The organism is Proteiniclasticum aestuarii (assembly GCF_017368455.1).
Classification (GTDB): domain Bacteria; phylum Bacillota; class Clostridia; order Clostridiales; family Clostridiaceae; genus Proteiniclasticum; species Proteiniclasticum aestuarii.
This window is the reverse complement of record NZ_JAFNJU010000008.1, coordinates 56,585-114,255: the sequence shown is the minus strand read 5'-3', so window position 1 is coordinate 114,255 and position 57,671 is coordinate 56,585. Positions and strand designations below refer to the sequence as shown.

Below are 57,671 nucleotides of genomic sequence, written 5' to 3'. Positions count from 1 at the left end.
GAGACGGTGACTTATAAGGGCATCAGTTTTCAGGCTTTCGAGCCAAGACTTTACACGGTGCTTCAGGTGGTGAAGGACCCTGGTGCAATCTTCGCAGGTATTGGCGGCGCTATGATGCTTCTGGGACTGCTTCTTACTTTCTATTATGTGCCTCAGCAGATCCTTCTGGAGGAGCAGGAGAAGGAATGGGTGCTTTACGGAGACACACCGAAGAGCAGGGAGGCATTCAGACTGCATCTGGAGGAAAAACTGGAAGAGCATAAGACAGAGGGAGGGAAATCGTAATGGGACTGGAGAACATCTTTTTTTATATCGCCATCGGCATCTATGCCGTAGCCATGATTCTTTATCTTGTTTTTTTCATAGGCAGAAAAGAAAAACCGGGCACCATTGCCACCTATATTCTGTACGGTGGATTCCTCGCTCATACGGCGGCCCTTGTCATTCGAGGTATTGAATCCGGCAGAGTGCCCCTGACCAATCAGTATGAGTTTGCCACGAGCTTCGCCTGGGGCATAGTGCTTCTTTTCATCATTTTTGAATGGAAGTTCAGCTTCAAAGCCATGGGCACCTTCGTGATGCCGATCATTCTGCTTGTCATCGGGTATGCGGCTATGCAGAGCAGAGACATCAGGCCACTGATGCCGGCCCTTCAGAGCAACTGGCTGGTTTTTCATGTGGCTACCGCAGTCATCAGCTATGGGGCATTCGGTGTAGCCTGCGGTGTCTCGGTCATGTATCTCGTAAGAAAGAGGATGGGTGAGGACAGCTTCATTTCCAAGCATGTACCCGAGCTCAAGAAGCTAGATTTCATCAGCTACCGCGCAGTGGCTGCGGGATATTTCTTTCTGACCCTGGTCATGATCACAGGAGCCATCTGGGCAGAGCAGGCTTGGTCCAGATACTGGGCCTGGGACCCCAAGGAAACCTGGTCCTTCATCACCTGGATCATCTACTCCATCTATCTCCACCTTAGAATCACAAGAGGATGGAGAGGGAAAAAGGCGGCGCTTTTCGCCGTCATCGGATTCATCTGTGTACTGTTCACCTATATCGGAGTCAATACACTGCTTCCAAGCATACACAGTTATGCCTAGAAAGGAAAAGCGGAGTATATCTGGTCATAAGCTGTTATACTGAAAATGATATAAGAAGCATAAAAAAAGGGAGATTATTATGAGAGTTATTCTAGAACTACTGCGAATCCTATTGATCTTTTTCCTGTCCGGGGCTTTCTATTCTACAATGCTGAGCATTCTATATAAGTCCATGGGTGTTTCAGAATATATGTGGCTTGGTGCAGTGGCTGTACTCATCCTTTTATTTCTGATCTACAGAAACAGATGGCAGTTCAGCGGATGGTATAAAGGGGAGGGGAGAACGAAGTTGTCCCAGAAAACAACGAAACTGTTGATTGCAATATCTGTATTGCTACTGATCCTGCCACCACTCATCCACTTTACCAGCTTATGATGAGGATATATTTTCTGAAAGGTTATTCCTTTCAAAGGAAAGTCGACGAAAGTTCTGGTGCTATTGCATTCTGAAAAACCAGGATCAAAGGAGTACATATCTGTAATAAAGGACTGACTTGAATATCAAGCCAGTCCTTTACACTGCATCGAATTATTTCTGAAGTCTCTTGTGCACAAATTCGTGAAGACGATGCACTTTGAATCCGAGGTGCTCATAAAGCACCTGCGCGGGGTTTCCTTTCACCACCCAAAGAGTGACTTCGTCAAAACCTCTATCAAGGAGTGCTTTTACGGTATGACTGAGAAGCAGTTTTCCATAACCTTTCCCCTGCTTGTCCACAGTCACGGCAATCTTGTCGATTTCGCTCCCTTCTACCATGGCCACAGCAAGGATTTCATCTTCAGAGCGGAGCACAAAGATATCTTCCGCTTTCTTTAAGAAGGAAAGGCGTTCCTCTTCGGAGGGTGCACTTAAGCTGGACCGAAGGCCAACATGAAGCCTCATTCTGTGGAAGGATTCACTGAGTATTTTCTGAACATAAGGGTAATCACTGTCCACATAAGCCGAAATGGAGGGACTGCTGGGCATCTCCAGCGTGCCACTGAAAATCATATGGGTGGAGCGAAACCATGTTTCATAGCCTCTTCTGCCGAGAAACGCGCTTATGGAATCATCCACCATGTAGTCACAGACGACTTCCTGAATCCCTTTTTCGGCCATTTCCTTCTCCAGTGTACGAAGAAGAAGAGATCCGATGCCCTGGCGTCTATAAGCGGGATGCACGTAGAAGGTGAAACTGGTCTTTTCGGAAACACCGGTGTAGACACCTACCGCTGCGATGCTTTCGTCTGACCTTGCTACTATGGCGCATTCAGGAAACGCCGAAAGACATTCTTCCATGTCTCTTCGGACAAAATCATCCTTGATCATCAGCTTTTTTATGGCAGAGCCATGGTTCTGGTGGTATTTTTCCAGTTTTACAGTCATTTAAACTACCCTCCAAGGTCATGTTTGTTTACGGAATATGGAGCCTATTACAAAAACTGAAGAGAGCTTCTTTATATGGATAGAATCTCTCTCAGCACTTTCTTTGAATGAATGAGATCCAGCAGTTCATCCTCTGTGTGGATGGTATCACTTCTTCTTTTGAAGTACTTGTTGATCTTTATGGCATATCGCTTCATGTCCGGATCAATGGAAGACATGAAATCCATGATGCTTCTCTTGTAATAGACCACGGACAGATAGGAGAGGACCATGTACTGGATGTCTGCAAGGATGGAATCTTCAATCCAGTAGTCGATATGGGGAAGATCAATCTTCTTTTCCATGAGATTCGTGTAGCAGGCAAGTCCATCTTCTGTATTTTCCCAGAAATCCGCATAGACATAATCGAATTCCTTGAGAAATGTTTCATTCCATTTGTCATAGGCACTGGCGTGGATGATGGTCACTTTCTTGCCGGTATTAAACTGAGGCAGAATCTGCTTCTCGAAAAGATCGATGACATCCTTGTTGACTTCCACAACAGTGACACTCTCCACCTCTTCCTTCAGAAGCCACATATAGAGGATAAGGCCGATGCCAAGGCCGAAGGTCAGGCATTTCCCATGACCTTTGTCGATGCCTTCTCGCATACTCTCGATTTCGCTGACGGCAGGAGACATCCATACGCCGCTTCCTTCCATGAGCACCGGCAGTTCCAGATCCTCACTAAAGTATCCGATGGGATGATAGTGAAAGAGATAGCGGCCCAGGGGCTTATGAAAATCCATATTCATGAGGGTTCTTCTCCGAATGACGGATCTCTGGTACCGCACGGTATCCGTATCCACTTTCTCCAGTCGAATGTTTCTGAAGTAAGGATTCTCCTTCAGCGTACGGATATCTTTCTGAAGATTTTCTTCAGGAATGTCGTATTTTCTGAGAATGGAAAGCAGCTTCTTCTCATCGGAAGGTGTCAGCACAGTTTCCATATAGGGCAGCACATCAGAAAGATAGGCGCGCATGCTGTGCATGGAGTCAACCAGAGCTTTCATGGCTTTGTTCATTTCAGGCGTTCTTTCAAACTGAATCATGGGATCCCTCTTTCCGCATTGTATTCTTAAGAGTAATCATATCATATCAGCACAAAAGGACGTAAGAGAACACGATCATTTAGGGAAAAAAGGGCAGAAGAAAACACGGAGCCAGGATGGCTTCCGTGTTTAGAAGTTAGTATAGTCAGGATGAAATTCTGTTTTGAGAACCGGGTTCTTCCATCAGGAATTGGCTTCCAGGGATTTCATCATGAGTTTCTTTTCTCTTTCTCTTCTTACGCGTACCTTCTGCACTTCTTCCTTGTCCATCCGTGTCATGGTCAGACCTGTGATTCCGTAGAAAAGGGAAACCATGGGTGTGATGAATGCCAGGAATGTATAGGGAAGATAAGCAATCACTGGAACGCCAAGGGTCGCTGCTGTATAGATTCCGGCACCTGTCCAGGGAATCAGAGCACCGGCCTGAGTGGCGGTATCTTCCAGAATTCTGGAGAGGTTCTCCGGTTTCAGCTTCATGCGCTCAAAGATCGGTTTCATCAGTGTACCGGTCATGACAGTGGAGAAATAGATGGCTCCGCCGATGGCCAGCGTCACATAACTTACGATAACCGTTACGATGACAAGGGTGCCTGTATGGTTGATCTTATGGGCAAAGGAACCGATGAGGGTTTCCAGTACACCGGAGTCTGCCAGCATTCCGCCCAGGCCTAAAGCGAAGAGGAACAGTGCGATGAGGGGCAGCATGCTTGTGAGCCCGCCTCGCTGAAGCAGACTGTCAACGGTCTCGATACCCGCTTCCACGCTGTATCCGCTGTACATGGTGTTGAGGACTTCACTGAAGCCGAAGCCCTGATAGGCTACGGCGATGATTCCTCCGACTACCGCAGCAATGAAGATTGCTGGAAGCGCGGGTTTTTTCATCATCATCAGTCCGATGAGCACAGCAATGGGAATCATTGGAATGATTCCGATGCTGAAGCTCGAAGACAGATACGTCAGTAGCTGATTCACACTTTCCGCATTGACGGTTTCCGCAGTGTATTTCAGACCCATGAAGGTGAAGATCACCGCAGTGATGGTATAGGCAGGAACCGTAGTCCAGAGCATATGCTTGATGTGTCCGAATAAAGTACCACCTGCAACCGTGGGTGCCAGGTTTGTGGTATCAGATAGCGGAGACATCTTGTCTCCGAAGTAGGCACCACTGATGACGGCACCTGCGGTGATTCCAGCTGGAACACCTAAGGTTGCCCCTACACCCATCATGGCGATACCGGCAGTACCGATGGCTCCCCATGAAGTTCCGGTGGTCAGGGATACGACGGAGGTGAAAAGCAGTGCCGACACCAGGAAGAATCTAGGTGAAATCAGATTGATTCCGTAATAGATCAGGGTAGGCACCGTACCTGATGCCATCCATGTTCCGATGAGCATGCCCACGGCCAGGAGGATCAGTCCGGACTGGAGTGCCTTACTCATGGATTTGAACATGGAGGTCTCGATCTGTTTGTAATTGTACCCGAGACCCATCATAAAGGGTATCAGGGTGAACATACTGATGAACATAAGCATCTGGATTTCCACATCAAATGCCAGAATCCCTACAGATATAATAGCGACTACGCTAAGTAGCATCATGAGGGCATAAGTGAAACTGGGTTTTTTCATACTTGAAATTGGCAACGAACCACTCCTTTTCTTTTGTGCTGATTGTATTCCTGTTGATGGAATGAATGCGATGAGAATAAGCTACTTTCTGAATGAAATCCATACTGAAAATCATGCCAAAAAAATAAGCTTACAAAAATATGATGGTGATCACTCGTTAGATAGGTGACACCATTATGAATCTCACATATTTATAAACATAATAGTATTATAATATATTGTAAATACAAAGTAAAACACCATATGATGGAGTATATAGGAGTAATGCAAAAGAATGCCATCTGAGAAGATGTGAAAAGTCTCATTCTTAGAATTACGGGCAGATGGTCCGAAATGGTTCCACATGCTCCTGTCTCATGGAAAAAAGATCAGGGAAGTCATTGCAAGATTTTCAAACGCAATAAATGATAACGTTTTTAGGATATTCGGCACATTGTTTGTGAAAATATGATAATATAACAGGTAACAATCGGGAAAAGAAATCATCGGGGAAGTCTTTGAGGCTTTCCTTCTTTTTATATATGAACAAAATGTAAATTAACGAAAGAATGCAATAAAATGAGATGCTGGACAGTTATCCAGATAGGAGGACAAAGAGATGATGCTGTTTACATTCGTTCTCAGTGTGAACGAACTACCGAAAACCGAATATAAGCCCATAGCCATTGATGAGAGACTTTTTGTCCGAATCGGAAAAGGAGACAATACTGCACTGGATGAACTGTATCATCTTACGGAAAGAACCCTGTATGCATTCACCGTATCTTTGACCCGGGACCATGACATGGCCCTTGAAATCATGCAGGAGACCTATCTCAAAATCCTTTCTGCAGCGCATCTCTATAAACCCATGGGGAAACCCCTGGCGTGGATGTTCACCATCACGAAGAATCTGTACTACTCCGAGGTGAAGAAAAGAGGGCGATATGATGTGCAGGATCCCATGGAGATCAGCAATGAAAGAAGGTTCTCCTATGTCACCGATGCGGAGGACCGCATGGTGCTGGAAGGGGTTCTTAAGAAGCTCACAGAAGAGGAGAGGGAGATCATCATGCTCTACGCCGTATCGGGCATGAAGCACCGTGAAATCGCGGAGAACCTTGATATGAAGCTCTCCACACTGCTGTCGAAATACCATAGAGGCCTGAAGAAACTGAAAGACTATCTGGAAGAAAAGGAGGGAAGGTCATGAACGAAAAGAATATCAACGAAAGAATAAAAAGTATCGTGGATGATGCACCCATTGACCTTCTGGATCAGATCAAGGAAAAACCTGTTGCCAGAATGATGAGATATGACGAGATCACCAGTCAGAAGAAGCCGAAGACCCTTGTGGAGAAACTGATTCCACTGGCAGCAGCGGCAATTCTTCTGGTGATGTTTGGCACCTGGCAGCATCAGTATCTGGCGGCAGATACTGAAATCTATATGGATATCAATCCGAGTATCGAGATTGTCACCAATAGGAAGAGTCAGGTCATTGACATCAAAGCCGGCAACATGGAAGGGGAGGATCTCATTGAGAATCTCTCTTATAAAGGAAAGGATTATCTGGAAGTGACAGGAGAACTTCTGGATGAGCTGATTCTGAGCGGTTACCTGGGAGAGGCCAGAGAACTTCTGCTTCTTTCTGTCTACAATAAAGATATGGAGAAGGAAACCAGTCAGCTGAGTGAACTGGATACCTATATCCACAACTACCTGAGAGAAAGAGGAATCGACCCCGTGGTGCTGGGACAGAAGATCGAAAAGACCAATTCCATTGAAGACTACGCGAGAGAATACGGCGTTTCCCTAAGCAAGATGACCTTCATCAGAAATCTCATGATTCTCCATTCGGACCTTCAGGTGGAAGAGCTTGTAAAGATGTCCATCAGAGACCTGCTTAAGCTCAGCAGAAACCTGGGCATTGACCTGGAAGGCATCATTGAAAGTCAGGACTGGGAGAAGATCGACGAAGAAGTCAATCCGGAAATGGATGATGATCTAGACGATCAGGATGATGACGATGAAGAGGATGAGATGGAACCTGCAAGGACCAGACTGACTCTGGAAGAGGCGAGAAGGATTGCCCTAGGCAGAGTGAACGGAACAATTATGGAAGAAGATACTGATGATGACAGCTATGACTTTGAAATCAGGTTAAACGGAAGGAAGTACGAGATTGAAGTTCATGCCTATAGTGGTGTCATCGAGGACTTTGATGTGGAAGATCTGGAAGAAAATAATGATGACGAAGATGAAGATGACAGCGCTAGCGATGACGAAGAAGATGATGACGAAGAAGAGGATGATGATGATGAAGAGGATGATGACTAAAATAATTTTCGAAGGATGCAATAAAATCATCATCCCGGAAGTTAACAGTATATAGAATAAAGGAGGAATTTTCGATGACGATGAAACTATTAAGAAGAATCTGGTTTATCCCCGTAGTACTTCTGCTGGGTGTGGTAGTGCTCTACATGTATATGACACAGCCCTCTTTCCGCATGACCATGGATGTGAACCCCAGTATTGAAGTGGTGACCAACAGACTGGAAAGAGTAATCGAAGTGAATGCGAAAAATGAGGATGCGGCGAAGATGCTGGACGGTTATGCGATCAAGGATGATTCTCTGGAAGGCACGGTAGGGGATCTGGTGGACCGTATGATCTTTGAAGGATTCATAGACGGTGGACAGGATAATATGGTCATGATCAGTGTGAGTGATGAGGATGCGGATGCTGAAATCGTCGGAAAGATCAATCGTGCCATCCAGGCCTATCTGGAAAACAGAAAGATTGAAGCGACCATCCTCAGTACCAGCCTGGATATAGTGGATGAGGATCTGACAGGAAAGGAAAAAGCAGCAAGAAAACTCAGTGAACTGGGTGTTTCACTCAGCGAGGAAGAGCTTTCCAGGATGACCCTTAAGGAGCTGTTTGAGTACAGCAGAGTACAGAATATTTCACAGGAGGAGCTTTTCCATATTGTGAGCGGATACCAATATGAGGATGATCTTCCTGAAATGGGCATGCTGACACCAGAAGAGGTACGCAGTATCGCTCTGAATGAAGTACCTGGAGAAATCATCAAGCTTGAACTGGATGATGACGAATATGAAGTGAAAATACTCAATGGTGGCATCAAATTTGAACTGGAAATCCATGCCTTCACAGGAACCGTTACAGAAATAGACCGTGATGATGACACAGAGGATGATAAGAAGGAACAGAGAGGAACAAGGCTCACTCTGGAAGAAGCCAGAAAGATTGCCCTTGGCAGAGTCAATGGAACTGTAGTGGAAGAAGACTCTGATGATGACAGCTACGATTTTGAGATCAGACTGGATAACAGAAAGCATGAGATTGAAGTGAATGCCTACACAGGGGCCATCGAAGAATACGAAGTGGAAGACCTGGATGACGATGATGATGACGATCGTGATGACCCGGATGATGATGACGACAAGGTAGAATCACCGGTCAGAACCAGGCTTACAATGGAAGAAGCAAGAAAGATCGCCCTTGGCAGAGTCAATGGAACTGTAGTGGAAGAAGACGCTGATGATGATAGCTATGAATTTGAAATCACAAAGGACAACATGAAATATGAGATTGAAGTCCATGCCTATACAGGTGTCATCGTGGACTTTGATGTGGAAGATCTTGATGACGATAACGATGACGACAACGATGACGAAGATGAAGATGACGACGAAGATGAAGACTAAAAACATAGCCTGATTCAATCAGAAAAAGACAGATGGCATCTGTCTTTTTCTATGCACTAATATTGGAGATGACGATGGAGCAATCGCATATCGGAAGAGACTCAGTCAGTTCATATACTGATTCAGGAGTGCCTCAAGCAGCTCATTCAGCCTTTCAGTCTGAATTTCTTCTACGGGAGCATCGGTGATTTCGTATTTGTCTTTCAGAAGAAGAATCCGCCTGACACTCTGATTGATCCGTTCTTCTGGAATTTCACCGCTGACGGCTGCATCTAAAAGTGCAGTGAGCACATCTCGTACTTTTTCATAACCACCGGCAATCATGACGATATCACTGCCGGCCTTTAGAGAAAGAACAGCCGCTTCATCCAGGCCGTAATTGGCATCGATGGCTTTCATCATCAGATCATCTGTGATGACGACTCCCTTATACTGAAGTTCAGCTCTCAGCATGTCATGGATCACTGTTTCGGAAAGTGAGGAGGGAAATTTATCGTCTATTTCCGGCAGAAGAAGATGAGCAATCATGACCATATCTGCTCCGGCCTCTATGGCGTTTCTGAAGGGAATCAGTTCCAGGGCAGCAAGGTCTTCTCTGGATTTCTCTATGACAGGAAGAGCCAGATGGGAGTCCACATCTGTGTCCCCATGACCCGGAAAGTGCTTTATGGTGGGGATGACATGCGCATCCTGGAGCCCTTTCATCAGGGGAATACCGTGACTGCTTACTCGGAGGGCATTGTCTCCAAAGGAGCGGTCACCGATGACGGGATTTTGAGGGTTGCTGTTGATATCCAGTACAGGTGCGAAGTTGATATTGAAACCATAGGCTTTCACAATCTCCCCCAGCGCCTGGCCAAGTTCATAGGAGAATTCGGGATCATCGACTTCTCCCACCTTCCGGCTGGATGGAATGTCCATAAGGTCTCCGGGGATCTTCGATACGCGTCCACCCTCCTGGTCGATGCCGAAGAACAGGGGAATCTCGTTCATCTCATTTGCTGCCTTCAAGGTATTCACATAGGTTCTTGTCTGCTCCGGATCCTTCAGATTAGGGCTATTGAAGATGATGCCGCCGACCTTTTCTTCCGTGATGAGCGCCAGTGCGCTGTCATCTGCAGTGATGCCACTGATTCCAGCAAAGACCATCTGGCCGATTTTCTCCTTCAGGGACATGGCGTGGATTCTTTTAAGCATTACAGCAGTGGGGTGTTCCTCGCTCATGACGATGGAGATATGATCTGCTGAAGGATTCTTGGGATCGCCGCTGTTCTGATCGAGAATCCATTTCAGGCTGTAAATTTCACTGACAGGATAGGTGAGAATCAGATGGCTGTTTTCATCATCGGTATAAGTCGAGGTTTTTGGCGCTTCACCCAATATCTCCGTGATGTGGGCATAGGTGATCCTGGCAAGATCCGGATCATAGGATCTCAGATCTGTAACCAAAGCATCCTCATATCCGACAGTGATGTGTTCGGACAGATAGACCGCGTATTCTCCCTCTTCAGTATCATCTTGTGAATCGGGAGAGCCGTATTCTCTTTCCACATCGGTTTTCTCCGAATGTCCAACCACAAGAGGAACTTCTGGAAGACCTCCTTCCTCGGCGCGCAGGGAAATCAGCTTCATCATGGCAAGAATCTCCTCATCCATTTCCTCTTCCGCGGGTTCTTCAGTTTCTTCCTCTATTTCTCTTTCCGGAATGGAAGGTTCCAGTTCCTCTTCCGGTGCGCGTCTGCTGATATACATCAGAAATGCTGCGGAAGAGATGATCAGAATGAGTGTGAAGTAAAAAACTTTTCTGGACATGTCGGCCTCCTGACAGGAAAAACGGGTATTCAGATAAAGCGAATTACCTGGCATCAGGAAATATGATCGTGATTGAATTCCTGAAATTTCCTACACTCATTTTACCAATGGGGATTTAAGTCCATGGGACCATTCGGTAACAATTGTAAGAACAAAGGAAATGAAAAAGGTGTCCATCCCATTGATGAACACCTGTGTAAATCTATGAATCAGTCCCATTGATCTGGGAATCTCTGCTTTTTAAGAGGGGGGAAGTTTTCGTTATATTTCTCCACTTCCTCTTTAGGAAGATCTTCAAAGACTTCAGAATAGCTGTATTTTCCCTTGGTTTCACTGAAGCTGTTTTCAGACAGCTCGATGCCCATGAAGGCATCAAAGTTTTTTCCGTCTGCTGTGGTGATGCCGAAATGGTCGCAGGTTTTAAAGCCCAATCGAGGATAGTAATCCGGCTCTCCGAAAATGATGATGCCCTTGTAGCACATTTCTTTCGCAAGTTCCATGGTCTCTTTGAAAAGCAGTTCTCCGATACCGCATCCCTGCCAGGAAGGTTCGACGCATAGCGGACCGAAGGTGAGGACGTCATGGATGGTATCTCCATCTGTCACCTGTGCTCTGGAATAGAAGATGGCGCCTAGAATTTCACCGTCCTTCACCGCGATTCTGCTGAGCTCGGGTAGATAATCCTCATGGGTTCTCAGCTTATGGACCAGATAATGCTCATCACAGCCCGGCTGGTGCTTGTTCCAGAAGGCTCTCTGGGTCAGGGCTTCCACTGCATGATGGTCTTTCATCTGCTCGGCTCTGATTTCGATCTCCTCTAAGGTCACCTTCTCTCTTTTTCTGGGAAACCAGCCCATTTCCAGACGGACTTCCTTCTTCTGCATATCATCATTGCTGTAGGCCCAGGTATCAAGGCCAATGAGGGTGAAGCCCTCCTGATGGTAGAAGTCTAGAGCGTCCACATTGCAGGACTGGGTTTCCAGTATGATGCATCTCCGTCTTTCTTTTCTTGCCTGCTCTTTTGCAATCTCCATCAGCCCATGACCGATGCCTTTTCTTCTGTAGTCTTCGCTAACCCAGATTTCCGTGATGCGGAGTCTGTTGGACCAGAGTTCAGGATCCGTTTCCAGGGCTGCAATAAGTTCATCTTCTACGACGATTCCCCATGCGTAGGCATGTTCACGGTAATCAGCATAGAGTCTGTCAGGGAAGTCGTATTCCTCTGGGGTATGGGTCAGGGGAGCTGAAAGTTTCTTTCTTGAAAGCTGGATGCTGTATCCGCTTGTGCTTTTTTCAAGTGTTACGTCATAATATTCTTCAGTGGTGTAACCTATGGGCAAAGTGGTGTCTTTCCAGATTTCTTTCGGCAGATGAATGATTTCGTAGTCCATGTAACGCTCCTCACAATTTTACTTTCTTTTTTTCAGCATACGCACATTTTCAGGATATTGCAAGAGTAAAGGATATATTTAATATAGTGAAATAAGAACAAGTGCTCAGGGATATTAATGATAGAAAAAGGAACAGGGAGAAGGAGATGGATGGAAGGGTTACAAATACAAAAGGAATCCTGAGGGATTCCTTGAAGCTGTTCCTTAGAAACAACTGAATATAGCATCAATGCTAAAAGTCATTCTGTTTGATTTAGACAAATTGAACCCTTCTCTCAAAACCCTAAAGCATCGGCTATGTCATCAGGGTCCGGACTGCCAGTCGTATCCACATGAAAATCTCCTTGTATCGATTCCCACTGGGCGTACTGTTTTGCCAGCATCTTTTCTACAGGTTCTGGCATTCTACCGTTCATTCTTCGGGAAAATCTTTCCTTGATGACATCAAAGCAAGCGGAGAATCTCACTTTTCGGACATCCTTGATGTTTAGGACTCGATCCAGCTGATCGGGTTCTGTCACCAGGTAGAGTATAGTTTTTTCTGAAGAGTCTTTAGAGGCTGCATGGACAAGTCTGTCATGAAAGAGTCTCCAGGCCTCCTCTTCATTCTTTGCCAGCCTTAAATAATCATTGCCGCTGAACACTTCAGCGCCAATGCGTTCTCTGATTCTGTCAGCTGCTGTGGATTTTCCGCTGCAGCCTGGACCCATGAAGATATAAAGCATGATGTTTGTTCTCCTTTTCGTATACTACTGTCCGTTGATTCTGCTTCTGTTTGCTAAGGAGATGTTTCCAAGAGTCCTGTAAAGAGGAACGATATCCGTCTTTTTGGGAAATTCGAATTTCTGTTCTTTCAGTCTTTCGTTATTGGATTTATGGTAGGCGTTCTCCAGAAAGGTTATGGTGATTTCACTGTCATCCAGTCCGGTTCCTGCAGTTTCCATCTCCACATTGACGATGGTATCCAGAAAAATCGATTTGAAGGAAGTCTTCTTTCCGGTAGCCCCTTGCTTATCAATGAATATGATACGGATATTTGTGAATAGAAGTGCATCTCGGATCATCTGATACCCTGAAGATATTTTTTCTTCATTAAACAGATATGCACCATATTCCCTGGTGAGTTCTTCTGGTGTCTTTTCCGAATAATTTCCAAGTGCGCCTTGTACAAGATTGTTCAGATTGAAACCTGCCATTGATATACCTTCTTTCTTGAATATTTACCTTCATCATATCACATGATATTCATTTAACATAGCCTGTATTATCAGCTGTATAGAATAAACTAAAAAAGAGAAAAAGAACAGCAGGTGCAATGAAAGCTTTGGAAATATAAAGGAACAGAATGGATCTGCTCCTTATGAATGGCTAATGAGTGATTGACATGCTCATCAGAAGTTCAGCTGTAGAGATAAAAGGTCATGAGTATCAGAGTGACAACAGCGCTGCTCAGAGAAAACCACTTTGTGAATTTGATGACTCCTGGTTTTACTGTAAGTTTCTCTTCTTCGTGAAGGAAAGATTTCTTTTTCACCACATCCTCCGGATAGACAAAGCTGTAGAGCAGCATAATGATGAAAGGGATTGTAATCACGGTGAGAATGATCTTTTCAAATATCATCTGTACTCTCCTCCTTCTTCCATGGACTGCCTCTCTACGGTGAATGTCTGTCTGTAGGAGTTGTCCCATTCACCTGAATCATTTGTTTCAGGGCGCATGTAGTCGAAATTATTTTCAAAGCCCTCATACTCCACCTCGTTTATGAGGGTAACCCCCATTTCACTGAACTCGAAGGGTTTGAAAGGTTCCCATCCTACAGGGCCTATGATCTTATGGGCATTCAGTGCCGTGTCGAAAACGGATTCCGGCTGTGTAAGGGCCAGGGCCATGAGGATCATGTAGTTGCTGTAGGAGTCCACATAGAAGTCGGTGTCTCTCACATCCACATTAAAGGATACTGCTGTGACGATACCGCTTCTCAGGCTGTAGGTAAAATTCGGTGCATTTCTCAGATGACTCGGCAGATAATGCTTCCTGAAATCGTAGTCGGAATCCCACGCGGAGGAGCTTTTCAGCGTATACTCACCAAGGTCAATGTCATAGGCTTCCCTGTAGTGGTTGAAGTTCTCCACGAACTCTTCCACGGTGAGATCTCCTCTGTTTGGCGGACTATAGTAGAAAACGGACAGAAGAAAGTTCATGCCGATAACGAGAATCAGAGCCAGAAATGCCAGAAGGTTTCTATGATACCGGTAGTCTTTTATTCGATAGGCGATATCCTCATCCCAAGGCTGAATCTGACCGTTTTCGCATCGGATTCTGCTTATGGACAAGGTGATCAGAGTAATGGGCAGGATACCGAAGGCGAATCCCTTTGAAAGAATGCCCCAGGTTCTCTGGAAGGATTCCTCCAGGGTAAGCCTTTTGTGATCTTCTTTCTCCAAAGTGATGCCGTAGATGAATTTCCCGGGTGTGGTCCGGAAAAGAGCAAGAAAGACCGGTTCCAGTATGAGGGTGAGAAAAAGTGCCATTCCCCATAGAATTAATCGTTCCGTATTGGATGGATCCAGTACATTCTGATGGAGAAGAAAGGTCCGGATAAAGTTCCAGAGGAGGCCATAGAGAAACAGATCAATGATTCTTGCTGCAAAACGGATTCTTGGATCAAACACCATCGGAAGCTCATCCTGTACCTTGAAATAACGTCCGCCCTTTTCTTTGGAAATGGTATCGATCTGTTTCAGATATTTCTCTGCATCCAGGTCACTGTAATGAGGCGTCTCCTTATAGATGGTTCTACATAGTTCTTCCGCATAGGAGATGTCCTCCTCTTCCTTCTTCAGCTGCCCGATCTGTTTAGAAAGGGTATCTCGTAGGCTGCCGTTTCCCTTCATCAGGGAGCGTATCTCATCTAGTGGAAGATGAAGGCTGCGCAGAAGCTTGATTCTCTGTAACGTAATAAGGTCTTCCTCACCGTATTCTCTGTATCCATTTTCAGTCCGGTGCGGAAGCAGAAGTTTTTCCTTTTCATAATAATAAATGGTTGCCCGGTCAATGCCGGACTTCATTTCAATCTCTTTGATCTTCATATATGCATATCCTTTCGCTGCTTTTGACTTCATTTTAGACTATCAAGTTCCTTCATAGTCAACTCTTTATAAGAAAATCAGTGTAATAACCCTGTATTTTCTTGAATCATGCTTTAAACCTGCACTGAATGTATCAGAAATACATATATTCAGGGATCAAGATCTAAAATGGGCATCTCTTCTATTATAATTTATAGTATAGTTATTTACTATTTGAAGCAGCTTTGTCATGTTTAGTCTATGACTTTAACTTATGATGAAATCAGAGAATCAAGGGTTAGAGGAACAAAGAAAAAGTAGAGGAATCTGGAGGGAAAGAGAATGAGAAAATTATCAATAGGTATTCTGATGATCGGACTGTTTCTTTTTACAGGCTGCAGCGCATCATCCGAACCTCTACCAGAAACGCCAAACACCACGCAGCCAGCCATCGTTGTGGAAGGCGAGCTCTATTACACCACAGGAATGGAAATGCCCATTGAACCTGCAGAAGAAGCGATTAAGAAAGTCACAGGTGTTACGGACCATAGAGAACATCCAGCGATGGAAGGGGAAATCAACTTTCCAATAGAGGATACTGTCTATGCAAAGATCAGTGATGGAGAGGAGTATGTGGTGGTACTCATTGAGGGTGAATGGGTGAGATTTGAGAAGAGGGAAGAATAGAAAGACTTCAACCGCTTCATTTTTCGATAATGATAGATGAACCTAAGGTCCACTTATTTAGAGAGTGAATGACCACTAAACATGGGAATAGAAATTAAAGATTACGTATGGAAGAAACATGAGCTCTGGAAATCCGCCAGATGTTCATTTTTTAGTGCTCAGATACAGGACAATTGAGATGCTCAGAGAGAAGACTTGTTCATGGACCAGCTATGAGTGGCTGAAATCAACGTTTTTAAGAATTGTTTAAGTTTGCTGAATTATTACCTCAAATTGGATATTGTTGACAAAATGTTAATAAAGGAATAATATTAGTGTTAATACAATAACTATGAATCAATACTATTAAAGAAGTGGAATTGAAAGGAGGAGCTTGATGTGCTTCGTTATGTAGTAAAGCGTGTAGGGCTTGCAGGGCTGACTGTGCTCATTATTACAGCCATCACATTTTTCACCATGAATGCAATCCCAGGAGGACCCTTTGATGCGGAAAAGGCACCTAGTCCTGCCGTAAAGGCCGTTCTGGAAGCGAGGTTCAATCTGGATAAGCCCATTGCTCAGCAGTATGTGCTCTATCTTGGGAACATTCTGGAGGGAGACTTCGGAGTTTCTCTCAAGACCGGAAGAGACATCATGCTGACCATTACGGAATCCTTCTCCACTTCAGCGAAGCTAGGAGGCATGGCTGTGGTGGTGGCACTGTTTTTCGGGGTGACCCTTGGCAGCATCGCTGCGCTGAACAGGAATAAGCTTCCGGACCGAATCATCATTTTCTTTTCCACACTGGCCACGGCGGTACCAAGCTTTGTGCTGGCAACGATTCTGCTCCTTGTGTTCTCCATCCAGTTAGGATGGATTCAGGTATGGAATGCGGAATCCACGAACTACATTCTTCCGGTGATTTCACTGTCCCTTTATCCCATGGCCTACATCACAAGGCTCACCAAGAGCAGTATGCTGGATGCCCTGGGTCAGGACTATGTGAGAACCGCCAAAGCCAAGGGCGTCGTGGGATGGAAAATCATCTTCAAGCATGCACTCAGAAATGCACTGATACCCATCATCACCTATGTGGGTCCTATGACAGCTTATATTCTCACAGGAAGTCTTGTGGTGGAAACAGTATTCACCATCGGTGGACTGGGCTCCAAGTTCGTGAGTGGAATCACAAACAGAGATTATCCCATGATCATGGCCACAACCATCTTTCTGGCCACGCTCATGGTTATGGCCAATCTGATCAGCGACCTGATCTATAAACTTGTCGATCCAAGAATCAGTTTTGATTAAAGGAGGGAGAAAATGATGCAGAACACAGAGAAACATCCGATGAAAAAACCGTTCAGCATGCAGCTTGATCCCAACATGTTTGAATTGGCTACAGAAGAAGAAAAGAGACAACAGGAGGTCATGGGGGAATCCACGACTTTTCTGAGGGATGGAGTGAAGAAGCTTCTGAAAAATCCACTGGCGGTGTTCAGTCTTGTGGTCATCGCCATCATACTGATCACAATCGTCGTTGCACCCATGGTGGTTCCCTATAAGTATTCTGAAATCATTTCCGTGGACGGGATGAGAGACCGTGGAGCCAAAAACCTCGGACCTTTCGAGTATTCGGAACTGGAACAGGAATTCATCGATAATGGTGGGGAAGTCTTTCCGCATATCTTCGGAACAGATGCCCTTTCCAGAGACTATTTCATCCGTGTGGTGTACGGCACGAGGGTATCCCTTGGGGTAGGTCTTTTTGCCAGTCTCATCGTCCTTGTCATCGGACTTCTTTACGGAAGCATTTCCGGATATGTGGGCGGTCGGGCGGACCTCATCATGATGAGAATTGTGGATATCATCTATTCTCTTCCGGACATGCTGATCATCATCCTGCTGTCCGTGGTTCTTGACCAGGTGCTTTCCGATGTGGGCGGTCCCCTGGTGAATCGGCTCGGCAGCAATATGATCAGTATCTTCCTGGTTTTCGGGCTGCTGTACTGGGTCAGTATGGCAAGACTTGTAAGAGGGCAGATCCTCTCCATCAAGAAGAATGATTATGTTCTCGCAGCCAAAGCTGTGGGAGCAAAGGCGCCAAGAATCATCAGGAAACATATTCTTCCCAACAGCATCAGTGTAATCATCATCTCCACTGCACTGCAGATACCAGCTGCGATCTTCACCGAAAGCTTTCTGAGTTTCGTTGGGTTAGGGGTTCAGGCACCCATGCCGTCCTTAGGCAGTCTTGCCAATGCGGCTAGAGAAGGACTTCAGAGTTATCCCTATAAACTGCTGTTTCCCGCTGCCATCATCAGTCTGATCGTACTCTCCCTGAATCTTCTGGGAGACGGCATGCGAGATGCCTTCGATCCGAAATTAAGGAAGTGATACGATGAGCGAATATCTACTAGAGGTCAAAGATCTGCATACATCCTTTTTTACAGATGCCGGAGAAGTGCAGGCGGTGAACGGCGTATCGTTCAATCTTGAGAAAGGAAAGATTCTGGGCATTGTTGGTGAATCCGGTTCTGGTAAAAGTGTCACAGCCTACTCCATCATGAGTATCCTGGCGGATACTGGACGAGTGACAAAGGGTGAGATTTTCTACAATGGTGAGGATGTGCTGAAATACAGCAAAAAGCAGATCCATAATTTCAGAGGAAAGAATGTCAGCATCATCTTTCAGGACCCCATGACGAGCCTCAATCCGGTGTTTACCATCGGTAACCAGCTGGAGGAAGCCATTCTTCTCCATACGGACCGAAATCAGAAAGAAGCCAGAGAGCATGCTGTTAAAATGCTGGAGCTTGTAGGCGTCAATGAACCTCGAAAGAGAGTGAAGCAGTATCCTTTTGAGCTTTCAGGAGGAATGAGACAGAGAGTCATGATTGCCATGGCACTGGCCTGCGAACCGGATATTCTCATCGCGGATGAACCGACCACGGCACTGGATGTGACCATCCAGGCTCAGATTCTGGAACTGATGCAGGAGCTTCAGGGAAGACTGGGCATGTCGATTATTCTTGTAACCCATGATCTAGGCGTCATTGCCGAGATGTGCGACGAAATCATCGTCATGTACGGCGGACGCGTGTGCGAACGGGGTACGGCAGATGATATCTTCTATAACCCGTGCCATGAATACACCAAAGGACTTCTGAACTCCATACCGAACATCACGAGGATCAAGGAGAGACTGAAGCCTATAGCGGGATCACCGATCAACATCATCAACATGCCGCCCGGATGCGCTTTTGCCAGCCGATGCGACAGTGCCATGAAAGTGTGCCTTACAATTGTGCCGGAAGAGCTGACTTTAAGCGAAACCCATAAGGCGTCCTGCTGGCTCAATGTGAAGAAGATGGCCGAAGAAAGCCGGAAGGAGGATGACCATGGCGGCGGAATATCTGGTTGAAGTACAGAATCTGAAACAGTATTTTCCCATCCGAATGGGCTTGTTCAAGACCGTGCCGCTGAAAGCGGTGGATGATGTATCCTTCAAGATCAAACCGGGTGAAACCCTGGGCCTTGTAGGGGAAAGCGGTTGCGGAAAAACCACCGTGGGACGCTCCATCATCAGGCTTTATGAGCCTACAGACGGAACAGTGCTCTTTGATGGAGAACTGGTCAGTAAAGAGAATATCCAGTCCATGAGAAGGAACATGCAGATGGTCTTTCAGGATCCCTATTCTTCTCTGAATCCTAGAATGACTGTGGAAGACATCATCGGAGAGCCCTTTGATGTGCATAATCTCTGCAGGACAAAAAAGGAAAGAAGAGAAAGAATACTATCTCTCATGGAGCTGGTCGGACTCAATGCGGAGCATGCCGCAAGGTATGCCCATGAGTTTTCAGGTGGACAGAGACAGCGTATCGGCATCGCCAGAGCCCTGGCAGTGGATCCGAAATTCATCGTCTGCGATGAACCGGTATCCGCCCTGGATGTATCCATTCAGGCTCAGGTGCTCAATATGTTTGAAGACCTTCAGAAGAAACTGGGGGTGGCCTATCTCTTCATTGCCCATGATCTCCTGGTTGTGCATCACCTGGCAGACAGAATTGCGGTGATGTATCTTGGAAAGATCGTGGAAATCGCTGATGCGGATGAGCTGAATGATCATCCCATTCATCCCTATACACTCTCCCTGCTTTCGGCTGTTCCGATTCCGGATCCGATAATCAGCAGAGAGAAGAAGAGAATCATTCTCGAAGGAGATGTACCCAGTCCACTGAATATGCCAAGCGGATGTTCCTTCAGAACAAGATGCCGCTATGCCACGGAAGAATGTGCGGAAAAGGTTCCGCCGCTGACGGATCGTGGAGCTGGACATTTTGTAGCCTGCTGGAACAAATAAGATTTCATTTCATACCGATTCTCTCATTTCCCTGCAGAAGGGGACAAATCATTCTGAAGGGAAATGCCTGAATAGAAGATGACAAGAACAAAGTTAAAAGGAGGAAATTACTATGAAAAAGCTCATTGCACTGTTACTTGCCGCTTTCATGTCCATGTCGGTGCTTGCCGCCTGCAGTAACAATGAAGAGACTCCGGAAGAGCCGACAGAAACACCAACAGAAGAACCTGGTGAAGAAGAGCCTGGAGAAGAAGAACCTGGTGAAGCCAATCCGCTGCCTGAATGGGGAGCCTATGATGAACTGATCCGGGAAATCAAATCCAGCACAGACTTTGTCGCTCGTGAAGCCCTGATGCATGAAGCGGAAGATATGCTCATGGAGACCTTTGCGCTTGTTCCACTCTATTACTACAATGATATTTATCTGCAGAAACCGGAAGTGACAGGTCTTTATGCCAATCCATTCGGCACAAAGTTCTTCATGTATGGTTCCGCACCGGACAACGTACTGAAACTTCAGCTGGCAAGTGAGCCAGATAAGCTGGACCCAGCTCTGAACAGTACCGTAGATGGAGCAACCCTTGCAGCCAATACCTTCATCGGTCTCTATACCTATGATGACAAGGGTGCATTGGCTCCAGCTCTGGCAGAAAGCTACACAGAATCCGAAGATGGACTGACTTATGTGTTCACTCTGAAAGACGGACTCAAGTGGAGTGATGGATCTGAACTGAACGCAAAGGATTTCGAATATGCATGGAAACGTGCAGCGAATCCTGACACAGGTGCAGATTACAGCTACATGTTCAATGCCATTGCCGGATATGACGACAATGATCTTCAGGTCACAGCATCGGAAGATGGAAAGACCCTTACAGTTGTTCTTGCAGCACCTACCGCATACTTCCTGGACCTTGTTGCATTCCCAACCTATCTGCCTCTGAAGCAGAGCGAAGTGGAAGCTCCAGCAGACTATGCCACCAATCCTGGCGCATGGGCACTGGAAGCAGGATTTGTATCCAATGGTGCATACACACTTGAAACATGGAACCATAATGAAAGTATGGTCTATGTGAAGAATCCGAACTTCTACAGAGCGGATGAAGTCACCATCGAAAGACTGGAACTCATGCTCAGTGACGATGATGCAGCCATTTACGCCGCATACAACTCCGGAGACCTTCAGTTCATCGATACAGTTCCTACAGATGAAATCGCATCCTTACTGGATGATCCTGAATTCAATATTGTGGAACAGCTTGGAACCTACTATGTGACATTCAACGTCAAGAGCCCGCTGTTTGAAGGAAAGACTGTAGAACAGGCCAATGCCATGAGAAAAGCCATTGCGCTGCTCATCGACAGAGGGTACATCGCTGAAAACATCGGACAGACAGGACAGGTTCCAGCCAATGCATTCATTCCAGCAGGAATGATGGATGGGCATGGTGGCGTTTTCAAGGAAAACGATGCGGATTACACCTATCCTGATGAAGAAAGCGTAGGATATTTCGATCCAGTCTACTCCAACGCTAGTGTGGAAGAAGCCATTATGCTGCTTGAAGAAGCAGGATTCACCATGACAGCGGATGGAATGCTGGATGCATCCAATCCGATCAGCTTTGAATATGTGACCAATGAATCATCAGGACATATCGCCGTGGCAGAAGCCATTCAGCAGGACCTTGCTGTGGTGGGAATCGACATGACCATCAAGACGATGGAATGGAGTGTATTCCTGAATGAAAGAAAAGCAGGAAACTTCGACGTAGCCAGAAACGGATGGATCGCTGACTTTAATGACCCAATCAACATGCTTGAGATGTGGACATCAGATTCAGGTAACAACGACGCACAGTTCGGTAAATAACGCTGTAAACAACACTTCTTGAATAAATGGAAAAGGAAAGGCCGGCTGATTGCAGCTGGCCTTTTCTATATGGAGAAGTCCCATCCCCAGGTTCAGTTCCAGCTGAGAATTATGTTTGAAGTGTATGAAGATTTACGCTATGCTCATTTTAAGAAGTCTCATGAAATGGAGGAGCGCATATGCCTGAAAAAATACTCATAATAGATGATGAACATAATCTCCTGGATGTGGTAAGTGACTATCTTAGAAAAAACAGCTTTGAGGTCTATGTGGCGGATCGTGGTTTAAAAGCACTGGAAATGTTTCATGAAATCGAACCTGATTTTCTTATATTGGATCTTAATCTCCCGGACATGTCAGGGGAAGAAATCTGCAGAGAAATTCGAAAGATTTCCGATGTGCCGATTCTCATGCTCACAGCCAAAACATCAGAAGATGACAAAATAACGGGCTTCAGCCTCGGAGCAGATGATTATCTCACCAAACCATTCAGTCCAAGAGAACTGGTGGTAAGAGTCAATGCCATCATCCGGAGAGCAAAAAGCAAAGGAAACCTTTCTGAAATCTATTCCTTCAGAAATGAGGACCTCGTCCTTGATAACAGCAGAAGAATCGTAAGAAAGAGAGGAGAGGAGATTAGTCTTACCCCCAATGAGTATAAAATTCTCCACACTCTGGTTCAGTATCCGGATCAGGTATTCACAAGATCTAGAATTGTCAGTGTGGCTCTGGGGTTTGATTTTGAAGGGTATGACCGAACCATAGATACACACATCAAGAACATCAGACATAAAATCGAAGATGATATGAAAAATCCTACCTATATTCTGACTGTTTACGGTGTGGGGTACAAGTTCATGGGTGATGTGAAATGATGAGAATAGGAGAGAAACTCGGACGATATTTTTCCCTTGTCTCTTTGTCCTCCGTTCTGCTCATTACCGTACTGTCCAATATCGGCATGAATGTGTTCTTCACGACCTATCTCAGATCCTCTCAGGAATCAGATGACCAGGCCATTGCGGAATACACCAGGGAACTTCTTACTGAAGAAGGCTCTCTGGATGAGCAGGACCTCATGAGCATTGAGCACTATGCATTCACCATGAAAGCTGAAGTGATTCTTGAAAATGAAGAGAAAGAAGTGATTCTAAGCACCCGTGAACCCATTGAGGACATGGGGAACAGCAAAGACACACAGAACTACATGGACCCTGAGAAATTCAGCTATCGGGAGTACACTTATGGAAAAGACAGAACCATGTACATCGGCAGATCCAAGAGTGTTTTTTCTGCATCACCGGATAGAAAGTTTCTTCTGACCATCAATTTCATCTATCTCCTGTCTGCTGTGATTTCACTCATAATCGGTATGCTTTTGAGAAATAGAATCAAAGGGATTTTTCTGCGTCCCATCTATGCCATACAGGACAATGCCAGGCGCATTGAAGAGGGGGAATACCAGCTGGTGGAGAATGTGAATACAGACACGGTGGAGCTCGATGAACTAGCCGGGTCCATCAAGAAGATGGCGCTTCGACTGCAAAATCAGGAAATACTGAGAAGAAGGCTTACTGCAGACATCGCCCATGAGCTGAGAACACCCCTGTCCACGGTAAACAGTCATCTGGAAGCATTCATTGATGGCGTGTGGGAACCGACTCCAGAAAGGCTGGTGCTGCTTCAGGATGAAATCAGAAGACTCACGAGTCTCATCAGGGATCTGGGTGATCTGTCCTATATGGAAAGCGGCGAAATCAGACTCGCGATGAGCAAGGTGAATCTGACCGAACTCATCACAAACATCATGGACGGATTCGAGCCACTCTTTCTTTCCGACGGGAAAATCCTTCTTGATGATCTTGCAAAGGATGTATTCGTCTATGGAGACTCCGATCGCCTGAACCAGGTGCTGGTCAATATCCTATCCAATGCCCTGAAATATACCGATGAGGGGGATTCTGTTGAGGTTGTGCTCAGGGAGAAGAAGAAAACGGCTGAAATCATTATCAAAGATAATGGCATCGGAATTGAGAAGAAAGATATTCCCTATGTTTTCGAAAGATTCTACAGAAGCGATCTCTCGAGAAACCGCAGCACTGGGGGAAAAGGAATCGGGCTGACCATCACCAGGTCCCTGGTGGAAGCGCATCAGGGAACCATAGAGGTGGAAAGTGAGAGCGGAAAGGGAACCACTATGACAATCATTCTGCCGCTCTATACCGCACCAGAGTGATTTGTTCTATATAAGTGATACTGTATGTTATTACAATCTCCTTATTTTCTTCACAATTATGGGCTATCATGAACTTATCAGAGAATGTATCTGAATGAAATGGCTGTAATAGCTTTTTATTTCAGATAGTAAGTAAACGAGGTGATTGTATTGATGAGATGGTGGAAGAATCTGATAGAAAGAATAGCCGAATCCAACAGAAAAGAGTATGGTTCCAAAAGACTGGACTGCTGTGATCTGAATCGGCAGAAATAACAGGAAACGTAAAATGGAATTTCCCTAATAATGCGAAATGTACGGTTCATCATAGGACAGAAAAGCTATCTGCCTTCCTATTGGATGTTCCAGTATTTCGTTGTGGAACATAGCGCATGACCATGAGTAATTTCATAGTTTGAGAAGAAAGGCGGATAGTTCACGTGAACTATTTGTCTTTTTCTGCATAGATCAGTGAATAATTGATGAAGCAAAACTGTATATTCAGGAGGAGAAGAAAATGTTTTTTGGATGGATCTTATTGATTGCGGTGGTGTACCTGCTGGTGAAGGATGACCCTAGAGTGAACTTCACTCAGAAGGATAGCCCTCTGCAGAAGCTCAAGGAAAGATATATCAATGGAGAAATTGATGAGGAGACCTACAACAGGATGAAGTCGGTCATCCATGATAAATAAAGAGAGGTGATTGAAATGATGTTTGGCAGAGGATATTACGACAGAGATAGATTCTTTATGCACAGAGACTTTTATGGCATTACCCTATGGCATGTGCTCATTGCCATCGGTGTGATCCTTCTCATAATTTCCATAGTGCTGCTCATGACTAGAAAAACAGGGCATAATGAAAGGAAAGATACCAATGAGAATCTGAAGCGAATACTGGATGAAAGATATGTCAGAGGAGAAATTACAGAGGAAGAGTACAAAACCAAGAAGAAGTTTTTAGACGAGAACTAGCTGCCTGAACAGGAGTGATAGGAATGAAGGAAGATAAGATGCATAAGAGTATGAACCATGAAGCAGAGAATCACGATGCTCATGGAGAACATGCCGAAAAGGATCATGAAATGAAGAAAAACAGCATGGAGCATAATGAGCACCAGGAACATCAAGGATCAGGTCATGAGGACCACCATGACCATCATGCCATGATGGTGGAGGATTTCAGGAGAAGATTTTTCATCTCTCTTGGGATCATGGTACCGATTCTTGTGCTTTCCCCCATGATTCAGATGTTCCTTGGTGTGGACTGGAGATTCACCGGAGACGCCTATCTTCTGTTTCTCCTTTCATCAGTACTGTATATCTATGGTGGAAAGCCTTTTCTTTCCGGTGCAAGAGATGAGCTGAAGAAGAAGGAACCTGGTATGATGACGCTGATCGCTTTCGCCATAACGGTAGCATATATCTACAGTACTGCTGCAGTCTTCACGAAGATCGGCAGCGATTTCTTCTGGGAACTGGCGACACTCATTGTGATCATGCTCCTGGGACACTGGATTGAAATGAAATCCGTCATGAGAGCATCCAGAGCACTGGATGAACTTCTGAAGCTGATGCCGGAGGAAGCGCATCTTCTGGATGAGCATGGAGAGACTGTGGATGTACCGGTGAAAGAGCTGAAAGAGAAGGATCAGGTGCTGGTGAAACCGGGAGAGAAGATTCCCATCGATGGCATTGTCTATGAAGGCAAGTCTGAAGTGAATGAATCCATGATCACGGGGGAATCGGTTCCGGTGGTGAAGTCCGATGGAGATGAAATCATCGGCGGTTCCATCAATGGAGAGGGAATCCTGAAGTTCAGCGTCAGTCATGTGGGGGATGAGACCTTCCTTTCGCAGGTAATCAAGCTTGTGAAGGAAGCCCAGGAGTCCAGATCCAGAACCCAGAGACTGGCGGATGTCGCAGCTAAATGGCTTTTCTATATCGCTTCCGTTTCAGGTGTAGTGACCTTTACGGTCTGGATGCTTCTTGGAAGAGAAATCAGTTTTGCCATGGAAAGAGCCGTCACGGTGATCATCATATCCTGTCCCCACGCATTGGGGCTGGCAACGCCTCTGGTCACAGCGGTCTCCACCAGCATCGGTGCAAAAAGAGGCCTGCTCATCAGAGACAGAAATGCCTTCGAAAATGCACGCAGACTGGATGCTGTGGTCTTTGACAAGACGGGTACACTGACAGAAGGGGAGTTCGGAGTCACGGACATCAAAGTACAGGAAAGAACGGAAGAGGAAGTCATGAACATCGCTTATACGGTGGAGTCCAATTCGGAGCATCCCATCGCCAGAGGCATTGTCAGAGAAGGAAAGAAGAGAAACCTCTCACTCTCCGATGTGACAGACTATGAGAACATGCCGGGAAAGGGGCTCAAAGCGAAAATGGATGGTAAAGACATCAGAGTTGTGAGCCCTGGCTACATGAGAGAAGAGAAGATCGGCTTTGATGAAGAATATTACGAGCATCTTGCAGAGCAGGGTAAGACTGTGGTGTTTGTGCTGGAAGAGAAGAAACTCATTGGCATCATCGCCCTGTCCGATATGGTGAGAGAGTCAGCCAAAGAAGCGGTGCGAGTTTTGAAATCCATGAATATCGAATCCATCATGCTCACAGGAGATAATCGAAAGGTGGCCTCCTATGTAGGGAAAGAACTGGACATTGATGAAATCTTTTCAGAAGTACTGCCCCACGAGAAGGCGGATAAAATTGATGCACTGATCAGGCAGGGGAAAAAGGTCGCCATGACAGGAGACGGAGTCAATGATGCACCTGCTCTGGCGAAAGCGGATCTTGGTATAGCAGTGGGAGCAGGAACGGATGTGGCCATAGAAACGGCGGATATCATTCTAGTGAAGAACAATCCGCTGGACGTGGTGAACATCATCAGACTTTCCAAGGCGACGTATCGAAAAATGATTCAGAATCTCATCTGGGCCACGGGATACAATGTTATTGCACTACCCCTTGCAGCGGGTGTTCTCATAAACCAGGGCATTGTCATCAGTCCGGCGCTGGGTGCAGTGCTCATGTCTCTAAGTACAGTGATTGTAGCGATCAACGCAAGGTTTCTGAAAATTGACTGATTATCCAATGAAACTGGTAAGGCTTTCTGGAATAGGAGGGATGGAAATTGAAAAACAAATGGACTGCAGGCATCTTCCTGGGTGCACTGCTTATCATAATTGGTATCATAGGGCTCTTCATGAGATCGGGAGAATTTCCGGTGAACGTAGGCAACGGAAATGAAGATGTCGTGGATACCGATACGGGCAGAAAACTTCCTGTCCCTGCTCTCCTGGAAGATCAGAACCCGAATGAGGGTATTTCTGAATTTGAGATCAGTGTGCAGGAAGGAGAAACGGAGTTTATCCCTGGACAGACTACACCAACTCTCGGTTATAACGGAAGTTATCTTGGACCTGTAATCAAGGTCTCGCGGGGAGATGAGGTGCGGATGCATGTACGAAATGAGCTTTCTGATGAAACCTCCGTGCACTGGCATGGACTGGAAGTGGAAGGCACAGCTGACGGAGGTCCTCATCAGGTGATTCCGGAAAAGGATATCTGGGAACCGGTGTTTTCCATAGACCAGCCTGCGGCCACGCTATGGTTTCATCCCCATGTCATCGGAACTACGGCCATTCAGGTCTACTACGGTTTGGCAGGACTTTTCATCGTGGAGGATGAAAACTCGAAATCGCTGAATCTTCCGGATGAATATGGGGTCAATGATATTCCACTGATCATTCAGGACAGAAGTTTCACTGAGGATGGTTCGTTTCTATATTATGACAATATGATGGATGGCGCGTACGGAGACTATATCATGGTCAATGGTGCCATCACTCCCTATCTGGATGTGGACCAGTTGAAGATGAGATTCAGAATCGTCAATGGTGCCAATGCCAGAAACTTTGATCTAAGGCTCAGTGACCGGAGTGAATTCCAGCAGATCGCATCGGACGGGGGCCTTCTGGAAAGTCCTGTGGTAAGTGATTCTCTGTTCATCACACCCGGGGAGAGAGCGGAAATCATCGTGGACTTCTCGGATTATGAGGAGGGAGACGTGCTTGAACTGATCAGTGATGGAGAGCTTGTCATGACATTCAGAGTGGGAGAAGAAGCGGAAGATGTGACGGAGATTCCTGAAAAGCTGGCGGAAATCGAAAGGATGGATCCGGATCTGGTGTCCGGTTTCAAAAGCATCGAACTGGATGGTATGGGCCATATGGTCACCCTGAATGGCCGTCAGTTTGATATGGATCGGATCGATGATGATGTGGCGGAAGGAGAACTTGAAATCTGGGAAATCAGCACATTCCGATCCATGATGATGGGGAGTGCCGGTCATCCCTTCCATATCCACGGTACACAGTTTCAGGTGCTCAGTCGAAACGGAGAGGAGCCTTATCAGAATGAGAAGGGATGGAAAGATACCATCTTCGTGCAGGCGGGAGAAACCGTCAGGATTCTTGTCAGGTTCAGATTCAAAGGGCTCTTTATGTATCACTGTCATATTCTGGAACATGAAGAAGCAGGTATGATGGGACAGCTGGAAGTCTATTGAGAAGTCGCGAAAATTATCAGGATTGAGACGTAAGATCATCCTTATAAAGGAGATCTGTCAGGACGAGGAGGACGGTGTCAGAAATGATGCCGTCTTTCTGATGGAATAGGAATGAAAGCGCTTCTGGCATCACGTATTCTGATACAGACAAGCCGCATTAGACAATCGCATCCTCTTACAGTATACTCTAAATATACAGAATATTCGGCTAATGTTGAAGCGGGTAACATAAGAGCAGGCTGATTGCTCACTCAGCTTGTCTTATCGGATGGATCTTAGGTAATGGAATCAGAAGTGCCAGATGCACGGGAGGTGAAAGAATGGAAAATGAGAACTGGGGGCAGATCACGAGAATCAGAGGAAGCATCATCGAGGCATATTTTCCGGATCGTCTGCCGCTTATCAACAATAAACTGACTGCTGGAGAAGATCAGGAAGTGGTATTTGAAGTGAATGCCCAGATCAGTGATAAAAGCGTCATGGCCATCGCACTGACGTCCACTTCCGGTATTTCGAGAGGGGCGTCCATACTGGATGCAGGAAAACCCATCATGGTACCTGTGGGGAAAAAGACGCTGGGGAAGATTTTTGATGTGCTGGGCAATCAGCTGGATGAAGACACCATGACCGGGGAGCTGCCTCTGCGATCCATACATCAGAAGCCCGTGCCCTTTTCCAGGCGCAGCACCAGTGATGAGATCTTCATCACCGGCATCAAAGCCATCGATGTTCTGACGCCTCTGGCCAAGGGGGAAAAAGCCGGGCTTTTCGGTGGTGCGGGGGTCGGGAAATCTGTGCTGATTACGGAGCTCATCCATAACACCGCTTCCTCCTTGGAAGGGTACAGCATTTTCTGCGGCATCGGAGAAAGGTCAAGAGAAGCGGAGGAGCTCTATCGTGAAATCAGAGAAGCGGGTGTGCTGGACCATACCGTGCTTGTATTTGCCCAGATGAATGAGCCTCCCGGTGCAAGGTTCAGGGTAGGCCATGGAGCCTTGACCATGGCGGAGTATTTCCGTGATGTGGAGAGGAAGGATGTGCTGCTTCTCGTTGACAATATCTTCCGCTTCATCCAGGCAGGCTCTGAAGTGTCCGGACTTACGGGAAAGATGCCCTCCAGAGTGGGCTATCAGCCTACACTGGCCACGGAACTTTCGGAGCTGGAGGAAAGAATCTGCAATACCAGAAGCGGATCCATCACTTCCATTCAGGCAGTCTATGTGCCTGCCGATGATTTCACGGATCCATCGGCTACCCACACCTTCCCGCATCTGTCCGCTTCTGTGGTGCTGTCCAGAAAAAGAGCCAGTGAAGGACTCTATCCTGCCATGGACCCTTTAAACTCCACGTCCAGAATGCTGAATCCTGAGATTGTGGGACAGAGGCACTATGACATTGCCCGTGAAATCAAGATGACGCTGTCGGCCTATGAGGATCTCAAGGATGTCATCGCCATGCTGGGAATCAGTGAGCTTTCCAGCAGTGACAGAAATATCGTCTACCGGGCAAGAAGGCTGGAGCGGTTTCTCACGCAGCCTTTCTTCACTACAGAGCAGTTCACGGGAATGAAAGGTAAATTTGTGAAACTGGAGGATGCGCTAAGTGGATGTGAGCGTATACTAAAGGACGAGTTTACGGATTACAGCGAAGAGGAGCTGTATATGATCGGCGCCATAGACGAAGCTGTAAGAAAGAAGGAATCAAGGGATGAGAGTTAGAATCGTTGTACCGGGAAAACTGCTGCTGGATCAGGAAGTGGAAAAAATCACCGCCCCAGGTGCGGAAGGATCCTTTCAGATACTGCCTCGTCATGTCGATGTGGTATGGACTCTTCAGGCAGGCATCCTCATTCTCACAAGGGAAGAGGAGGAAAGGTTTTTCGCCATCCATCAGGGGGTGCTGGTGAAGGAGAAGGCACTGGTTCAGATTTCATCCTACCAGGTGATGGAAAGCACTTCCCTGGAGGAGCTCAAGGAAACGGTGGAGAAGAACTTCAGAAACCTGGATGAAAGAGAGAAGAAACTCAGCAGAATTCTGGATAAGCTGGAAGCGGATACGCTGATCAGACTGGCAGAGCTGGAATAGGAGGAGCAAGTGAAGAAGAAGAGCAGTACACCTGAAGAAAAACTCATGGATAAGATCTCCTCCGATGCGGAAAAAAAGATCGATGCAAGAAAGAAGGGAAAGGAGATCATGTTCGGTCTGGGGATTTTCGGTATCGTGGGCTTCTCCATAGCCATCCCCACGCTATTAGGCATCCTTCTCGGTTCCTATCTGGATGGAAAAACAGAGTCCAGCATATCCTTCACCATGACTTTTCTTTTTCTGGGACTGGTCATAGGCTGCATCAATGCATGGAGATGGGTGAAGGAAACCAGTGAAGGAAAGAAGTAGAAATGATGGAGGTGAAAGGATGATACTTTCGTTTATAGTAGGATCTCTTCTGGGCGCAGTATTCTTTGGCGGACTGTACCTGACGGTGAGAAAGCTCAATTCCGTGAAGTATCCGGCGCTTTTAATGATGCTCAGTCTGATTCTGAGACTGGTGATTCTTGCAGGAGGAATCTATCTCATCATGGATGGAGAAATAAGGAATCTGCTTTCAGCCATGGCGGGCGTGCTCCTGGTGAGATTTGTGATGATCCAGAAACTGGGAAAATCACTTCCCGCTGAAAGCAAGGAAGGAGTGTGAGGTTATGAATATCGATCCCAGTGAAATTGTCTATTTCGAGTGGGGATTCGTGAGAATCACAGCCACTCTGGTTTTCGCCTGGATTACCACAGCAGTGATCGTCACTGGTGCATACTTTCTTACGAGAAATCTCAGTAGTGACGCGAAAATCAGCAGAAAGCAGAATGCGGTGGAAGCCCTTTTCACCATGATCCATGGACAGATCAATGAAATCAGTCAGGGCAGTTCAGGCAGGATTCTTCCCTTTGCAGGAACGCTGTTTCTCTTCATTCTCGCATCTGTTCTGTTGTCACTGATTCCGGGATTTCTGTCGCCGTCGGGATCCCTGAACACCACCATCGCACTGGCACTTTGCGTATTCTTTGCGGTTCCCTTCTATGGTATTTCCAGTCAGGGATTAAAGGGGTATCTCAAGGACTACCTTAAACCAACCTGGATCATGCTGCCCTTCAACATCATCAGCGAGATCTCAAGAGCTGTGTCCATGGCCATCCGTCTTTATGGAAATGTCATGAGCTCATCCATCATTGTGGGTATCCTTGTCACCATCGTGCCGCTGTTGTTTCCTGTAGCGCTTCAGCTTCTGGGTCTACTCACTGGCGTCATACAGGCATATATTTTTGCGGTGCTGGCAGTGGTCTATATATCGGCAGCCATCAGAAACAAGGAAGAAAGTACATCGGAATCGGAATAACAGAAGGAGGAAAAAATTATGGATTCAATGACCATCATCGGAATGACATCCATCATCGTAGCAGGATTCACCATATCCATAGGCTCTATCGCACCGGCGCTGGGGGAAGGCAAAGCGGTTTCTCAGGCACTGGCATCCATGGCGCAGCAGCCGGATGAATCAAACACCATCTCAAGGACCCTTTTCGTTGGCCTGGCGATGATCGAGTCCACTGCCATCTACTGCTTTGTGGTGACCATGATTCTGCTTTTCGCAAATCCTTTCTGGAACCTGGTTGCGGGTTGATGTCATGCAGATCAGTTTATTTGAGATCATAGCTCTGATCATCAACTTTTTTGTTCTCCTTTTTGTGCTGCAGAAGCTTTTCTATAAACCTGTGACGCAAATCATGGAGGAAAGGCAGCAGAAAATCGAGGACAATATCAGAAATGCGGAAAGAAAGAATGAAGAAGCAGAGGCACTCATCAGAACCTACGAAAAGAAAATGAGTGAAATCGAAAGAGAAAAATCGGAAACCATGAGTGAAGCAGTGAAAGAAGCAGAAGAATACAAAAGGAATCTTGTGGAGAAGTATGAAAAGGAAGCGGAAGGGAAGAGATCGGCATTTCTCGCCGATGCAAGAGAAGATCAGGAAGCCATCGGTGCGGAAATCAGAAACTTCATGGTGAAGGGAACTGTTGATATTGCAAGAAACCTTGTGGATAGTTTCAAGAGGGAGGACCTTGAGACCTATCTGTTTGAAGCGCTTCTTGAAAGAATCAGAACCTTTTCGGAAGAAAATCCTGAAGGGACAAGGAACAGAGAAGGTGGAGCCTTCACACTGATCAGTGCGAGTGAGGTGGATGAAAGAAAGAAAGAACAGCTGGAATATGTACTGCAGGAAAACCGATTGGAGAGCAGTTCCCTTGAATTGAGAGAAGATCCTTCTCTTGTGGCTGGCTACATGCTGAAGATGCCTGATTACACCATCTATTCCAGTATCAGCCACTTTGTGGACAAGAAAGAAGAGCAGCTGAAGGAGTTTCTGGAGCAGGTGGTAAGAGACAGGGGTGAGGATTATGACGCTTAGAAAGGAAATAGCCTATCTGGAAAACATGCTGGATCAGATGAAAGAGACACCTCTAGCGGTTGCTGAAGTGGAGGAAAGCGGAACCGTAGCTTCCATTGACAGAGGAATCGCGGTGGTGAAAGGTCTTCGGAATGTGAAAAACCAGGAGCTGGTACAGTTCCCGCAGGGTGTTTTAGGCCTGGCATATAATCTCGACCCTCATGAGCTGGGCGTCATCCTATTAGGTGATTACACAGACATTCGAGCAGGAGACCCGGTCAGGCGTACCTTCAAGGTGGCTTCCATTCCCGTAAGCAGAAAGTTCCTGGGGAGAGTCATCGATCCGCTGGGGAAGGTGCTGGATGGGAAAAAGCCCGTAGAGACCAGCAGGTCTCTGCCCATCGAACGAGAATCTCCGCCCATCATGCATAGAGCACCGGTATCGGAGCCGCTGCAGACAGGCATCAAGGTCATAGATGCCATTGTGCCCATTGGAAGGGGACAGAGAGAACTGATTCTGGGAGACCGGAAGAGCGGAAAAACGTCCATTGCCCTGGACACCATCATCAACCAGAAAGGAAAAGATGTGATCTGTATCTACTGCTCCATCGGACAGCAGATTTCTTCGGTTACAAAGAATCTGGAAGTGCTGAAGAAAAGTGGTGCGCTGGACCATACGGTTTTTCTCGTGGCTTCCTCAGACAGTCCACCAGGGGTTTCCTATATTGCGCCCTATGCCGCCACATCTCTGGCGGAATTCTTCATGGAAGAAGGGGAGGATGTGCTCATTGTCTATGACGACCTGACAAAGCATGCAAGAGCCTACAGGGAACTGTCCATTCTTCTGGAGAGACCTTCCGGTCGTGAAGCCTATCCTGGAGACATCTTCTATATTCACTCCAGGCTGCTGGAGCGTTCCACGCATCTCAAGGAAGTTTATGGCGGAGGCAGCACCACAGCGCTTCCCATCATAGAGACCCAGGCGGAAAACATCTCCGCCTATATTCCGACGAATCTCATTTCCATTACGGATGGCCAGATCTATCTGTCTCCCAAAATCTTTCAGAGTGGGAACATACCAGCGGTCAATGTGGGCACCTCCGTGTCCAGAGTGGGGGGGAAGTCGCAGCTGGCAGCGTATAGAGATATCACAGGTCCTCTTAAACTGAGCTATTCCCAGTTTGAAGAGCTGGAACTCTTCTCCAGTTTCAGTACAGTGTTGGATGACAGCACAAAGCAGCTTCTTGCTCGTGGGGAAAGGATCAGAAAGGTCTTCAATCAGCCGCAGTTTTCACCCATGGAAGTGACCCATCAGATCGGTGTATTCATGGCACTCACCGAAGGGCTCCTGGATGAGGTGCCCCTGGAGGAAATCGGAGACTATGAGAAGCGAATCATGGAAGTCGTAGAAGGTATGGAATCTTTCCGGAATGCCATTCTGGGGAACAGAACAATCGAAGAGGAAATGAAAAAGGAATTTCTAGACGCGGTGAGAGAGGGCATGAGAGAGGGGGAAGACGGATGAAAAATCTGCAGTCTCTCAAAAAGAGCCTGACTTCGACCAGGAATCTGTATACCATCGTAAATACCATGAAGCTTCATGCCACCACAAACATCAATCAGTTTCAGCAGGCGGCGGATGCTTCCATGCAGTATCGTCAGGTGCTGAATAAAGCGCTGACTGTGGTGATGAAAAAGAGAGAAATGCCGGAAGAGGTATTAAGACGCAGCGAAGGAAAGACAATCCATGTGGTGTTCAGTTCGGACCATGGACTATGTGGAAGCTTCAATGAGAGAATCACCGACTATGCGAGGACCAGAATCCCTAAGGATGAAAAAAATCTGCTTCTTATCATAGGGGAACAGGGCTTAAGAAGACTGGAAGAATACGAGGTGGAAGAATTCTTTTCTGTACCGCAGAGTGTGGACGGCATCACCTCCTCGGTTCAGTATCTTCTCTCTGAACTGGATGAGTTGAGAGAAACGGAAAAAGTGAAGGAGATTTATCTTCACTATAATCGGTCTACAGGAAGGCAGGGGTTCAAGGAGCATTCAGAAAAACTGTTCCCCCTTGACCTGAAGAAAATCAGAAAAGAGGATGTGAAATGGAAGTCTGGCGCACAACCTACCTATTATATGTCGGGTGAAAGGCTGCTTTCCGATCTTCTGAAACAGTATTACTTCATCACACTCTTCAGAACCTTCTGCTACTCTCTGGTGACGGAGAATGAAAGTCGTATCGCCTCCATGACTTCAGCGAAAAAGAACATAGAAGAGCGCATGGAAGATCTGGAAATGAGGTACAAGCGTCTCAGACAGGATTCCATTACGGAGGAGATCAGAGACATCACTTCTGGATTCCATGTGCTGAAAAAGAAAGAATGAACGCCTCGTCTGCTATGGGATAGACGAAGCGTTCATTTCTGGGGTCTGTATATATTATGATTAGAAATCATAATTTCGATGGTGACGATGTAGATTATTCAAATCTCAGCATGCGGTTAATCTGCAGAAGCTTCAGGAGCATTCTTCTTAACGGAGTCGATGCCATAGTACCTGTTATCATCATGAATTCATGCAATAGGTTGATTTTGATGGAATTTTCTGTTTATTTTATGATTATAACAGATATAACTTCATGTTTCAACGAGGGAAGACATGCTATCGTGGGATAAGCATGCTGTTTTGTATTCTTTGCGTAAGAATCTGTATATCCGAAAAAGTTTTACTTTGCTGAGGCGTGGTATATTGTTCTATAATAATGAATTTTGCGCAGCCCGATACCGTTTCTGGTATACCCCATCATGAAACGGGGCTGCTAGAGAAGGAAGCGTAGCTATGGCACAGAACCGGTCTGCTGTGAACAGTAAAGACTCAACGAAAACTGAAATGATCTTAGGCGGTTCCATGTATAAAGTGATCTGGATGATCTCCCTGCCGCTGATTCTCAATAATCTCATCATGACTCTGTATAACATGGCGGATGCATTTTTTGTGGGCCAGCTGGGTACCACGGAGTTTGCTGCGGTTTCCTTTGTGAACCCTGTGATGTTTCTTTTCCGGTCCATTGGAATGGGGATCCAGATCGCAGGCACGTCTATACTTGCTCAGCTCATTGGAAGAAACAAGATCAAAGATGCCAAGGAATATGCCTGGCACGTGATGATTTTTACAGTAGGCATGGGTCTACTCATCGGTTTCATCGGCTATTACACTTCTCCCTACATCATACAGTTTATGGGGGGAACCGGCCGATTCGGAGCGCTCTCCAATGATTATCTCCGGTATATATTCCTGGGTGTTCCTTTTCAGATTGTCTTCATGGGTTTCGTTGCCATCATGAATGCCCAGGGGAATACCAGGTCCTCTACATTTGTAAACTCTTTTTCTGCGATCCTGAATATTTTCCTGGACCCGTTCTTCATCTTTGCCACGATTCCGGTTCTGGGACTGCCAGGTCTTGGCATGGGCGTGGCAGGAGCAGCGCTGGCCACTTCAGCGTCTCAGGTGGTTCTGATGGTCATGGGCTTCTTCATCATGAGAAAGACCTCGGAAGAGCTGCCGGTGAGCTTCAGAAACATCCCCTTTGATGGAGAGAAACTGAAGAGAATCATCAGCGTTGGGCTTCCAAGCTCTGCGGGACATTCCGGTGCAGCATTCGGATTCATACTGCTCAATACTTTCATAGCCGGGTATGGCACATCCCTTCTTGCGGCGTTCTCCCTGATCAACCGCATCAACAACATGATCATGATGCCTGCCATGGGCATCGGTATGGGACTCACATCCATCGTGGGACAGAACATGGGCGCCGGTAATCCGGAAAGAGTGAAAGAAGGATTCTGGAAAGCGGTGAAACTGTCTCTTCTCATCAGTGTGGTGGGTACGTTCTTCATCTATATATTCAGGTACAGACTGATCTACTTCTTCACGCCGACAGCGGAGGACCTGATGGTAGCTCAGAGCCTGGAATATCTTACGTATATTTTGCCTACCATTCCCCTCATGGGTCTATTCTCCATATTTCAGGGGCTTTTCCAGGGATCCGGTCATACGAACTACTCCATGTTCATGGCCATCGGCAGACTCTGGCTTGTGAGAATCCCGCTGATTCTTCTCTTCAGCAGCTTCACGGGACTTGGACAGCGTGGTGTCTGGATCGCCATGAATGTATCCAATATTCTGGTGGTTCTCTATGGTTTCTGGATCTACAGATCAGACAGGTGGACCCGAGAGGTTATATGACTCCTCTGGATTCATGCTGCACATATTCATCACTCTTTAGTCTGTCTAATAGGTCTTCAATGGAATGACAACAGATTCCTCTGCAACTGGCAGGGGATTTTTTGTTGAATATAATTTAAACATATATCGACATTTTAGTGAATTAATTCGATTATAATTAAATTTAGTAAGAAATAATGATGTGGATATTGATACAAATATGAATTGTGAGAATGAAGGGCCCATTTTGTTAACTTTTGACGAAGCCCACTGATATGGTTGTGTATGAATCGGATTGTTGATATAATCAGATTGAAATATCAGCTGATTCATGGGGTTGTAATTCTGATTATACTTGTGAAAAAGCTACATTACACAATACTTCATGAGAAATTTTTTGTTCCATTTATTTAATTAAAATAAAATTATATGCAATATCACTCTATCTTCGAGGTGGTGTATGGTCATTCATCGAATAGAGCTTCTCTTGCGAGAAAAGAGTGTTCCGCTATTCATCTGGTCTTATTCATCCGAATTATTCATCGGATCGGGTTTGATGGATGCTTGTTTCTCGAGTCCGCTTATGCGGGAAAGGAAGTGTAAAAAATGGCTGCCTATAAAACGCGTCATCGAAATGTAATGAAATTCCCTTCGTTACTGATTGCGTTTTTGATGGTGATGACTCTCGGATTTACACCGAAGATTGTTGAAGCTGCAGCATATGACGGCAGTGTGACACTGGAGGGGTACAATGTTGATACGAAGGACTGGACGGGAGACTGGACCACAGGTAATCTGGCGAAATCCTATCAGGAAGGAGAGACTTTCCCTGGCAGAGCCCATATTTCGGATTTTCAGTCTCTATATCCCGGATTTGAGAATTTCCCGGATCTGACATTCTGGTACACGTCGGTCTATCCGATGAATGGTGGAGCGGAGCATGGTATATTTGTGGACCTTGTCAAAGGGATACAGGTAGGAACCAGAGAGCTTACAAATGCCGAAGGATGGCCAAAAGCGGATGGAACAGCTTATCCCCTTGGAACACCGGAACTTGTGAATATCGCACAGAATCATCCTGGAGAAAATGCGTGGAGCGGATACTCCCTGCTGAACCTGCCCAACGAACAGATCAACCGCTCTGCGGAGACGGGTACCATCGGTGGAATCGGAGATGTCTTTGATGAGAAGAGGTGTTTCATCGTAACAGCGGAGGATATCATCAATGCACTGATTGCGGAAGGAAAAGACCCGAATGTGGTGGATGATTTCTACATCTATTTTGAATTTCATCTGGCAAGAACCTCCATCTATTCGAGAAATCTGCAGGATTACTATACGGAGGGTGCACCAGCAAGCTGGGGCGGATATATCTTCGACGAACTGAATTTTGATCCCGTCGATTATGGCGCAGGTCCTTCGCCGGGTTCCAGTGGACACTTCGGGATGCTGGATGCCAAGGGTTCAAGAGATGTACAGCTCCCTGATACCCCCGAGACCTATCGTGATGTGACAGGAAGAAAATTCCTCGATGCCAACAACAACGGTATGTACGATGAAGGGGAAGTCGGACTTCCTGGTTGGACCATCAACCTTGTTGGGTTTATAGAGGATATTGAAGTTCCACTCACAACGACAACGGATGCGGAGGGATACTATTACTTCAATGACCTGTCCTATGGCTCGGAGCTCTATGTGCATGAGATGATGCAGGAGAACTACTTCCAGACCTATCCGAATAAAGTGGAGTCGCTGCCCATCGGTGCGACCTCCTATTATGAGGAAGTTCCTGGTGAAGGCAGCTGGAGATGGTATATTCCATCCATGATGATGCCTGCGTCGGGAGATCTGGTGATTTCAGGTGTCGATTTTGGTAACTTCCTGCCTGACCCTAAGATCGAAGTCGTAAAGACAGGGGATCTGCTTTCTAAAATCGGTGACACCATCAAGTTCACAGTGACGGTAAAGAATACCGGAAACGTGGATCTGGAACTTAAGAGCATCGTGGATGATCAGTTTGGTCCTCTGGATGCGGTGACGGTACCCGGTGGATTCGGTGCAACACTGCTTAAAGGTGCTGAAGAAAGCCATGAATTCGAAATGGCGATTCCTGAAGGCGCTGTGGATCCGTTTATCAATAAAGTGACGGCCATATACAGTTATCTGGGTGCGGAAGCTACAGCCGATGCGCAGCATGAAACAAACCTCTTCCAGCCGGACTATGAGATCACAAAGACGGTAGACAAAGCAGGTGCGGTACCTGGCGAGACGGTTCGTTACACCATCACGGTGAAGAACAACAGCTCATCGGATACACCGCTGACCTCCTTTGTGCTGACAGATGAACTGCTGGGCTGGACGGGTGCCGATGTGAAGACTTTTGATCTGTTACCTGGTGAAGAGAAGGTATTCAGCGATGCTTCCACCGACTATATGATTCCTGCGGATGCCGTCAGAGGCTCCATCATCAAGAATGAAGCTTCCTTCGTCACCTCCTTTATGGACTTCCCGAACACCTATGAAGGATCCGCATTCGCAGAAACGAAAGTGCTGATGCCAGAAATCAAGATCACAAAGACCGGGGATGAATTATCGAAGATCGGTGATCTTGTCACCTTCAACTTTGTCATTGAAAACATCGGTGATGTACCGCTTCAGAAGTTCAAAGTCTATGATGATACCTTCATGGAGGATATCACCAGTAAATTCCTGAAAGATACTTTGGCTGTTGGAGAAACGGATACAGCGAGCTTCTCGTTCATGATTCCTGAGGGCGCATCGGATCCATTCATCAACAAGGTATCTGCAGTCTATAAATATGTGGCCGGTGCATTTGAGATGGAGGCCAAGGCTTCCTCTGATTTCTCCGTGAACCTCTTCCAGCCGGAATACAGCATTGAGAAGACTGTAGATAAGCTTATAGCGATTCCTGGAGAGACCGTTCGCTACAAGATCACTGTGAAGAACCTCAGCTCAGAGGATACGCCGCTGACCCGCTTCACCCTGACAGATGAGCTTTTGGGATGGACAGGTGCAGATGCGAAGACCTTTGATCTGGCTTCCGGTGGGGAAAAAGTGTTTGAGGGTCCTGAAACGGACTATGTAATTCCTGCGGGTGCGCTGGATGGCTCCATCATCAGGAATGAAGCCTCCTTTGTCACGAAATTTGATGACTTCACCAACGTATATAGAGGAAGTGCCTCTGTGGAAACAACAGTGCTGGTTCCTGCTCTGAAGATCACCAAGACCGGAGATGCGTTCTCCAAGATCGGTGACGAAGTCACCTATAAGTTCGTTGTCGAGAACATCGGATCCGTGGATCTCCACAAGGTGAAGATCTATGATGAGACCATGAAGGAAGACTTGACTGCTCTCTTCACGAAAGACATACTGAAACCTGGAGAAAGCGAAGAAGTCACGAAGAAGTTTGTGATTCCTGAAGATGCAGAAGATCCTTTCAAGAATGTGGTCACTGCAGAGTATAAATATGTATCTGGTGCTTTCGAGAAATCCTTCACCGCTGATTCCAGCCATGTGGTGGATCTGTTCCAGCCTTCCTACAGCATCGCGAAGACGGTAGACAAGTCAGAAGCTGTACCTGGCGAAACTGTTCATTACATCATCACCATCAAGAACACCAGCTCTGCGGATACACCGGAGACGAAGTTTGTGGTAACAGATGAGAAGCTGGGCTGGGTCGGTGCCGATGCCAAGACATTCAGTCTGAAATCCGGCGAAAGCATGGTCTTTGATGATGCTTCCACCGATTACATGATTCCACTGGATGCGGAAAGAGGTGCCATCATATCCAATATAGTAACCTTTGTCACCTCCTTTGAGAACTTCCCGAATGAATACAAGGGAAGAGCCTCTGCAGACACGAAAGTGCTGATGCTGATGCTGGAAATCACAAAGAAGAGTGATGAGTTATCGAAGATCGGTGACCCTGTGACCTACACCTTTACAGTCAAGAACACAGGAGACGTGCCACTTGAACTGGTGAAGGTCTATGACGAAACCTTCGACTTTGACCTGACCAGTCTCTTCACAAAGACAGTACTTGGCGTTGGTGAAACAGATGCGGCCACCAAGGAGTTCGTCATTCCGGAAAATGCAGGCGATCCTTTTGAAAACAAAGTCACCGCCACTTACAATTATGTCAATGGCCAGTTTGTAAAACCAGTTGTTGAAACCAGTACCTTCTCCATCAACCTCTTCCAGCCGGGCATCACCATCGAGAAGACCGCTGACAAGGCGGTATCCATGATCGGTGATACCATCACCTACAAGATCATCGTCAAAAACACGAGCTCCATGGATGCACCGGATCTTGTCTACACAGTGGAAGATGACGTCTATGGACTGGTTGTGAAAGATGCTGAGCTTGCTTCCGGTGCCAGCAAGGAGTACACATACAGCTATCTCATCAAAGAAGGAGACCCGAATCCTCTGAAGAACACAGCTTCTGTTACGGCATCTCCTAAGGGATTCCCCAACGTTCTGACAGATGAGGACAGCCATGAGATCAAGCTCTTTACACCGGATATCAAGATAGAAAAAATGGCTGACACGGAGATCTCCAAAGTCGGTGACACCATCGTCTACACCATCAAGGTCACCAACCTCACCGCTGAAAGCTATGCACCAGATATGAAGGTCCGAGTCACGGATATGATGCTGGGGCTGGATGAGACGTTCAATCTGGCATCGGGTGCTGTCAAGACCATCACCGTGAACTATGTGGTGAAGGAAGCCGATGATCCGGATTATATGACCAAGTACGGATGGACAGAACTCAAGAACACTGTGAAGCTCATGGCCAGCCCTATGGGATTTGAGGCCATCAGCAGCTTCGAACTGTCCGCCAGCGCTACCGTGAATCTGGTACATCCTCGCATCGACCTGGAAAAGAGCGTAAACACCAATATTGCCCACGTGGGAGACACTTTGACCTACACCGTGAAGATCACCAATACAGGAGATGTGGATCTTGTGAACATCGCAGTGAATGACACCATGCTGGGAAGCATGCCTGAGTTTGTGACAACCCTTGTACCTGGGGCCAGTGATGAGCACAGCTATCAGAGACTTCTGACTGTGGCTGATATCGGTATGCTTGAAAATACAGCATACGTTCTGGCAAACCCAAGAGGACTGCCAAATAAGATTACCGATGAAGACAGCGAGACAGTGGAAGTCAGACCAAGGCTCTACGATGAGACCGGATGGGCTTATCTGGAACCAGGTAAATCCATTCCGATCAACACACTTGTCACTGCAGCCAACTGGGGATGGACCAACGGTCCGCTGACTGAAGGTTCCTATAAGTTTACCGTCTACACTGGAGCTGGTCAGAACGATGTCAGCAAGGCATTGAACGCGGGCACACTTTATGTAGAGTACATCGGTGGAAAGGTCACCTTCAGATATGTGATGAATGAAGGCTTCAGCCTGATGGAAGTTCATCTGTATGCTGGAAAGGCTAAGCTTCCTGAGAAGAAGACTGGTAAGACAACGGTTACTGTTGCAGACCCTGGACAGTTCCCATACAAACCTCTGGTACCTGACCAGGCTACAGTATTCGAGTATACACCGAAGGATAAGTTCAGCGGAGACATCTACATCGCAGCGCATTGTGTAGCCTATGTTCCTTACTGGGAGATGAACAGCTTCTATAATACAACCAAATACTAGAATCTTAACCGTCCTGACCTGGTTTCCCCTGGCAGTGAAAGCTGCCGGGGGATTCCTTTTTTTTCTTTTAAGTGATTTCCGAAGCGGATGTATAAGGTGCATAATTATGAGAATTGAATTTCATATTTCCAGATTACATGCAGGATATCCTGCATATAATCCGTACTATTTTGTATTCTTTCTGTGAATCGAAGGGCTTTAATCGGAATGCAAAGAGGTATAATGAAATTATCATACGGATAAGATTCAGATTATCAATTGATAAATCAATAATATTATGTAATTTAGATACGTTTACATCAAATGGAATAGGGAATATTTTAGCAAATATCATTATAATAGGAGAAATTATCTCATTTTTGTTGACTTGAGAGGTGTAAGATGTATAATTATAAAAAAACAACCACATCGATACATTTTGTTCACAATAATGTTCGGGTGGTGTGTACAGATGTTTCCGTAACAGGAATTAGTCTAAAAAAACAAGGAGGAATATCATGAAGAAAAAGAGAATACTCGCAATGGCCATGGCCCTCGCTGCAGTGATGATGATCACAGCATGCGGAGATGCCGATACGCCAGCTGAAACGCCGGGTGAAACTCCAGCAGAAACGCCAGGAGAAGAACCCTCAGGTGAAGACGGCGACAATGTGCTGAAAGTGCAGTTCAACGTGGAAGTGGCTTCCATGGATCCTCAGATTGCTACAGACGGAACTTCCTTTGAAGTCATCGCAGCAGTGACTGAAGGTCTTTATTCCGTAGATGCGGATGGTTCAGCGATTCCAGCCATGGTGGATACCGTGGAGAAGAGCGAAGATGGACTGACCTATACTTTCAAGCTGAAAGACGCAAACTGGTCCAACGGTACTCCTGTGACAGCAGACGATTTTGTTTTCGCATGGAGAAGACTGGTAGACCCTGAAGTTGCCAGTGAATATGCCTTCATCATGGGCGTGGCGGGCGTCAAGAACGCAGATGCCATCTCATCCGGTGAAGTTGCAGTAGAAGAGCTGGGCGTTACAGCGGAAGATGAGAAGACACTGGTCGTGGAACTGGATTTCCCTGTACCATACTTTGAATCCCTCATGTCCTTCCCATCCTTCCTACCTATGAATGAAGAGTTCTTCACATCCGTCGGCGACAACTATGGAACCTCTCCAGAAACACTGCTTGCAAACGGACCTTTCAAGGTCACCGCTTACGAGCCAGCAGCGACAACCATTTCCCTGGAAAAGAATGCCGACTACTGGGATGCTGATGCTGTAGCACTGGATGGAATCCAGTACCAGGTCATCAAGGATTCCCAGCAGACCATGCTTTCCTATCAGAATGGAGACCTTGACATCGCGACTCTTTCCGGAGAACAGGTGGAACAGTTCATGAACGATCCTGAATTCGTTAATGTAGTAGCAGGATACCTGTGGTATGTTTCTCCAAATCAGCTGGTGGCTGGACTTGAAAATGTCAACATCAGAACCGGTATGGCCCTTGCATTCGACAAGGACGCCATCGCCAATAACATCCTGAAGGATGGATCCATTCCTGCAAACTTCCCTGTACCTACCATGCTGGCCACAGGACCAGACGGTAAGGACTTCAGAGAAACCGCCGGAACCTACCTTGAAACCGATAAGGCGAAAGCAGTAGAATACTTTGAAGCAGGACTTGCAGAGCTAGGCGTTACAGAACTTACCTACACCATGCTTGTAGAAGACACTGAAGCTTCCATCAACGTGGCACAGTTCCTGCAGTCCGAATGGCAGACAACTCTTCCAGGACTCACTGTAGAACTGCAGACCATGCCAAAGAAGAATCGTGTGGAAAGAATGCAGGCTGGAGACTATGAGCTTGTTCTGACAAGATGGGGCCCAGACTATGCAGATCCAATGACTTATCTTGACATGTGGACAACTGGAAGTTCCAACAACTATGGTTCATGGTCCAATGCGGAATATGATGCCATCATCGAAGATGCCAAGAAGGGCGACCTTGCTCTTGATCTGGAAGCCAGATGGGAAGCGCTGAAAGATGCGGAAAAGATCGTCATGGACGAAGCCGTCATCATGCCTGTATACCAGAAAGGTGATGCAGTCATGGTAAGAAGCGGTGTTGAAGGGGTTGAATTCCACTCCGTGGGTATCAACAGAGTCTTCAAGAACGCAACCAAAAACTAGTTTACTTCTAACCCTATATATTTAAAACTAAAGAAGAGTGTGACGCTGTTTGAGAACACATGAAAATACAGCGTCCTTCTTCTGTTTATCGAGCTAAATCTATGAGGAGTAGTGCTTATGAAAAAGTATATTTTAAAACGTATCGGCATCTCCGCATTGACGCTCCTGGTCATTCTTTTTATTCTGTTCATCATGCTGGAGCTCATGCCGGGCTCACCGTTCAATGATGAAAAGCTGACCGATGCCCAGAGAGCCATCATCAATGCGAAATACGGCCTGGACAAACCGGTGTTCGTAAGATTCTTCAACTACCTGAAAGCCATGGTTTCCGGGGATTTTGGCGTTTCCTACAATATTTCGAAGAATACACCGATTACGCAGCTTCTGCAGTCAAGACTCCCCCTTTCTTTACGGATCGGCGGTCAGGCGGTCTTCATCGGTACCATCATCGGGATCGTGCTGGGACTCATCGCTGCAATCAAGCATAATACGATTTTCGATACGCTGACCACTGTGATTTCGGTTCTGGGTGTCAGTCTTCCTTCTTATGTGTTTGCCATGGCACTGATCTATTCCATGGGATTCAAGCTGAAATGGTTCCCGCTGCTCTATGAGATCGATGCGCCCTTCGAATCGACGATTCTGCCTACGGTGGCGCTGAGTATGTTCACCATTGCCACGGTGGCCAGGTTCACGAGAACGGAAATGCTGGAAGTACTGGGGTCAGACTATATGCTCCTTGCAGAAAGTAAAGGTGTGGACCGTAAAAGGCTGATTTTCGTCCATGCACTGAGAAATGCCCTGATTCCAATCATCACGGTGCTTGCACCGCTCATTGTCAGCCTGATGACAGGAAGCCTTGTCATCGAGAAGCTGTTTTCCATCCCAGGCATCGGATCGCTCATGGTTACGGCCATCCAGTCCAATGACTACAATGTGATCATTGCCCTGGCATTTGTCTACAGCGTCATGTTCATCTCCATCATGCTGGTGGTGGATATACTCTACGGCATCATCGATCCGAGAATCAGACTTGCAAAGGAGGATCTCCATGAATAATCAGACAATAGAATTCAAACCTGATGATTTTCAGCTGGTGAGAAAGGACCAGGACGATTTCGTGGATGAAACCTATGCGAAGGAATCCTACTGGAAAGACATCCTCATGAGATTCGTGAAGAACAAAGGGGCCATCTTCGGTCTGATCTTCATTCTGCTCATCATCCTCATGGCCGTTGTGGGACCCGGCATGAATGAATACACCTATGACTCTCAGATCATACAGCACCAGAATCTGGCACCGAGAATCAAGGCCATTGAAAACCTGGGCATCGGAATCTTTGATGGTGCGGAAACCATGAACACCTCCACAGGGGTTGTGGAAATCAATAAATATGTGGACCCTGAAAAAGAGACGGGTCTGGAAGATACCTACTACTGGTTCGGTACGGACGTCCTAGGTCGTGACATCTTCACGAGAACCTGGACCGGTACCAGAATCTCCCTCTACATCGCCCTGGTGGCGGTGCTGGTGGATATGCTCTTTGGTATGAGCTATGGCCTCATCTCCGGATACTTCGGCGGCAGAGTGGATATGATCATGCAGAGATTCTCTGAAGTGCTCAATGGCATTCCGACGCTGGTTCTGGTCACACTTCTCATCATCGTCATGAAACCGGGGCTCTTCACCATCACCCTCGCCTTGGCCCTGACGGGCTGGATCGGCATGAGCCGTGTGGCGAGAGCGCAGGTGCTGAAGCTGAAGGAACAGGAGTTCATTCTGGCATCCAAGACCCTGGGCGCCAAAGACTTCTTCATCATCTTCAAGGAGATCCTGCCGAACATCTTCGGACAGCTGATCATCATGTCGATGTTTTCCGTGCCCAATGCCATTTTCACGGAAGCCTTCCTGGCATTCGTCGGACTGGGCGTGCCGGCACCGAACGCTTCTCTGGGATCCCTCATCAGTGATGCCTTCAAGTCCTTCACCACACATCCCTATATGATCGTGTTCCCGGTGATTGTCCTTGCTGTCATCATGCTGAGTTTCAATCTTCTCGCTGACGGTTTAAGGGATGCTTTTGATCCTAAAATGAAAGAAATGTAGGTGAATGATATGCAAAAAGAAGTTGTACTGGATATGAAAAACCTGTCCATCTCGTTCAAGACGTCAGCCGGTGAGATCAAAGCCATTCGTGGTGTGGATTTCACCCTGTACAAGGGCGACACCGTCGCCATCGTCGGTGAGAGCGGCAGCGGAAAGTCCGTTACGGTAAAGGCCATCATGGGTATTTTATCGGGCAATGAGACCATCAACAGTGGAACCATTGATTTCACCTACAGAAGAGGAGAAGAAATCATCCATGAGGACCTTCTGAAACTGTCCAAGAATCAGATGCGAAAACGAATCAACGGAAAAAGAATCGCCATGGTGTTTCAGGACCCCATGACGTCCTTAAACCCCACCATGTCCATCGGGGCACAGGTCATGGAGGGCATGATCTATCATTACAGCAAGAGCAGGGAGGAAGCGAGAAAGAAAGCCATAGAGCTGCTGGATCTCGTGGGTATTCCTGAACCTGAAAAAAGAATGAAGAACTATCCGCATCAGCTCTCCGGTGGGATGAGGCAGAGAGTGGTCATCGCCATAGCCCTGTCCTGCGATCCGGAAGTGCTGATCTGTGATGAACCTACCACGGCCCTGGATGTGACCATCCAGGCGAAGATTCTGGAGCTCATCAAGGACATCCAGAAAAAGCTTGGCATTTCGGTCATCTACATCACCCATGACCTGGGTGTTGTGGCCAAGGTGGCGGATTATGTGGCTGTTATGTATGCCGGAAAGTTCATTGAAAAAGGAACCACGGAGGAGATCTTCTTTGATCCCCGTCATCCCTATACCTGGGGCCTCTTATCAGCAATCCCGAGTCTGGAGAAGACGGAAGACTCCCTTTATGCCATTCCGGGAAGCCCTCCGAATCTTCTGAATCAGGTGAAGGGGGATCCTTTCGCACCGAGAAATCTGTATGCGCTGAATATCGACTACAGAGAAGAGCCGCCCATGTTCAAGATCACCGATACCCATTATGCCAGCACCTGGCTGCTTCATGAGGACGCACCCAAAGTGGATATGCCCGAGCAGCTGAGAGCAAGAATCGAAGTCATGAGGAAGGAGGTCATGGAGAATGGAAGATAGAAAACCGCTCCTTCAAGTACGAAATCTGAAGCAGCACTTCAAGGTGTCAAGAAAGTTCTATGTCAAGGCAGTGGATGGCGTCTCCTTTGACATCTATCCTGGAGAAACCTATGGTCTGGTGGGAGAATCCGGAAGTGGTAAATCCACCATCGGACGCTCGGTCATCAGGCTCTATGAACCCACAGGGGGAGAAATCCTCTTCAACGGCATGGACATATCCGGAAAGCTCGACAAGGACACCAACAAAGCCCTTCGCATGAACATGCAGATGATTTTTCAGGACCCTATGGCATCTCTGAATCCAAGAAAGAAAGTACTGGATCTCATCGCTCTGGGTCTGGACATCCACCACCCTGAAATGAACGCGGAGGAAAGAAAAAAGAAAGTCTACGACATTCTAGACCTGGTGGGTCTATCCCATGAACATGCCAACCGTTATCCCCATCAGTTCTCCGGTGGACAGCGTCAGCGTATCGGCATCGCCAGAGCGCTGATCATGGACCCGGACCTGGTCATCGCCGATGAAGCCATCAGTGCGCTGGATGTATCCATTCAGGCTCAGGTGGTGAACCTGATGAAGGAGATTCAGCAGAAGACCAACATCGCCTATCTCTTCATCGCCCACGACCTGTCCATGGTGAAATACATCTCAGACCGAATCGGGGTACTGCATTATGGTCATCTGGTGGAAACGGGCACCACGGACGAGATCTTCTCGAATCCGGTGCATCCGTACACGAAATCGCTTCTGTCCGCCATTCCGCATCCCAATCCCATCACGGAGCGGGACAGAAAGGCCATGAACTACGACTATGCTTCCAGCGGCATCGATTATACCAAGGGCACCCTGACCAATATCGGTGGAACCCATATGGTCCTTGCTACGGAAGAAGAACTGGAAAAGTGGACAAAATAGAAAGACACCTAAACAGATAGATGAAAATGCTGTAGGAGCTTACAGCAGAAAAAGCAAGAACCGCCATGGAACCAGTTCGTCAACTGGTTCCATGGCGGCTCTTTCATATCCATGCATATCCATTTTCATCAGGGATCATTTTGCGTCCGTGGATGCGAAATAGGTTCCGATGACCATGATGAGTAGAGCGATGAGGAAGGTGAGAGAAGGAATCTCCAGGAAGATCAGCAGCGACAGACCTGCTCCGATGAAAGGAGCTACAGCATAGTAGGCGCTGGTCTTGGCAGCGCCCAGATACCGCTGGGCATAGACATAGAGGTAAATGCTCATGCCGTAGGCGACGAAGCCCAGAAGGAGTGTAAGGGCGATGTAGAGTATATTCGTTGTGGTTTCCTTCAGAGCCAGAGAAATGAGAAGAGAGCCCAGTCCAGAGCCGAATCCTTTCAGGATGACCACCTGAAGGGGATCCTTCACGGAAAGCTTTCTTGTGATGTTGTTCTCGAAGCCCCAGCTTATGGAAGCCAGAAGCACAAGAAGAGAACCGAAGGAGAAGGACAGATTGGAGAAGTCCTCCACGGAAAGGAGAATGCTGGAGACCGTGATGAGTCCTATGGCGATCCAGAGTCTTCTTGAGATGAACTCCTTGAAAATGAATAAGGCGATGAGGGATGTGGCCACGATTTCGAAATTATTGAGCAGGGACACCGTGGCCGGGGTGGTCATGGTGAGGCCCACCATGAGAAAAATCGGAGCCAGAATATCCAGGACAATCATGCCCACAGTATAGGGAAGCTCTTTTTTTGTGAGCCGCATCTCTTCTTTCAGCTTTCCCCGCCTGTACCGGTAGAAAGCGATGAGAGACATGCCGATGCCTGCACCAAGATAAAGAAGGGCAGCCATCATGGTGGGGGGAACCTCCACCAGAAGAAGTTTTGAAACAGGTGAAGAGATGGCATAAAGAGCTGCAGCAAGCACTGCATAAAAGATGGCGCTGGGACGTTGCGTCATAAGAAAATTCCTCCGTTGACAGCAGCAGTGAAGTTTGTAGAACCATAGGATGTGATATCCCATACTACAGATTCATTTCAGTTAGTACTAGAATATATCAAAGTCATCCGGTGGTAAAGGATAAATTCAAAGGAATTGAGCATGAAAGAAGTAGTGAATCAGAAAAATAATACATGGAAAGTACAGTATAGTCTGGTTATATCCGATAGAATAAGAAGTAGAGTATAAGTTTACAACAGGAGATGCATGGAGTATGGATTATCTGGCACTGACGATTTTTCTGGCCTTTCTGGGAGGCTTTGTTCTTCATAAACTGCGCATACCCGGAGGCATGATGCTCGGGAGCGTTTTGACCGTGGCGGTTCTGAACATCAATACGGATTTCGTTCATATACCATCGGAATTTCGATTCGTGGCCCAGTGCATTGCGGGGGCCTACATCGGAATGAGTGTGAAAAGAGAGAACTTTCCCCGAATGAAATATCTCATCCGGCCCATTCTGACGCTGCTCATGGGTCTCTTTGCGACAAATCTGGTGGTGGGGGTGCTCATCTATCTGACGAGCCCGCTGGATCTGCTCACCTCGTTTCTGTCCGCTGTACCAGGAGGAATCAGTGATACGCCCTTAATCGCGGCAGACCTTGGCGCCGATGCGGCTAAGGTCACGGTGCTGCAGTTTGTCCGTCTGGTATCCGGGATTGCGGTGGTGCCGCTTCTCATCCGGTATGAGCCCAAAGAAAGTGCAGCGAAGGAGAAGCCGTCTCTCATTGAGAAAAAGGTATCGCCTTTTGGAAGTGTGAAGCTCTGGTCAGCACTTATCGTGGCGTTTCTTGCGGGGTACCTCGGCGATGTTCTAGGCGTACCGGCGGGCACATTGATCTTCGCCATGATCAGTGTGGTGATTCTGAAGATTCTCAAGCTGGAAGTCATGTTTCCCATGTGGTTCAAAAGAATGGCGCAGCTGTTTTCAGGCGCTTATATCGGCAGTCACTTCAGCTATCAGGATTTTGCGGATCTTAAGCTTCTGATTCTGCCTGCGCTCATCATGGTGGTGCTGAATATCCTGACCTGCTATCTCATCGGACATTTTCTCGCCAAGCGATATGAGCTGCCGCTGTCACAGGCCATTCTTTCCTCCTCTCCGGCAGGCGCATCGGATATGGCCCTCATCGCTTCGGACCTGGGGGTTTCAGGCTCGGATGTGGCCATGATCCAGATTGCGAGGCTCATGGGTGCAGTGTCTATCTTTCCCCAGATCTTCTATCTTCTTTCGACGTTTCTGGGCTGAAAAAGATGCAGGAAAGCCGATTTCACCAGCCTTTTTCATGGCAACGGTTTCTTTGTGAACAATGATAAATAGTTGACATTTCCGGTTGACAGGAGAAACAATCCGCTATAAAATCTAAAAGAACACTTTAAATCAGTCCCGTGAGGCTGAAAAGAGAAGAAGAATACTTTATGATCAAGGCAGGAGTCTACAGCTCCGCTTTCATCTGTTATGGTTAACTGACCTCTTTTTACCGCGGGTAAAGGAGGTTTTTATTATGGAAAGAAATCTGTTCAGCTTAAGAGAACTTGAAATCAATGAAATTAATTCTTTACTCAATCGTGCTATGGCGTTTAAAAATGGTGAGGTTTCACACTTTCCGGATCGGATCGTGGGGAATCTTTTTTTTGAGCCCAGCACCAGAACACACCAGTCCTTTATCATGGCAGAAAAGAAAATGGGGATGCAGAACATGGATCTGTTTCCCGAAGGAAGCAGCCTGAAGAAAGGAGAAAGTCTCTACGACACGGCAAAGACCTATGAAGCCATCGGGGCAGATGCCCTGGTGATCCGATCCAAAGAGGACAAGTACTATGAAGCCCTTCGCGGAAAGCTCTCTATACCGGTTTTAAACGGCGGAGACGGAAGCGGAGATCATCCGACCCAGAGTCTTCTGGATCTTCTGACCATCAGAGAAGAGTTCGGAAGCTTTGAAGGGCTGAAGGTCCTCATTGCAGGAGACATCTCCCACTCCAGGGTGGCCCATTCCAATATGGAAGTCATGGAGAGACTGGGCATGAAAGTGTACCAGAGTGCACCAGAAATCTTCCAGGAGAAAAAGAGAACCTATCACGACATGGATGAGATCATCGGTGAGATGGATATCGTCATGATGCTCAGAGTCCAGCATGAGCGCCATGAAGTGAAATCCGTGGTGGACTGCGAAAGCTACAACAGAGACTATGGCATGAATGAGAAGAGAATCTCCCTCATGAAGCCTTCCGCCATACTCATGCATCCTGCTCCGGTGAACAGAGGGTGGGAAGTCACAGACGAAGTGGTGGAATGCGAAAAAAGCAGAATCATGAGACAGATGAGAAACGGCGTCTATGTCAGAATGGCGGTACTGGAAAGAGCACTTGCGGAGGGGAATTCATGAAGATCATCCATGCAGTAAGAATCAGAGAAGGAAATGAGACAGAGCCCTGTGAAATCAGAATCCATGAAGGAAGAATCTTCGAGATCGGAGAAAAACTTTCAGAGAAAAAGGGCGAGGAAGTGTACGATGCCAGAGGGATGCTGGTGACACCGGGATTTGTGGACATCCATGTGCACCTGAGAGAGCCTGGCGGAGAAAAGAAGGAGACCATCCGAACCGGATCCAGAGCCGCTGCCCTTGGCGGATACACCACCATCGTGGCCATGCCCAACACCGACCCGGTGCCCGATACACCGGAAAAGCTGAAGGCCTTTCACAGGAAAGCGGAAACAGACAGCCTCATCCGGGTGAAAAGCTATGGCGCCATCACAGAAGGAGAAAAGGGCATGGAGCTGGTGGACTTCACTGCCATGGACAAGGAAGGAGTCATAGGCTTCTCCGATGACGGGAAAGGGGTTCAGAGCGCAGGGCTTATGTATCAGGCCATGCGAAGCATCAAAGAGCTTGATGGCATCATCACCGCCCACTGCGAGGAAGACTCCATGCTCTTTGGTGGATACATCCATCAGGGAGACTATGCAATAGAACATGAACACAGAGGCATCCATTCCCTCACGGAAGACCTTCAGATCCTGAGAGACCTGGCTTTGAGCGAGGCCACGGGATGCCGCTACCACATCTGCCACATGAGTACCTCAGGCGGCGTCCGGGCCCTTGAAAGAGCCCAGAGAGATGGCGCTCCGGTCACGGGAGAAGTGACGCCCCATCATCTGCTTCTCACGGAGAACCATCTTAGAGAAGATGGAAACTTCAAGATGAATCCGCCGCTGCGCAGCGAAAGAGACCGGGAAGCTCTGGTGAGAGGTCTGCGGGAAGGCGTCATCGGCGCCATCGCCACAGACCATGCACCCCACACCAGAGAGGACAAGGAGAAAGGCCTGGAAGGCAGTGCCTTCGGCATTGTGGGTCTGGAAACATCCTTTGCCCTTCTTTATACCCATCTGGTGGAGAAAGGACACCTGACACTGGAAAGACTGGTGGAAGCCATGACGGAAGGTCCATCGGAAATCATTGGACTGCCCTATGGCAGGCTGGAAGAAGGGGCAAGTGCGGACCTCACCTTCATCGACCTGGAAAGAGACTGGGTCATAAGAAGCGAAACCTTCGCTTCCAAGGGGAAGAATACGCCCTTTGAGAACTGGGAAGTGAGAGGAAAAGTGGAGACCGTGATGCTGGAAGGAATACCCATCGTAGAAGGAGGAAAGATCATTGAATAAGAAACTTGTGCTGGAAGACGGCAGCGAATTTCATGGAAAAGCCTTCGGGTACAAGGAAGATGTCTATGGAGAAGTGGTCTTCGCCACCTCCATGTCGGGCTATCAGGAGCTTCTCACAGACCCCTCCCTCCTGGGCCAGATGCTGGTCATGACTTACCCACTGGTTGGAAATTACGGGATCAACCGGGAGGACTATGAGTCGCTGAGACCTTTTCTCTCGGCACTGATTGTAAGAGAGCACTGCACCCATCCTTCGAATTTCAGAAGCGAAAAGACGCTGGAAGCCTACATGGAGAAATACAGACTCCCAGGCCTTTCCGGGATAGACACCAGGCAGCTCACGAGGCACATTCGTGAAAAGGGTGCACTGAAAGGCGCCATCCTTCCAGCGGAGATGCCACTTTCAGAGTGCCTTGAAAAGATCGATCGTCATCCCTTCTTCACCAATCACATCGAGCGGGCGTCCACGAAGAATGCCTACGATGTACCAGGCGGCGGCAAGAGGGTCGTCCTCATGGACTTCGGCATGAAAGCGGGGATCCTGAAGGGGCTTCTGGAGGAAGGCTATCATGTGTCCGTGGTGCCCCACGACACCAGTGCAGAAGAGATTCTGGAGCAGAACCCTGATGGGGTGCTCCTCTCAAACGGTCCTGGAAATCCGGAGGATGCGCTGGTCCCCATAGAAACAGTGAAAGGGCTCTTAGGGCAGGTTCCGCTCTTTGGCATCTGCATGGGCCATCAGCTTCTGGCACTGGCGGCAGGGGCGAAGACCAGGAAGATGAAGTTCGGTCATCGGGGCGGAAACAACGCCGTGCGGGACCATCGAAGCGGAAAGGTCCTCATCACCAGTCAGAACCATGGCTATGAGGTGGACAGTGCATCCCTTGAAGGGACCGGTCTGTCTGTTCTCTACAGCTGCGTCAACGATGGGTCCATAGAAGGCCTGGTGCTTCCTGGCAGGAAGGCATTCTCGGTGCAGTTTCATCCGGAAAGTTCACCAGGACCCAGGGACGCCAGGGTCCTCTATCAGGAATTTAAAAGACTCATGGAAAACGGGGAGGTAGAGTAAATGCCAAAGAGAGAAGATCTGAAAAAGATCCTGGTCATCGGATCAGGACCCATCATCATCGGACAGGCTGCGGAATTCGACTATGCGGGGACCCAGGCCTGCCAGGCCATCAGGGAAGAAGGCATCGAGGTGGTACTTGTGAATTCCAATCCGGCCACCATCATGACGGACAAAGAAATGGCAGACAGAGTCTACATGGAGCCTCTGACCCTTCCTTTTCTGAAGAAGATCATCCGAAAGGAAAGACCCGATGCCCTGCTTCCTTCCCTAGGAGGACAGACAGGCCTCAACATGGCCATGGAGCTGCACAAAGACGGCATCCTTTCTGAGTTTCATGTGGAGGTTCTAGGCACGGACCTTAAGGCCATCGAGAAAGCGGAGGACAGGGAAGTCTTCCGAAGCCTCATGAAGGAAATCGGAGAGCCTGTACCGCCTTCCTTCATCACCCAGGATGTGGCGGGAGCCCTTCGCTTCGCGGATGAGATCGGCTATCCCGTCATCGTGCGGCCCGCCTTCACCATGGGTGGAACCGGAGGAGGCATCGCAAAAGACAAGGCGGAGCTGAAGGCCATCGTGGAAAACGGACTCAGTCTTTCCCCCGTGGGACAGTGCCTCATCGAGATGTCCATCGCAGGATGGAAGGAAATCGAATTTGAAGTCATGAGAGATGAAAATGATACAGCCATCGTGGTCTGCTCCATGGAGAATGTGGACCCTGTAGGGATCCATACGGGAGATTCCATTGTGGTGGCTCCGGTTCAGACCCTGACGGACAAGGAGGTGCAGATGCTCCGAGATGCATCACTCAAGATCATCCGGGCACTGGATATAAGGGGCGGATGCAACGTGCAGCTGGCGCTGGATCCCAAAAGCTTTCAGTACTTCATCATTGAAGTCAATCCGAGAGTGTCCAGGTCTTCCGCCCTGGCGTCTAAAGCCACGGGATACCCCATCGCCAAGGTGGCATCGAAGATTGCGCTGGGATACAGACTCGATGAGCTTGTGAATCCTGTGACCCAGGCCTCCTACTGCTCCTTTGAACCAGCCATCGACTACATCGCGGTGAAGCTGCCCCGGTTCGCCTTCGACAAGTTCCAGTCGGCCAACAGAAAGCTGGGTACCCAGATGAAGGCCACGGGAGAAGTCATGTCCCTGGGAAGCTCCTTTGAGGAAGGCTTACTAAAGGCGGTGCGCTCCCTGGAAATCAAGGCAGACCAGCTGAGTCTTCCGAAATACAAGGACATCGAAACGGAAAAGCTTCTCGCTCTGCTGTCCCGGGCGGAAGACGACAGACTCTTTGTGATCTACGAGCTGCTTCTTAGAGAAGTCGCGCTGGAAAGCATAGAAGAAGGAACGAAGATGGATCTGTTTTTTCTCCATAAGCTGAAAAGTATCGCGGATCTGGAGCTTCGCATGCAGAAGGAGCCTCTTGAAGAGATTCTTCCGGAAGCGAAGAAGATGGGCTTCTCCGATGCAGCCCTTGCGAAGGTGTGTGAAATCACGGAAGAAGAAGTGGAAGGGATGAGAAGAGCACTTTCCCTTCGCCCGGTCTACAAGATGGTGGACACCTGCGCGGCGGAGTTCGGTTCAGAAACGCCTTACTACTACTCCACCTATCAGGTGGAAAATGAATCGGTGGCATCAGACCGGAAAAAGGTCATCGTTCTAGGCTCCGGTCCCATACGCATCGGTCAGGGTGTGGAGTTTGACTATGCCACGGTCCACTGCGTCTGGTCCATCAGAAAGCTGGGCTATGAAGCCATCATCATAAACAACAATCCCGAGACCGTCTCCACGGATTTCTCCATTTCCGACAAGCTCTACTTCGAGCCCCTGACCCTGGAGGATGTGATGCATGTGGTGGAGCTGGAGAAGCCCATGGGCGTCATCGTCCAGTTCGGCGGTCAGACCGCCATCAATCTGGCTGAAGGTCTGGAGAGAAGAGGGGTAAGAATTCTGGGCACGAGCCTTCAAAGCATCGACCTTGCAGAAGACCGGGATCTCTTCGAGAAGAAGCTGAAAGAACTCTTCATCCCCATGCCGGAAGGAAGCGTGGTGCATGACAATAAGGATGCCAGAAGCACTGCGGAAGAAATAGGGTATCCGGTTCTTCTTCGCCCCTCCTATGTACTGGGCGGAAGAAACATGGAAATCATCCATAGGGAGGAGGAGCTTACGCTCTACATGAACAAGCTGCCGGAAGAGACAAAGACGGAAGGAATTCTTGTGGACAAATACCTCACCGGAGTGGAATGCGAAGTGGATGCGATATCCGATGGGAAAAACATCATGATACCAGGCATCATGGAGCATATCGAGCGTGCGGGGGTCCACTCGGGAGATTCCATGGCAGTGTATCCGCCCATCTCCCTGTCCGAAGAAAC

The 57,671-nt window shown here is 47.4% G+C and carries 50 protein-coding genes (2 of these 50 running past the window's edge); 40 read left to right on the top strand and 10 right to left on the bottom strand.

Features of this window, described 5'->3' with window-relative positions:
* The 3 genes from J3A84_RS11130 to J3A84_RS11120 all read left to right on the top strand — a co-directional run.
* On the top strand, nucleotides 1-285 hold the final stretch of the coding sequence (locus J3A84_RS11130; protein WP_207600108.1) for a cytochrome c biogenesis ResB family protein. 1,026 nt of this gene lie to the left of the window's left edge; the window shows 285 of its 1,311 coding nt (coding positions 1,027-1,311); its start codon lies beyond the left edge, outside the window; its stop codon occupies nucleotides 283-285.
* Nucleotides 285-1,097, top strand: a complete 813-nt coding sequence (ccsB, locus tag J3A84_RS11125) for a c-type cytochrome biogenesis protein CcsB (protein WP_207600107.1) — start codon at nucleotides 285-287, stop codon at nucleotides 1,095-1,097. Before J3A84_RS11130 ends, ccsB begins: the two co-directional genes overlap by 1 nt.
* A 79-nt stretch (nucleotides 1,098-1,176) precedes the next feature.
* Nucleotides 1,177-1,473 carry a hypothetical protein gene (locus J3A84_RS11120; RefSeq protein WP_207600106.1) on the top strand — a complete coding sequence of 99 codons (297 nt, stop codon included), beginning with the start codon at nucleotides 1,177-1,179 and terminating at the stop codon, nucleotides 1,471-1,473.
* Between the two features lie 153 nt (nucleotides 1,474-1,626).
* On the opposite strand, the gene J3A84_RS11115 is transcribed toward J3A84_RS11120, so the two are convergent.
* From J3A84_RS11115 to nhaC, 3 genes are all read right to left on the bottom strand, one after another.
* Complete coding sequence (locus J3A84_RS11115) at nucleotides 1,627-2,463, bottom strand: GNAT family N-acetyltransferase (protein ID WP_207600105.1); 837 nt, start codon at nucleotides 2,461-2,463, stop codon at nucleotides 1,627-1,629.
* Between the two features lie 71 nt (nucleotides 2,464-2,534).
* The gene (locus tag J3A84_RS11110; RefSeq protein WP_207600104.1) at nucleotides 2,535-3,554 is read right to left on the bottom strand and encodes a hypothetical protein; all 1,020 of its coding nucleotides are present in this window, start codon (nucleotides 3,552-3,554) and stop codon (nucleotides 2,535-2,537) included.
* A gap of 183 nt (nucleotides 3,555-3,737) precedes the next feature.
* Nucleotides 3,738-5,198: a Na+/H+ antiporter NhaC gene (gene nhaC, locus J3A84_RS11105; RefSeq protein WP_207600103.1), complete on the bottom strand. Its 1,461-nt coding sequence runs from the start codon at nucleotides 5,196-5,198 to the stop codon at nucleotides 3,738-3,740.
* A gap of 583 nt (nucleotides 5,199-5,781) precedes the next feature.
* Here nhaC and J3A84_RS11100 point away from each other — a divergent pair.
* The 3 genes from J3A84_RS11100 (at nucleotide 5,782) to J3A84_RS11090 (ending at nucleotide 8,899) form a co-directional block, all read left to right on the top strand.
* Nucleotides 5,782-6,375, top strand: a complete 594-nt coding sequence (locus tag J3A84_RS11100) for an RNA polymerase sigma factor (RefSeq protein WP_207600102.1) — start codon at nucleotides 5,782-5,784, stop codon at nucleotides 6,373-6,375.
* Entirely contained in the window at nucleotides 6,372-7,502 is a 1,131-nt protein-coding gene (locus tag J3A84_RS11095) for a PepSY domain-containing protein (protein WP_207600101.1), read from the top strand. The genes J3A84_RS11100 and J3A84_RS11095 overlap by 4 nt, the downstream gene beginning before the upstream one ends.
* A 74-nt stretch (nucleotides 7,503-7,576) precedes the next feature.
* Complete coding sequence (locus J3A84_RS11090) at nucleotides 7,577-8,899, top strand: PepSY domain-containing protein (protein ID WP_207600100.1); 1,323 nt, start codon at nucleotides 7,577-7,579, stop codon at nucleotides 8,897-8,899.
* Nucleotides 8,900-9,004: 105 nt separating this feature from the next.
* Here the strand turns inward: J3A84_RS11090 and J3A84_RS11085 are convergent, their stop codons facing one another.
* The 6 genes from J3A84_RS11085 to J3A84_RS11060 form a co-directional block, all read right to left on the bottom strand.
* On the bottom strand, nucleotides 9,005-10,711 hold the full coding sequence (locus tag J3A84_RS11085; RefSeq protein ID WP_207600099.1) for a glycoside hydrolase family 3 N-terminal domain-containing protein: 1,707 nt from the start codon (nucleotides 10,709-10,711) through the stop codon (nucleotides 9,005-9,007).
* A 209-nt stretch (nucleotides 10,712-10,920) separates the two neighbouring features.
* Complete coding sequence (locus J3A84_RS11080; protein ID WP_207600098.1) at nucleotides 10,921-12,102, bottom strand: GNAT family N-acetyltransferase; 1,182 nt, start codon at nucleotides 12,100-12,102, stop codon at nucleotides 10,921-10,923.
* 275 nt (nucleotides 12,103-12,377) lie between these two features.
* Entirely contained in the window at nucleotides 12,378-12,827 is a 450-nt protein-coding gene (locus J3A84_RS11075) for a nucleoside/nucleotide kinase family protein (RefSeq protein ID WP_207600097.1), read from the bottom strand.
* Nucleotides 12,828-12,851: 24 nt separating this feature from the next.
* Nucleotides 12,852-13,298, bottom strand: coding sequence for a PH domain-containing protein (locus tag J3A84_RS11070; RefSeq protein WP_207600096.1), 447 nt, complete (start codon nucleotides 13,296-13,298; stop codon nucleotides 12,852-12,854).
* A 203-nt stretch (nucleotides 13,299-13,501) separates the two neighbouring features.
* Complete coding sequence (locus J3A84_RS11065; RefSeq protein ID WP_207600095.1) at nucleotides 13,502-13,723, bottom strand: hypothetical protein; 222 nt, start codon at nucleotides 13,721-13,723, stop codon at nucleotides 13,502-13,504.
* Nucleotides 13,720-15,192 carry a MerR family transcriptional regulator gene (locus tag J3A84_RS11060; protein ID WP_207600094.1) on the bottom strand — a complete coding sequence of 491 codons (1,473 nt, stop codon included), beginning with the start codon at nucleotides 15,190-15,192 and terminating at the stop codon, nucleotides 13,720-13,722. The genes J3A84_RS11065 and J3A84_RS11060 overlap by 4 nt, the downstream gene beginning before the upstream one ends.
* 321 nt (nucleotides 15,193-15,513) lie before the next feature.
* Between J3A84_RS11060 and J3A84_RS11055 the strand changes: the two genes are divergently transcribed.
* The 29 genes from J3A84_RS11055 (at nucleotide 15,514) to J3A84_RS10920 (ending at nucleotide 49,507) form a co-directional block, all read left to right on the top strand.
* Entirely contained in the window at nucleotides 15,514-15,858 is a 345-nt protein-coding gene (locus J3A84_RS11055) for a YajG family lipoprotein (RefSeq protein WP_207600093.1), read from the top strand.
* Nucleotides 15,859-16,236: 378 nt separating this feature from the next.
* Complete coding sequence (locus tag J3A84_RS11050; RefSeq protein WP_207600092.1) at nucleotides 16,237-17,148, top strand: ABC transporter permease subunit; 912 nt, start codon at nucleotides 16,237-16,239, stop codon at nucleotides 17,146-17,148.
* A 15-nt stretch (nucleotides 17,149-17,163) separates the two neighbouring features.
* Nucleotides 17,164-18,234, top strand: coding sequence for an ABC transporter permease (locus J3A84_RS11045; RefSeq protein ID WP_207600180.1), 1,071 nt, complete (start codon nucleotides 17,164-17,166; stop codon nucleotides 18,232-18,234).
* A gap of 4 nt (nucleotides 18,235-18,238) precedes the next feature.
* Entirely contained in the window at nucleotides 18,239-19,261 is a 1,023-nt protein-coding gene (locus J3A84_RS11040; protein WP_207600091.1) for an ABC transporter ATP-binding protein, read from the top strand.
* Entirely contained in the window at nucleotides 19,239-20,201 is a 963-nt protein-coding gene (locus J3A84_RS11035) for an ABC transporter ATP-binding protein (RefSeq protein WP_281069635.1), read from the top strand. Before J3A84_RS11040 ends, J3A84_RS11035 begins: the two co-directional genes overlap by 23 nt.
* 112 nt (nucleotides 20,202-20,313) lie before the next feature.
* Nucleotides 20,314-22,071: a peptide ABC transporter substrate-binding protein gene (locus J3A84_RS11030; RefSeq protein ID WP_207600089.1), complete on the top strand. Its 1,758-nt coding sequence runs from the start codon at nucleotides 20,314-20,316 to the stop codon at nucleotides 22,069-22,071.
* Nucleotides 22,072-22,250: 179 nt separating this feature from the next.
* Nucleotides 22,251-22,946 carry a response regulator transcription factor gene (locus J3A84_RS11025; protein ID WP_207600088.1) on the top strand — a complete coding sequence of 232 codons (696 nt, stop codon included), beginning with the start codon at nucleotides 22,251-22,253 and terminating at the stop codon, nucleotides 22,944-22,946.
* The gene (locus J3A84_RS11020; protein WP_207600087.1) at nucleotides 22,943-24,307 is read left to right on the top strand and encodes a sensor histidine kinase; all 1,365 of its coding nucleotides are present in this window, start codon (nucleotides 22,943-22,945) and stop codon (nucleotides 24,305-24,307) included. Before J3A84_RS11025 ends, J3A84_RS11020 begins: the two co-directional genes overlap by 4 nt.
* Nucleotides 24,308-24,460: 153 nt before the next feature.
* Nucleotides 24,461-24,562 (top strand): LDCC motif putative metal-binding protein, encoded by a 102-nt coding sequence (locus tag J3A84_RS15420; RefSeq protein ID WP_281069639.1) that lies wholly within the window; start codon nucleotides 24,461-24,463, stop codon nucleotides 24,560-24,562.
* Nucleotides 24,563-24,803: 241 nt separating this feature from the next.
* Nucleotides 24,804-24,980, top strand: a complete 177-nt coding sequence (locus J3A84_RS11015; protein WP_207600086.1) for an SHOCT domain-containing protein — start codon at nucleotides 24,804-24,806, stop codon at nucleotides 24,978-24,980.
* A 15-nt stretch (nucleotides 24,981-24,995) separates the two neighbouring features.
* Nucleotides 24,996-25,262: an SHOCT domain-containing protein gene (locus tag J3A84_RS11010; protein WP_207600085.1), complete on the top strand. Its 267-nt coding sequence runs from the start codon at nucleotides 24,996-24,998 to the stop codon at nucleotides 25,260-25,262.
* 23 nt (nucleotides 25,263-25,285) lie between these two features.
* Nucleotides 25,286-27,385: a copper-translocating P-type ATPase gene (locus tag J3A84_RS11005; RefSeq protein ID WP_242694173.1), complete on the top strand. Its 2,100-nt coding sequence runs from the start codon at nucleotides 25,286-25,288 to the stop codon at nucleotides 27,383-27,385.
* Nucleotides 27,386-27,432: 47 nt separating this feature from the next.
* On the top strand, nucleotides 27,433-28,869 hold the full coding sequence (locus J3A84_RS11000; protein ID WP_242694171.1) for a multicopper oxidase family protein: 1,437 nt from the start codon (nucleotides 27,433-27,435) through the stop codon (nucleotides 28,867-28,869).
* Between the two features lie 320 nt (nucleotides 28,870-29,189).
* On the top strand, nucleotides 29,190-30,587 hold the full coding sequence (gene atpD, locus J3A84_RS10995) for a F0F1 ATP synthase subunit beta (RefSeq protein ID WP_207600084.1): 1,398 nt from the start codon (nucleotides 29,190-29,192) through the stop codon (nucleotides 30,585-30,587).
* Nucleotides 30,577-30,954, top strand: a complete 378-nt coding sequence (locus J3A84_RS10990; RefSeq protein ID WP_207600083.1) for a hypothetical protein — start codon at nucleotides 30,577-30,579, stop codon at nucleotides 30,952-30,954. The genes atpD and J3A84_RS10990 overlap by 11 nt, the downstream gene beginning before the upstream one ends.
* Nucleotides 30,955-30,963: 9 nt before the next feature.
* On the top strand, nucleotides 30,964-31,263 hold the full coding sequence (locus J3A84_RS10985) for an AtpZ/AtpI family protein (RefSeq protein WP_207600082.1): 300 nt from the start codon (nucleotides 30,964-30,966) through the stop codon (nucleotides 31,261-31,263).
* A 19-nt stretch (nucleotides 31,264-31,282) separates the two neighbouring features.
* Nucleotides 31,283-31,561 (top strand): ATP synthase subunit I, encoded by a 279-nt coding sequence (locus tag J3A84_RS10980; protein WP_207600081.1) that lies wholly within the window; start codon nucleotides 31,283-31,285, stop codon nucleotides 31,559-31,561.
* 4 nt (nucleotides 31,562-31,565) lie between these two features.
* The gene (locus tag J3A84_RS10975; protein ID WP_207600080.1) at nucleotides 31,566-32,255 is read left to right on the top strand and encodes a F0F1 ATP synthase subunit A; all 690 of its coding nucleotides are present in this window, start codon (nucleotides 31,566-31,568) and stop codon (nucleotides 32,253-32,255) included.
* Between the two features lie 18 nt (nucleotides 32,256-32,273).
* Complete coding sequence (locus J3A84_RS10970; protein WP_207600079.1) at nucleotides 32,274-32,540, top strand: F0F1 ATP synthase subunit C; 267 nt, start codon at nucleotides 32,274-32,276, stop codon at nucleotides 32,538-32,540.
* 4 nt (nucleotides 32,541-32,544) lie between these two features.
* Nucleotides 32,545-33,324, top strand: a complete 780-nt coding sequence (locus tag J3A84_RS10965; RefSeq protein WP_207600078.1) for a F0F1 ATP synthase subunit B family protein — start codon at nucleotides 32,545-32,547, stop codon at nucleotides 33,322-33,324.
* Entirely contained in the window at nucleotides 33,314-34,828 is a 1,515-nt protein-coding gene (locus J3A84_RS10960) for a F0F1 ATP synthase subunit alpha (RefSeq protein ID WP_207600077.1), read from the top strand. Before J3A84_RS10965 ends, J3A84_RS10960 begins: the two co-directional genes overlap by 11 nt.
* Nucleotides 34,825-35,688: a F0F1 ATP synthase subunit gamma gene (locus J3A84_RS10955; protein WP_207600076.1), complete on the top strand. Its 864-nt coding sequence runs from the start codon at nucleotides 34,825-34,827 to the stop codon at nucleotides 35,686-35,688. Before J3A84_RS10960 ends, J3A84_RS10955 begins: the two co-directional genes overlap by 4 nt.
* Before the next feature lie 453 nt (nucleotides 35,689-36,141).
* Nucleotides 36,142-37,548, top strand: coding sequence for an MATE family efflux transporter (locus tag J3A84_RS10950; RefSeq protein WP_207600075.1), 1,407 nt, complete (start codon nucleotides 36,142-36,144; stop codon nucleotides 37,546-37,548).
* 585 nt (nucleotides 37,549-38,133) lie between these two features.
* Nucleotides 38,134-43,221 carry a DUF7507 domain-containing protein gene (locus tag J3A84_RS10945; RefSeq protein WP_207600074.1) on the top strand — a complete coding sequence of 1,696 codons (5,088 nt, stop codon included), beginning with the start codon at nucleotides 38,134-38,136 and terminating at the stop codon, nucleotides 43,219-43,221.
* Between the two features lie 497 nt (nucleotides 43,222-43,718).
* On the top strand, nucleotides 43,719-45,395 hold the full coding sequence (locus tag J3A84_RS10940) for a peptide ABC transporter substrate-binding protein (protein WP_207600073.1): 1,677 nt from the start codon (nucleotides 43,719-43,721) through the stop codon (nucleotides 45,393-45,395).
* A 117-nt stretch (nucleotides 45,396-45,512) separates the two neighbouring features.
* Nucleotides 45,513-46,454, top strand: a complete 942-nt coding sequence (locus tag J3A84_RS10935) for an ABC transporter permease (RefSeq protein WP_207600072.1) — start codon at nucleotides 45,513-45,515, stop codon at nucleotides 46,452-46,454.
* Nucleotides 46,447-47,502: an oligopeptide ABC transporter permease gene (gene opp3C, locus J3A84_RS10930; RefSeq protein ID WP_207600071.1), complete on the top strand. Its 1,056-nt coding sequence runs from the start codon at nucleotides 46,447-46,449 to the stop codon at nucleotides 47,500-47,502. Before J3A84_RS10935 ends, opp3C begins: the two co-directional genes overlap by 8 nt.
* A gap of 9 nt (nucleotides 47,503-47,511) precedes the next feature.
* Nucleotides 47,512-48,591, top strand: coding sequence for an ABC transporter ATP-binding protein (locus J3A84_RS10925; protein WP_207600070.1), 1,080 nt, complete (start codon nucleotides 47,512-47,514; stop codon nucleotides 48,589-48,591).
* Nucleotides 48,581-49,507 (top strand): ABC transporter ATP-binding protein, encoded by a 927-nt coding sequence (locus tag J3A84_RS10920; RefSeq protein WP_207600069.1) that lies wholly within the window; start codon nucleotides 48,581-48,583, stop codon nucleotides 49,505-49,507. The genes J3A84_RS10925 and J3A84_RS10920 overlap by 11 nt, the downstream gene beginning before the upstream one ends.
* A gap of 135 nt (nucleotides 49,508-49,642) precedes the next feature.
* On the opposite strand, the gene J3A84_RS10915 is transcribed toward J3A84_RS10920, so the two are convergent.
* Nucleotides 49,643-50,515, bottom strand: a complete 873-nt coding sequence (locus J3A84_RS10915; protein ID WP_207600068.1) for a DMT family transporter — start codon at nucleotides 50,513-50,515, stop codon at nucleotides 49,643-49,645.
* Nucleotides 50,516-50,768: 253 nt separating this feature from the next.
* Between J3A84_RS10915 and J3A84_RS10910 the strand changes: the two genes are divergently transcribed.
* The 5 genes from J3A84_RS10910 to carB form a co-directional block, all read left to right on the top strand.
* Entirely contained in the window at nucleotides 50,769-51,803 is a 1,035-nt protein-coding gene (locus J3A84_RS10910; protein WP_207600067.1) for an AbrB family transcriptional regulator, read from the top strand.
* Between the two features lie 256 nt (nucleotides 51,804-52,059).
* Nucleotides 52,060-52,941 carry an aspartate carbamoyltransferase catalytic subunit gene (locus J3A84_RS10905; RefSeq protein ID WP_207600066.1) on the top strand — a complete coding sequence of 294 codons (882 nt, stop codon included), beginning with the start codon at nucleotides 52,060-52,062 and terminating at the stop codon, nucleotides 52,939-52,941.
* Nucleotides 52,938-54,218 (top strand): dihydroorotase, encoded by a 1,281-nt coding sequence (locus J3A84_RS10900; RefSeq protein WP_207600065.1) that lies wholly within the window; start codon nucleotides 52,938-52,940, stop codon nucleotides 54,216-54,218. Before J3A84_RS10905 ends, J3A84_RS10900 begins: the two co-directional genes overlap by 4 nt.
* Nucleotides 54,211-55,287, top strand: a complete 1,077-nt coding sequence (locus tag J3A84_RS10895; RefSeq protein WP_207600064.1) for a carbamoyl phosphate synthase small subunit — start codon at nucleotides 54,211-54,213, stop codon at nucleotides 55,285-55,287. Before J3A84_RS10900 ends, J3A84_RS10895 begins: the two co-directional genes overlap by 8 nt.
* Nucleotides 55,288-57,671, top strand: partial view of a carbamoyl-phosphate synthase large subunit gene (gene carB / locus J3A84_RS10890; protein ID WP_207600063.1) — the 5' portion only. The gene runs 796 nt beyond the window's last position; the window shows 2,384 of its 3,180 coding nt (coding positions 1-2,384); it begins with the start codon at nucleotides 55,288-55,290; its stop codon lies beyond the right edge, outside the window.

Excerpts from the sequence above, each read along its gene's own strand:
- ccsB (WP_207600107.1), top strand. The coding sequence starts at position 285 with ATGGGACTGGAGAACATCTTTTTTTATATCGCCATCGGCATCTATGCC.
- J3A84_RS11120 (WP_207600106.1), top strand. The coding sequence starts at position 1,177 with ATGAGAGTTATTCTAGAACTACTGCGAATCCTATTGATCTTTTTCCTG.
- J3A84_RS11115 (WP_207600105.1), bottom strand. The coding sequence starts at position 2,463 with ATGACTGTAAAACTGGAAAAATACCACCAGAACCATGGCTCTGCCATA.
- J3A84_RS11110 (WP_207600104.1), bottom strand. The coding sequence starts at position 3,554 with ATGATTCAGTTTGAAAGAACGCCTGAAATGAACAAAGCCATGAAAGCT.
- J3A84_RS11100 (WP_207600102.1), top strand. The coding sequence starts at position 5,782 with ATGATGCTGTTTACATTCGTTCTCAGTGTGAACGAACTACCGAAAACC.
- J3A84_RS11095 (WP_207600101.1), top strand. The coding sequence starts at position 6,372 with ATGAACGAAAAGAATATCAACGAAAGAATAAAAAGTATCGTGGATGAT.
- J3A84_RS11090 (WP_207600100.1), top strand. The coding sequence starts at position 7,577 with ATGACGATGAAACTATTAAGAAGAATCTGGTTTATCCCCGTAGTACTT.
- J3A84_RS11085 (WP_207600099.1), bottom strand. The coding sequence starts at position 10,711 with ATGTCCAGAAAAGTTTTTTACTTCACACTCATTCTGATCATCTCTTCC.
- J3A84_RS11080 (WP_207600098.1), bottom strand. The coding sequence starts at position 12,102 with ATGGACTACGAAATCATTCATCTGCCGAAAGAAATCTGGAAAGACACC.
- J3A84_RS11075 (WP_207600097.1), bottom strand. The coding sequence starts at position 12,827 with ATGCTTTATATCTTCATGGGTCCAGGCTGCAGCGGAAAATCCACAGCA.
- J3A84_RS11070 (WP_207600096.1), bottom strand. The coding sequence starts at position 13,298 with ATGGCAGGTTTCAATCTGAACAATCTTGTACAAGGCGCACTTGGAAAT.
- J3A84_RS11065 (WP_207600095.1), bottom strand. The coding sequence starts at position 13,723 with ATGATATTTGAAAAGATCATTCTCACCGTGATTACAATCCCTTTCATC.
- J3A84_RS11060 (WP_207600094.1), bottom strand. The coding sequence starts at position 15,192 with ATGAAGATCAAAGAGATTGAAATGAAGTCCGGCATTGACCGGGCAACC.
- J3A84_RS11055 (WP_207600093.1), top strand. The coding sequence starts at position 15,514 with ATGAGAAAATTATCAATAGGTATTCTGATGATCGGACTGTTTCTTTTT.
- J3A84_RS11045 (WP_207600180.1), top strand. The coding sequence starts at position 17,164 with ATGCAGAACACAGAGAAACATCCGATGAAAAAACCGTTCAGCATGCAG.
- J3A84_RS11040 (WP_207600091.1), top strand. The coding sequence starts at position 18,239 with ATGAGCGAATATCTACTAGAGGTCAAAGATCTGCATACATCCTTTTTT.
- J3A84_RS11035 (WP_281069635.1), top strand. The coding sequence starts at position 19,239 with ATGGCGGCGGAATATCTGGTTGAAGTACAGAATCTGAAACAGTATTTT.
- J3A84_RS11030 (WP_207600089.1), top strand. The coding sequence starts at position 20,314 with ATGAAAAAGCTCATTGCACTGTTACTTGCCGCTTTCATGTCCATGTCG.
- J3A84_RS11025 (WP_207600088.1), top strand. The coding sequence starts at position 22,251 with ATGCCTGAAAAAATACTCATAATAGATGATGAACATAATCTCCTGGAT.
- J3A84_RS11020 (WP_207600087.1), top strand. The coding sequence starts at position 22,943 with ATGATGAGAATAGGAGAGAAACTCGGACGATATTTTTCCCTTGTCTCT.
- J3A84_RS15420 (WP_281069639.1), top strand. The coding sequence starts at position 24,461 with ATGAGATGGTGGAAGAATCTGATAGAAAGAATAGCCGAATCCAACAGA.
- J3A84_RS11015 (WP_207600086.1), top strand. The coding sequence starts at position 24,804 with ATGTTTTTTGGATGGATCTTATTGATTGCGGTGGTGTACCTGCTGGTG.
- J3A84_RS11010 (WP_207600085.1), top strand. The coding sequence starts at position 24,996 with ATGATGTTTGGCAGAGGATATTACGACAGAGATAGATTCTTTATGCAC.
- J3A84_RS11005 (WP_242694173.1), top strand. The coding sequence starts at position 25,286 with ATGAAGGAAGATAAGATGCATAAGAGTATGAACCATGAAGCAGAGAAT.
- atpD (WP_207600084.1), top strand. The coding sequence starts at position 29,190 with ATGGAAAATGAGAACTGGGGGCAGATCACGAGAATCAGAGGAAGCATC.
- J3A84_RS10990 (WP_207600083.1), top strand. The coding sequence starts at position 30,577 with ATGAGAGTTAGAATCGTTGTACCGGGAAAACTGCTGCTGGATCAGGAA.
- J3A84_RS10980 (WP_207600081.1), top strand. The coding sequence starts at position 31,283 with ATGATACTTTCGTTTATAGTAGGATCTCTTCTGGGCGCAGTATTCTTT.
- J3A84_RS10975 (WP_207600080.1), top strand. The coding sequence starts at position 31,566 with ATGAATATCGATCCCAGTGAAATTGTCTATTTCGAGTGGGGATTCGTG.
- J3A84_RS10970 (WP_207600079.1), top strand. The coding sequence starts at position 32,274 with ATGGATTCAATGACCATCATCGGAATGACATCCATCATCGTAGCAGGA.
- J3A84_RS10965 (WP_207600078.1), top strand. The coding sequence starts at position 32,545 with ATGCAGATCAGTTTATTTGAGATCATAGCTCTGATCATCAACTTTTTT.
- J3A84_RS10960 (WP_207600077.1), top strand. The coding sequence starts at position 33,314 with ATGACGCTTAGAAAGGAAATAGCCTATCTGGAAAACATGCTGGATCAG.
- J3A84_RS10955 (WP_207600076.1), top strand. The coding sequence starts at position 34,825 with ATGAAAAATCTGCAGTCTCTCAAAAAGAGCCTGACTTCGACCAGGAAT.
- J3A84_RS10950 (WP_207600075.1), top strand. The coding sequence starts at position 36,142 with ATGGCACAGAACCGGTCTGCTGTGAACAGTAAAGACTCAACGAAAACT.
- J3A84_RS10945 (WP_207600074.1), top strand. The coding sequence starts at position 38,134 with ATGGCTGCCTATAAAACGCGTCATCGAAATGTAATGAAATTCCCTTCG.
- J3A84_RS10940 (WP_207600073.1), top strand. The coding sequence starts at position 43,719 with ATGAAGAAAAAGAGAATACTCGCAATGGCCATGGCCCTCGCTGCAGTG.
- J3A84_RS10935 (WP_207600072.1), top strand. The coding sequence starts at position 45,513 with ATGAAAAAGTATATTTTAAAACGTATCGGCATCTCCGCATTGACGCTC.
- opp3C (WP_207600071.1), top strand. The coding sequence starts at position 46,447 with ATGAATAATCAGACAATAGAATTCAAACCTGATGATTTTCAGCTGGTG.
- J3A84_RS10925 (WP_207600070.1), top strand. The coding sequence starts at position 47,512 with ATGCAAAAAGAAGTTGTACTGGATATGAAAAACCTGTCCATCTCGTTC.
- J3A84_RS10920 (WP_207600069.1), top strand. The coding sequence starts at position 48,581 with ATGGAAGATAGAAAACCGCTCCTTCAAGTACGAAATCTGAAGCAGCAC.
- J3A84_RS10915 (WP_207600068.1), bottom strand. The coding sequence starts at position 50,515 with ATGACGCAACGTCCCAGCGCCATCTTTTATGCAGTGCTTGCTGCAGCT.
- J3A84_RS10910 (WP_207600067.1), top strand. The coding sequence starts at position 50,769 with ATGGATTATCTGGCACTGACGATTTTTCTGGCCTTTCTGGGAGGCTTT.
- J3A84_RS10905 (WP_207600066.1), top strand. The coding sequence starts at position 52,060 with ATGGAAAGAAATCTGTTCAGCTTAAGAGAACTTGAAATCAATGAAATT.
- J3A84_RS10900 (WP_207600065.1), top strand. The coding sequence starts at position 52,938 with ATGAAGATCATCCATGCAGTAAGAATCAGAGAAGGAAATGAGACAGAG.